This window comes from Methyloterricola oryzae, assembly GCF_000934725.1.
In the GTDB taxonomy this organism is placed as follows: domain Bacteria; phylum Pseudomonadota; class Gammaproteobacteria; order Methylococcales; family Methylococcaceae; genus Methyloterricola; species Methyloterricola oryzae.
On the sequence record NZ_JYNS01000009.1, the window covers coordinates 55,734 to 113,404 of the forward strand.

Here is a 57,671-nt window from a genome sequence, read left to right on the forward strand (position 1 = left end):
AATTTTCCCCGACAGCGGTCCCGAACGGACCGAGGTGCTCGATCAGCCGGACGAGATTGCACAGCGACTTAGCCAGATCGGCGTCACCTTCGAGCAGTGGACCGCCGGTTGCGCCCTGGCGTCGGACGCCAGCCAGGATGAGATCCTCGCCGCCTATGCCGAACCGGTGGCGCGGCTGAAGGAGTTCTATGGCTTTCAATCGGCGGACGTGATCAGTGTGCGTCCCGACAACCCTCAGCGTGCCGAACTGCGGGCCAAGTTCCTGTCCGAGCACATACACACGGATTTCGAAGTGCGCTTTTTTGTCGAGGGCAGGGGGCTGTTCTTCCTGCATCCGGACGACAAGGTGTATGCCGTGCTGTGCGAGCAGGGCGATCTCATCAGCGTGCCAGCCAACGTAAAGCATTGGTTCGACATGGGCGAGTTCCCCGAACTCAAGTGCATCCGTCTATTCACCACGCCGGAGGGCTGGGTGGCGCAGTTCACCGGTAGCGATATCGCCGAGCGCTTCCCCAGGCTGGACGCCTTTCTGGCGGAGCCGGCATGATCCGAGCTGTCGTCACCGACATCGAGGGCACCACGTCCTCGTTGTCCTTCGTCAAGGATGTGCTGTTCCCGTATGCCCGCTCTCATCTGCCGGAGTTCGTCCGTGGGCATGCCCAGGAGGCGACGGTGCGTGGCTTGCTTAAAGACACCGTGGATCTGGCCGGCAGAGCCCTGAGCGATGAAGACGCGGTGGAGCAATTGCTCGCCTGGATCGACGCCGACCGCAAGGCCACGCCCCTCAAGTCGCTGCAGGGCCTGATCTGGGAGGCGGGCTACCGCAATGGAGACTTCCAGGGCCACATCTACGAGGATGCTGCCCGCAAGCTGCGGGAATGGACGGAGCAGGGCCTGAAGCTCTACGTCTATTCCTCGGGCTCGGTGTATGCGCAGAAGCTGCTTTTCGGACACACGGTGTATGGGGATTTGACGCCCCTGTTCTCCGGATATTTCGATACCCATATTGGCGCCAAGCAGGAGGCTTCGTCCTATACCCGGATCGCCGAGGCAGCAGGCATGGCGCCGGCCGACATGCTGTTTCTTTCCGACATTGGCGCGGAACTGGACGCTGCGCGGGCAGCGGGTATGCAGACCTGCCAGTTGCTCCGTGATGGTGCGCAGCCGGATCCGGCGCACCAGCAGGCGGCAAATTTCGATGCCATCCTTCCTGACGCCTGATCTCTCTTTTTCGATCAACTTCGAAAAATCAATGAGCTACTGCTATGCTTGGAGCCGCTAGCGCGTGTTTGGCGCAAATGCTGCAAACTTTTGTTGCAATGAAGTCTTGATTTGGTGGTGAGTTCGTCAGTAAAGTGTTGCCCGTCTGAACGGGGCTGTTTTGGAAGCCCCGAGCTGCCGCTTACCAAGCGGCGACTATAGAGAGAGGACTGTAGTGAATGAAGTTGCATAATCTGAAGCACCCCCAGGGGCGCCGCGGCATCAGCCGCCGGGGCTTTCTGACGCGGGTGGGCGTCGCGGCGGCAGGTACCATGCTGCTGCCATCCACCGAGGCCTTTGCCAAGGCCATCAGCAGGGAACGCCGGATAAGCCTTTACAACACCCACACCCAAGAGGAACTGAGCTTCGTCTGCTGCCCGCAGGAGAACTACGACCGGCGATTGTTGACCCGCTTCAACTATTTTTTGCGCGATCATCATTCTGATCAGGTGCGTAACATGGACCCGGCCCTGCTCGACCTGCTCTACGCCGTTACCGTGCTGACCCGCGGCCGCGGCGAGTTCAACATCATCTCCGGCTACCGCTCAGCCGAAACCAACGCCATGCTGCGCAAGGTCAGCCACGGCGTGGCCGAGCACAGCCTGCACATCCAGGGCAAGGCCATCGACCTGCGCACAGAGGATGTGAGCACGCGCAGCCTGCGTACTGCCGCGCTGGCCCTGGAGCAAGGCGGCGTAGGCTACTACCGGGCGTCCGATTTCATCCATATGGATACCGGCGACGTACGCTCCTGGTAGTCCCTGCTTGACAGGCGTCGCGGGTCCGCCAGGGGCTTCGGTCCCAGGAACCGCGCGCTTTGCTTTAGCCCCGTGACAAATTGAACTGGCCTCGGGAGCAGGCTGCGCCTAAGGCATGTCAGACGGCGGGACAGGTCCCGCTTGGACCGGAACGGAGGCAGAGTTCGTCCCCCATGAGACCGTCGACGAACTCTGGTTTTTGCCGTCCCTGGCTGCGCCTGAAGACTTCCTCGTTGAGTCGGCGGAAGAGCTTTTCCACCGACAGCCCTGGAATTGGCAGGAGTTCCAGCAAGGCGTGAGTATAGAGACTATGGTCTTCTTCCGGGCCATCGCTGGCAGGTTTACCAAGTCCCGTGGAATAGGCGATGAGAGTACCGCTGGAGCGGTTTTCGGCGCCCAGATCGAGGCCGCTTGCTGCGCCACGGCAGCGGCCCAGCGGGCAGAGGCGGATGCGGCAGGTGTCCAGAATGATCAGGCTGACGCCTTGGCCGAGCTCGTCCAGGCTACGCCGCAATTCGTCCAACAGGAAGCCGGTGCGGGGGATATCCGTTTCCAGCCCGAAGTTGGCGTCTACGGGCATCAGGTAGTTGTGGCCGTTGTACTGCGCGCCGTGGCCGGCGTAGTAGATCAGCCGAACGGTGCTCCGCGTGGCCTTCTGATGGTAGAAATCGAACACCTTCTGCAACATGGCTTTCTGGTCCAAGTCCGTCTGCAGGTCCACGTCGAAACCCAGTTCCTTGAGGGATTCCGCCACCGCCATAGCGTCATTGGCGGGGTTCCTGAGCCGGCTGGAAGGATAGGCGCCGTTGCCGATCACCAGTGCCACCCACTTGGGGGGCTCGGCCGGCCGGCCCGGCTCGCCCGCGGCGAATGGGGACAACACCAACATCGAGGTCAGCAAGAGGGCGCTGGCCGATGCCCGCGGTTTTGAGACTCTCCCCAGCACTTTGCTCATGAGCCATCAGTCTTTTTGGGGAATTTCCGGTAGCACCTCGACGGCTTCGAGGATTGGATGGGTCGACAGCTCCTGAGCCGTGGCTGCCACTTGGCCGTCCTCGATGCGTACGATGTAGTGGCCCAACTGGCCTGGGCCGGCGACGATGCTGCCGCGAATCCTTACCAGAAGAAGGCGGATTTCCGCCTCCGTTGCCGTGGGTTTGAAGCTGATTTGCAGCACGGGCCCGCTTGGCGCCGCGGGTGCCGGACTGACTGAACGCCACGGCACCGGCTCGGCTTCGCTCATCAGCAGTTCCCCCGTGCCGCTTCGGGCAGCAACAAGAAACGCGATGATTCCGCTCTGGACGATCACAAGGGTTCCCAGGGCAGCCCACGCTGGTTTCATCATGGGCAGTGCAAAGCTCTCGCGGAATCTTTGTAGCCAGTTCGACGACGGTGCCTTGCCATCCGCGCGAACGCACGCCATAAAGCCTTCCAAACCCTGACGTCCAGGCGCTCTGGGAATTTCCGAGCGGAGCACATCGCGCAGACCCTCTTCGATTGCCACGTGTGTAGCGAGTTCGGGGTGCGCACGGACAAACTGTTCCAGCCACTCGCGGTCCGAGCGATCCAACCGGTTGCACACATATCCTGGCAGCAATTGCTCGAAGCGTTCTCGCTCGGGCTGTTCATTGATCATGGCATTCTCCGCTTAGGAGGCGACGGCTCATGCAATCTTTGATGCGCAATCGCGCATGGTGGAGGCGAGTCTTCACCGTATTTTCCGGACACTGGACGATCTGCGCCATTTCTGCGATGTCCAGATCTTCCACATAGGCCAGATGCAGGATCTCTCGGTGCGCCTGCGACAGCCGACCGGCTACCGTGAGGCTGTCCATGCAGGCCCTCAGGCTCATTCGGATTTGCTCGACAGCGATCACGTCGGTGATGGTCGGCATTTCGGCCGCCAGGGTCTGCTCCAGTTCCTCGGAGAGATCCTCTGTCGGGCGAGACTTGCGCAGTTTGTCGACCGCCTTGTTGCGAGCGATGCCCAGCAGCCAGGTCTTGAAGCGGGACTCGCCCCGGAAGCGTTCGGGTTGCCGCCAAACCTCGAAAAGCGTGTCTTGCACGACCTCCTCGATGATATGCGTGTCCCGGGTCCAATTTTTCCAGACATAGTTCCGCACGGAAAGGCTGAAGCCTTCGTATATGACTTGCATGGCCCGTTCCGCCGCGCTTCTTGGAATCCGGGCGGCAATGGCACCGAGGAGGTCGCCAATCTCGTCTTCCGTCAGATCCATTTCCGTTCCTTCACTGAGTCGTTCAAAAACTTGGGGCGGTTCATGCAATTTTATTTGGCGCCGCTCAGGACCCATCCAACCCAAGCACGGCTTTCATTTTTATGGTCGCAGGATTCCTTCTTGGCAGAAAAGGCAATTTTACCCAGCCAAATCGGGAGCATTTGCATGACGCGACGGAAAGGCTCCCTGACGGAGCACCAGCCACCGCTTGGGCATGATTCGATCTGTTGCGCGTGGAGCGGATGCTTGACTTCAGGCAGTTCCCGTTTTCGAGCGACGTGACTGAGCTGGTTGGGCGTCGTTTGGAAAACTCCTGGAGCTTCGGTCAATTGCCGGGAGAAAGCGCGCGCATTGGCTTTCCGAATCGCGGACTTCGGCGTTGTTCGGCGCCTGAAGCTGCGTGAACTGCGTGTAGCTCGGCGGCTCCGCAGCGCGTTCGCATATTGCGCTCTTATGGGGGCTCGCCGCGTTGGGGGCGACGGAGGTGGCACAAATCGAGGTTAGAGCGGCCCTTAAATTGGCTGGGTTAATCTGGGTTAATAAGGGGCAAGGACGCCGTCGACCCGAAATACCGGGAGGGAATTTTTGGGCCTGGCCAACAGACGTAATCATCCTGAGCCTGGAGAGCACACTGACCGAAGGAGGCATGGCACAATAGGCTGAGCCAACGGCCCATGCCGAGGTGGGGAGACTTGATGCAAGATGGGCTGCCATCTTTACGGATGGCCCGTCAGCGGGTAGCGCGGGCCTCCAGTCTCCTGCGGCTGCAGGAGACTGGGGAGGCGCGCTTTGAGGGGGGAAGATCGACGCTTAAATCCTGTCGCGGATAAAGCTCACTGCCAGGCTCGATTTTTGGGCGCTGGCGGATTGCGCCGAGACCTTGTGGGCAATAACGCGATAGGTGACGGTCTGGTTCAAGACGCAGGTATCGGTACGCTGATAGCTGGCCGTTCCAAAGGTGGTGCCGCTTTCCGTAAATTGGCGCAGGAGATGGTGCTGATTGATATCGGTGGCGGTCGAATTTTTGGTGATGCCATAGATGACCTCCGCTTCGCCGGGTACGAACATGGAATCCATGCTGATCTGCGCGCTGGCATTCGCCACCAAAGTGCCCGCGGCGGGACATTTAACCACCACGGTGTTGACGACGGTGTCGGTGTCCAGGAGGTTCTTGAAGCTGGCGAAAGAGTAATCGCCACCAACTTCCGGATTCGCTTGCGCAAGCGCGGCCCCGAACACCAGAGGCAGCATGGCGGTGGCACGGATTTTTGAGATTGCGTTCATTGCTTTTTCCTTCGACTGAATGTAACTGGGTTGATTGAAACGTCTCGACGACCTTGCCCCGAGAGTCGGTTCCCGATTGAGCAGCGTCATGAGTTCAGTCGAAGCGAGTCGCCATTCGGTTCATCAATTTTCAAGATTCATCAGCGCAGCAAGCTCCGCTCGTGGCCCGACCGAACTTGCGGAGTTCTGGGCCTCGTACAAAAGCGGACAGCCTCATGTCGTCTCACTGGCCAGTCCTGAGGTAATCAGATCTAAAGCTGTCGATGGCTATCGTCTACTGGAGGTTGTGGCAGACACGCCCAATGCATGGTCACAGCGCCCGGCTTGAACCTTTCGCCGTAATTCCTCGACGGAATTGAAATACTTGGTAAGGTAGCGCGGGGCGTGAGCGGCCCGCGTCAGTAACGTCCTTGGATCCTGCCGCTTTGACAAGTAGGCTGATCTTTCGTGTAATCAATGTCTTAACGAAGTTTCCAGAGTTTCAAGCGGCGGCGAGCAAAGGGCCTGGTTAGAAAGCATGCAGGGAAAGCGAGCACCGGAAGATTCAGGCGCGATCCGCTCTGGTAGAAAACTAGCTATTGGCGCTTGCGTCGCAGCAGGCATGGCCCGACGGCCCTGCATAGCTCGTTTTCGCGGGGCGCAATCGAGATGCAATGTTGCAAAGAGCTTTGTAATCGGAACGTTTACGCTCTGCCTTCTATCCGGGGCTTCGGAGGCACTCGGAACGGGCTATCAGCAACTCCCGCTCAGGCCAAGCGGCGATCAGCCCAAGCTACCGGACTTCGTGCCATCGGGTGTCCCGCCCGGGCTTGTATTGCCGCCAGTTCCCAAGGTGCAGCAACTCGCTGAAACACCCCAGGGTAAGCGCTATTTGCTCAGGCGAGTGCAGTTAGACGGCAAAACCAGCCTGCCCGAAAGCATGATCCGTGAACTGGTGAAACCGCTCGAGGGTCGCATGGTCAGCCTGGAGGAGATCGAAAATCTGCGCCAAGCGCTGACCAGGGCTTACATCGAGCGAGGCTACATCAACTCCGGCGCAGTAATCCCGAAGAACGGCTACCGGGATGGGGTCCTGCGCATACGCATGGAAGAGGGCCGACTTGCTAGGGTGCGGGTGCACGGCAACGAACGGCTGCGAGCAGGGTACATCAGTCACCGCCTGTTACCGGAGCCTGCCGAGCCCTTACACCTGCCAAGCCTCCAGGAACGATTCCAAATGCTCCTATCCGATCCCCTGATTCGGCGCATGAACGGTCGCATTCTGCCCGGAATCACGCCTGGCTCCGCTATCCTGGACGTGGATGTGGTCCGCGACCGCCCCTATCAGTTGACCCTTTTTGGTGACAACTACCGCCCGCCCTCCATTGGCGCGGAGGCCTTCGGCACCTCCATTTGGGTTCGAAACTTGACCGGGCTCGGCGATCTGTTGGATTTCACATTCACCACCAGTGATGGCTCCGACCGTTTCACCGGGGGCTTTCGCCTGCCCATTGGAGATCTGGGCACCGAGGCTTACGTCCGCTTTGACGAGGGCGATGCGTCCGTTGTCGAGGAACCGGTTGATAACCTGGACATACGCAGTCAGGTGCACACCCTGGAAGGGGCCGTCACCCATCCCTTCATCAACAGTTTGCGCCAGCGCCTGAACCTGGGGGTGTCGTTCAATGTGCGCGAGAATGAAACCGAACTTGGCGGAAGACCTTTTTCATTCGTGCAGGGGGAGCCCAGCGGAAGGAATCAGGCGACGGTCCTGCGCATCTTTCAGGATTTCCAGAGGCGATGGGATGCCGACGTTGTGTCTTTTCGCTCGACCTTCAGCGTGGGGCTGAATGCCCTCGGAGCGACCCCAAGATCCAACCCGGACTATCCCAGCAGCGAATTTTTCGCCTGGCTGGGCCAGGCCCAGTATGCCCACCGCTTCACCGATGACGGCCTGCAGGTGCTGTTTCGAGGCATGGTACAACTGAGCGACGCGCCCCTGTTGCCCTTGGAACAGGTTGCCGTGGGTGGCGTCGGCACGGTGCGCGGGTATCGGGAGAACGAATTGGTGCGCGACCAGGGTTACGCGCTCTCCGGCGAGTTGCATATCCCGGTTTTGCAGGGAACTGAAGAGCCCTACCGGCTGGTTCTGGTGCCATTTTTGGATTACGGCGCCGCTTGGAACCTGGGTCAGGCATCTAAATCCCTGACCTCGATCGGCATCGGCTTCAACGCCGACTACCGGACACTGCACGGCGAGCTTTACTATGGCTATGCGCTCGACCGCACGCCCACCTCCGACGCCGACGATCTTCAGGACCAGGGCATCCACTTCCAGGGCCGGATCGACGCCTTTTGACATCGGGAGGCTGACCCTTGCGAACCGCCTTATCGATCGCGTCCCGATACATACGCCAACGACCTCGGACTCCCGCACAGGGCCTCGTGCGCCATGTCATTGTCTGGTCCGTGTCCCTTTCTAAGTCGCTGCCACTGCTGGCCTTGCTGTTGGCGAGCCCCCCGGCGCGTGCTACCGACCCCGTAACTTCCGGGCTGGAGTACCTGCGCGCGGGCCACTATGCCCTGGCGATGCGCCACTTCGAGATCGCGGAGAGGCAAGCGCCGTCCCCGCAGGAAAGAGCCAAGGCCGCCGGCTATCTCGGGATGATCCACTTTCAGCTTCGGCACGACAAGCTGGCAGGAACCTTCTTGGAGCGGGCTATCAAGTTGACGACCGACGGCGGCAGAGAACTGGCGCGGTGGAAGTCTACCCTTGCCCATCTCCTCGCGGCGCAGGGCGAAAGCGAACGCGCCAGGGCCTTGCAGGGCCAGGCGCTGTCCTTGGCCGGGGATGAACGCTTACTAAGAGCCGGCATTGAACTGGGGGGAATCGATCTGCTGCCTCGCGTGCAGCGCCAAGCGGCCTTGCAAGCCTTGGATGAGCGGTTGCGAACGGCGCCCATTGGGCCGGAGCGCTCGGCTTATCTGGTGAACCTGGCGGCTCAGGCGGCCAAACTGGGAAATCAAGGGCGAATCCTCGCTCACCGGGCGCTGAATGCGGCTCGGGATGGGGCGGGGATGCATACGCGTCTGCAAGCGGAGGTGCTGGGCGAGTTGGCCCAGCTCTATGAGGAGGCCGGACAGACGGAAGATGCCCTGCAGCTCAATCACCAGGCGCTGGCTGCGGCGCCGGATGAATTCCATGACCTGCTGCTGGATCTGGACTGGCGGCAGGGCCGGCTGCTGCGGTCCCTCGCACGGCGCGACGAGGCCCGGGATTACTACCGCAGGGCCGTGGAACACGTGGAGGCGGTGCGCGCCGACATGCCGCTCACCTACCGCGATGGCCGCTCCTCGTTTCGGGATACCTTGGAGCCCCTTTACTTGCAGTACGCCGACCTGCTGTTGAACCAGGCGGGCAGCGAGCCACACGGTCCCGCCCAGGACACTTTGCGCCTCGCGCGACAGGTGGTCGAATTGATCAAGCAGTCGGAGTTCGAGGATTTCCTCGGAGGGCGCTGTGCCGTGCAGCCTGTGTCGGCCACCGTGGTGGACGCGGTGGAACCGCAGACGGCCGTGCTCTATCCCATCATCCTGCCAGACCGGTTGGAACTGCTGGTCAGCATTGGCGGCAACCTGAAGCAATTCGGTCGACCGGTGGCCGGCGAGGTGCTTCGGAATGCTGTGCGGCGCTTCGCCGGCTCTTTGCGCAGTGCCAGTGATGATGTGCTGGATCTGGCGCGCGTGCTACATGGCTGGCTGATCGAGCCCGTCGAGCCCTGGTTGCGGGAGAAGCAGGTGCAGACGCTGGTGGTGGTGCCCGACGGCGTCATGCGGCTTATACCCTTGGCCGCGCTATACGATGGTCAGCGATTCCTGGCCGAGCGCTATGCCGTGAGCATCTCGCCGGGGCTCAGCCTCATCGCGCCGGCGCACCTGGAAATGCGCCGGTCGGAAGCCCTGCTGGCGGGGCTGGACGAGCCTGGAGACGTCATCGACCAACTGCCGGGAACATTCCTTGACGGCATCGACATCGAAGGAACGCGCGGACTCCATGCTCGCCGCCGCGCGTTGTCGACAACGGGAAATCGGCCGCGCGGCTCTTTGTCGCCCGACCCCGGCGCCCGTAGCAGCATCCGGGAAGCCCTGCGCCTACCGGGGGTAGCCCAGGAACTGAACAACCTCAGCGCCGTGATGCCGTCCACGGTGCTACTGGGCAAGGATTTTACCGCGGCGCGCTTCAAGCAGGAGCTTATGGGCAAACCCTATGCCATCGTTCACATAGCCTCCCACGGCATCATGGGTCCCACGGCGGAAACCAGCTTCATCCTGGCATATGACCAGGTGATGAACTGGGACCAGCTGCGCCTTCTCCTGCGTTCGGACAAGTTCGCCCGTCAGCCGGTGGAACTGCTGAGCCTGAGCGCCTGCCAGACCGCCGAGGGCGACGACCGCGCACCCCTGGGTTTCAGCGGCATCGCCCTGAAGACCGGGGTACGCAGTACCCTCGGCACCCTCTGGCCGGTGAACGATCAGGCGGCTTCGGCTTTCATGACCGCGTTTTACCACCAGTTGCGCGAACCAGGCGTCAGCCGCGCCAAGGCGCTGCAGGAGGCGCAGCGCCATCTGCTGAGCGACAAGGCCCTTCGGCACCCCTATTTCTGGGCTCCCTTCAGCCTCGTGGGCGACTGGCTCTAGATCGCCGCAACGCCCGAGCGTATCCGCTTAGGCAGCAGCACGGTTTGCGCGCGCCACGTGTCTTTCCAAAAGATTTGAACCGGTCTCGCAGCTGGAGCGACTGAACCTTTGACGATGCCAGTCGCCCGATCAAGAACCTTGATCCTCCGCGCTGGCTGTCTGTATCCGTGTTCAGCCTATCTTCTAAGGAACCCATCATGAAAACCAATCAGTTAGCAAACGTGGCCGGTGCTTTTGTCGTGGCGGTCGCAATGGCCTCGTGGACTCATGGGGCCCGGGCCATACCAACATCGCCCGGGTCGGATGAGCCGGTCGACACCGAACCGGAGGTGCCCGCGGAACCGGTGGCGGAAACGCCGGAAGTACCCGCCGCGGCGCCCGACATCATCCAGGACGTGATAGGGGGGACGCCGGCTTCACCCGGTACCTTCCGTTTCAACGCACGCCTGGAGGACTCCAACAGCGTGCCTTTCTGCAGCGGCACGCAAATCCAGCCGGGATGGGTGGTTACCGCCGCCCACTGCATTCAACCGATGAACAGCAGCATGACCCGCCAACCTGCCCGCGTCACGGCGCGCATCGGCGCAACGGACATCAATGGCGGTGGCTTCGGCCAGGCCGGGACGATCAGGAATGTGAGCAATATCTTTGTGCACCCGAGTTACGAGCGGAGCCAGCACGACGATATCGCTCTGTTGCAATTGACACCCCCTGGGCCGAACCAGGACTCCGGCGACATCCTGTCTATGGGGGTGCCCGCGAATAGCGCGTATCGCCGGAGCCAGCTGAGATCGGGTCCGGTCTACTATCCAGGCCCCGGGGGTGGGCGGTGGGATGGGTGTCCGGTGCGCAAGCTCGCCGATGGCATGATTCTCGGTTGGGGAATGACCAGCGCCTCTGGCGGCTCATCGGATCGGCTGATGACGGGAATGATGGCGATCTGGAACGATTGCGCGGCGCCTACGGGATGGTTCTGGGAGACCTGGGACTGGGACATGGACGACAAGATCATCGCCAGCGGCGAGGCAAGCAGCTGTCCGGGCGACAGCGGAGGCGCCCTCATCGCATTTGCCGACGATGGCAGGCCCTTCCTGGTGGGCGTCACCAGTTTCAGCAAGAAAGGATGCAAGGAGGGGGAAAAGTACGCGGCCTTCTCGGATGTGATCGAGGGCCGTCTGAGGGACTGGATCAATCACACGATCTATGTAACTGAGCATCCCAACCAGGCCCCTCCTCCGGGAGGCGGCGTCGACAGCCCGGTGGGTGGCCCGCCCAACAGCCCCGGTGATGGCCGACCGCCAGTCCAAGAGCAGTAGCCCTGCCATCACCGCATCCGTCCGTTATCCAAAGAAATTGGAGCTTCATTATGAATACCGCAACATCCATCATGAGAATACTCGCCCTGTTGAGTATGGCGCTGCCATGGACCGCAGGTGCGGCCCAGACCCCCAACCACTATGCCTGCGAGGGCAAGAACGCCAGCGTGGCTCTGACCGTGGGCGGAGGGGACGATGTGGGCATCATGCCCGAGGCGACGCAGCTGCAGATCAGGCTGGGCAAGGAAGAATTCAGCTTTCGCGACCCGGAGATCCTTACTGAGCGCAGTTCGATCGGTCAACTTTGGAGCGCAACCCTGGAGCAGGCGCCTGATCTTTACGTCCGACGTGTCGCCGTGATCATTCCCGAGATCGCTCTGGGGTCCGAGTCGCTGCCGTTTCAAAGCCAGCTCGTACTCACCACAACGCAGACGCCCTTGGTTCCCGACTCTCTTGAGGGCATCATCCAGGCATCCAAATACCTGGATCTCACCTGTTCAGCGTCCCTGATTTACTTCTGAGCAGTGCTCGGACGTACCTGCCCCGGCAGCCGGTGCCGGGGCGGGTTCCTGCTTACCAGACGCCGCGGGCTTTGCCTACCGGGGCGCTTCTGGCAAAGTGGGATGAAATCCGGGAGCGTTCGGAGGGGCGGACATGAACCATCGCTTTAGGGAACTAGCCGCGCGAGGCGGCCTTGCGCTTTGCGTCATCGCGCTGTCCGACCCGGCCTCCGGATCCGGCGGCGTCCGTACCGACGGCACCGTGGGGGCCAACGGCAACTGGCTGGGCAAGACGCGTTCGTTAAGCGGCTCTGATGTCACCATTACCCAGGAGATGGGGTCCACCTCCGGTCGCAACCTCTTTCACAGCTTCTCCGAATTCAACGTGAGCCAGGGCCAGACCGTCACCTTCACCGGCGATGGCGCGCTCAAGAACGTGATTTCCCGCGTCACCGGCGACAGCGCTTCGGACATCGCCGGAACCCTGCGCTCCACCGTGGGCCATGCCGACGTGTACCTCATAAATCCCAAAGGCGTCACCTTCGCGCGCAGCGCACGGGTGGATGTGCCGGCGGCCTTCCACGTGAGCACCGCCGACGAACTCAGGCTCAAGGATGGCTCCCGCTACAGCGCCAAGGACCCCGGCGTCAGCACCCTGTCGTCGGCGGTGCCGGCGGCTTTTGGTTATCTCGGCACCTCGCCAGCCAACAACGGCCTGATCCAGGTGGATGGCGCGCACTTGGAAGTCAAGCCAGGTCAGGCCCTGGACGTGGCGGGGGGCGAAATCCGGGTCAAGGATGGCGCCACCCTCAGGGCCCAGGCAGGGGAGGTCCGTATGACCGCAACCCGGGGGGCGGGGGAGGTGCGTCTCGAGCGCGACGGGTCAGGAAACCTGCCGTTGCCGGTTGAGGCGTTGTCGGACAACAACGCCGGTCCTGTCACGATCCATGATAGTACCCTCTCGACCAGCGGGGATGGCGGCGGACGGATTGGAATGAGCGGCGGGCGGATCGCGATCTCCGGCTCCCGTGCCGGCAGCGAAGTAGCGGCGAATAATATGGGAAAGCATGACGCGCCGGAAGCTGGCGGCGTGCGCCTGCAGGCGACTTCGCTGCGACTGGATGAGTCGAGGGCAACGGCCGACGCCTTGGGACCGGGCCGGGCGGGTGCGGTTGAAGCGACATCTACTGGAAATCTCCAGGTTCTGAATGGAAGTGAACTCAGCAGCAGTACGGCCGGGACTGGCCGGGCTGGCGCGGTGACAGCCAGGGCCGGTCTCGACGTGCGGGTCGGCGGAGCAGGCAAGGGCGGTTCGCGCGCGTGGATAAGGTCTCAGGCAGGACCTGGCAGTACCGGAGATGCCGGCCGCGTTGCGGTGACAGCCAACCGGGACGTGGTGGTGCAGAACAGTGGCCTTGTGAGCGTGAGGACCTTAAACAGGGGAAATTCAGGCTCGGTAATGGTGACTGCGGGGCGGGATGTGCGCGTCGACGGAATGTCGAACATCGAATTTGCCGCCGGCATCTCATCGGCGGCGGGCCCCGACAGCACCGGTGACGCGGGAGCGGTGACGGTGGCAGCGATACGCGATGTCTGGGTCGGAAATGGCGGACAGATTGACAGCAGCACGCTGGGCGAAGGTCAGGCGGGTACGGTGATCGTCGACGCTGGACGAGACGTGACGGTAGATGGACAGGGCTTTGAATTTCCCGCGCTCATTTCCTCCCAGGCGGCGGGCGACCCGGGAAGCCTGGGACGCGGGGGCACCGTTACGGTGGCGGCCGGGCGGGATATAACGGTGCTGAATGGGGGGCAAATTGACAGTACCACCTTCTCCGGGGGCGCTGCCGGTACAGTGACAGTGTCCGCCGGGCGCAATCTTCTGGTGGATGGATATGACAACGCCGGGTTTGATACGGGGATCGGGTCGCAAGCGGAGCCCGGCAGCACCGGGAACGCCGGGGCTGTGAACGTGAGCGCCAAGCAGCAAGTCTCTGTCGTTCGCGGCGGCGTGATTTCCAGTAGCACCGCCGGCGCGGGCGCAGGCGGCGACGTCCGTGTCAGTGGCCGGCGGATCGCGGTGGATGGCGGCAACATCGTTGCGGAATCGTTTGGCACGGAATCGAGCGGTCAGACGGGCAACATCGGCGTAAAGGCCGGGGAGCAACTGAGGGTTAAGAATGGCGGCGTCATTTCCATTGCCAATGAGGCGATGCTTGCAGAGCCCACGGTTCTTGTTCCCGGAAACCTGTCGGTGCGTGCGCCACGGGTTTCCGTGACGGGCGGAACCGTCAACGCCGACACGTCCGGTAACGTGCAAGCCGGCGCTATTCAAATCCATGCGCCCGTTGTCCTTGCCCTCGCGAGCAATGGAACAGTCAGTTCATCGACGCGAGGCACCGCCAATGCGGGATTGGTCGCCATCGATACCGGGAGACTCCACGTCAGTCACTCTGCTATCAATGCGCGCGCGGAGAAGGAATCGGGTGGACTGATCGGTGGCATCCGGATCAGCGCCCGCGAGTCATTTGAACTAGAAGACAAGGCGCAAATCAGCATCGAAAATCTTGCGACACCTGAAGTCACCTTTTTTGCTCAGCCTGGAACGATCGAAATAGATTCGCCTAGAGTTTCATTGAGGAATAGCGGCATAACAACCAATTCCGCTGGAACGACGGATGCTGGGAGTATTCGGCTGAATTTCGCGTCCACGCTGAACCTGGTCGGTTCATCGCTGACGACGTCCGCGAAATTTGGCAACGGCGGCAATATCGTTGTACATGGAGGCTCCACTGCGCATCTGGACGCTTCCCACATCAGGAGTTCGGTGATTGGAAAAGGGGGTGACGGCGGCGATATTACCCTGTCGGCGGGCAATCTGATCATGGAGACCGGGCTGGTCGAGGCCAACGCGACCAGCGGCAACGGCGGCGATGTCCGCCTCGATGTTCGTGCGCTGATGCCCAGCGGCAGCCAGGTCAACGGCCGGGACGTGACGTCTGGCGACTACCTAGATTTCGCACGGCTGGCAGGTGCCTGGTCAGTCGGCGTGTTTGGAGCCAACATCATCCGCGCCGTCTCGCGGACAGGCCTCAGCGGCAACATTAGCGTGACGGCGCCACAACTTAACCTTGCCGGCGCCATTGCCAACCTGGGCAATCCCTCCTTCGACACTGCCGGGGTAAACTCCAACGCGTGCCTATCGGACCCCGGCAGTTCACTGACCGTTGTCGGCAAAGGTGGCTTGCCGCCGCGCCTGCGGGACTGGATGCTTTACTGAAGTCGGTCAGACCGGGTAGGGGAAGCCCTTGGCGAGCAGGTCCTGCAGGATCTGGTCGTGTCCGTAGATGTCGTTGAAGAACATTACGTCGCCGCTGTCGTCCGCCAGCACGGTGGAATAGAACAGATACACCGGCAGACTCTTTTTCAAGCTCACGATCTTCGGCTTGTCGGCCTTCATGGCCTCCTCGATGCGTTCCCGCGTCCAGGGCTCAGCCTGCTCCGCCAGCACGTATTCCGCCAGTCCCACCGGGTCCTCGACGCGGATGCAGCCATGGCTGAAGTCGCGCCGCGCCTTCTTGAACAGGCCCTGGCTGGGCGTGCTGTGCAGATAGACGTTATTGGTATTGGGGAAGGCGAATTTCACCAGGCCAAGGGCATTCTTGGGCCCCGGCCTCTGCCGCAGCTTGAGGGCGCCGGTGGACAACTGCGCGATGGTGTCCAGATTGGGCTCGTACACCGGCGCATTGGGTGAGAAATTGGGGACGATCTCCATGTTGTTGCGTGCCAGATAACCCGGATTGCGCAGGAGGATGGGCAGGTACTCCTTGGCGGTGATCTTGTAGGGCACGTTCCAGTAGGGCCTGAAGTTCACATAGGTCATGTCCGAGTGGAACACCGGCGTATTGCGGCCATTGATGGCCTCGCCGACGATCACGTTCATCTTCAGGTCCGGCCTGCCCAGGTCGTCACTGAAGGCGAACAGTTCGAAGGAGGGTATGTTGACGATGATGTACCGTCCCTCGAAGCGCTCCGGCAGCCAGCGCAGGCGCTCCAGCCCTAGCTGAATCTGCTTGACCCGCGCGCTCAGCGGGTAGTTGAGGGCGGCCAGGGTGGTCTTGCCGATCACGCCATCGGCGGCCAGGCCGTGCCGCTTCTGAAAACTTTTGACCCCTGCTGCCAGGTCCTTGTCATAAATGTCGTTGTCGTGTGCGCTTTCCGGCATGTCGCCCAAGGTGGTCATCCAGAGCCGCAGGGTCTTGATCTCCGGATGGCGGTCGCCAGGCTTGAACTTGGCTGGAAAGCTGAACTGAGGCGGCTCGGGATTGGCGGCGGCCAATTGCTCGTAACGCGCCAGAGCGTGCTTGAGGCTTTCGTAAAGCTTGAGTTTGGGCTCCAGCGCGGATACCTGCTCGGCCGGATCGTGGCGGCTGGCCAGATCCTTGAGCAAGGCCGGCAGATCCAGCTTCTTGGGTGCGATGTCCAGGCCGAAGTTCACGTGTTGCGGGTTCACCCGGCCCACGTACAGGCTGGAGGCATAGCGCATCAGTTCGAGGCTCAGGGCGACGTCGAAGGACGCGAGATTTTGCGGGCTCGCGTGTTGTCCGCTGTCGATCTGATGCAGCCAGTCATGCAATAACTTGGTGTCGTAATCCTCGGGGTTGAGGCCGCGGCTGGAGGCCTCCGCCAGGCTCGCCACCACGGCTTTGGCCTGGCTGCTGGCGCGGCCTTCCCGTGTCCACAGGGGGCGGAATTGATTGCCCTGGTAAAGCTGCTGCAGGGCCGGCTGCATATCCGGGAACTGGCTCCAGCGCAGCTTGGGGTGCACGCCTTCGCGCAGGAGGGCCTGGATGCCTCCGGCCAGGGGATTGTCGGCCATGCCGGGCAATTCGGGCGTGTCGGCGGCCAAGGCGCTGCCCGCCCAGAGCAGGAGCCATGCCAGAAAGTTCAGCCAGGAGGTGTCGTGCATCCGCGCTTGTCGTGAGCTCACCCTTTGCTATTCCTTATGTGGAGTTGGGAGCCCCTATCTAAACGTGTTAGGCGGCGGCGATCAAGTGCGCGCCATGCCTGAATGAAATGCCCAAGGTGTTTACTGCGTTTTTAATTAGGACTAAAATGGTCCTCAATTGGAGGGCGCATGCTTAAAATCAGCAGACTGACCGACTACGCTGTGGTGATGCTCGGCTACATGGCGAAGCACCCGGAGCACACCTTCGCCGCCGGCGAGATCGCCGATGCGACGGGGGTGGCTGTGCCCACCGTCAGCAAGATCCTCAAGGCCCTGGCCAAGGCGCGGATCCTGAAGTCGACGCGCGGCGCCAAGGGCGGCTATGCCCTGGCCCACACTCCGGAGGGAACCAGCGTGGCGGCGGTGATCTATGCCCTGGAAGGCCCTATCGCCCTGACCGAATGCGAAGGCGAGCGCGGCGGCTGCGAACAGTCTTCCTCCTGCGACGCGCGCGGCAGCTGGGAAGTGATCAACCGGGCCGTGCGGGCGGCGCTGGAATCGGTGAGCCTGGCCGACATGGCGCGTCCCGGCGGGAAACTGCCGGATGAATACCGCATTCCGGTCGCCAGTATCCAAAAATCAATCAAGAACTATTGAGCGGAGAGATCGCCATGTCAGCAACGGCGCAGACCATCGAGAAATTCATCTCCCAGGAATACAAGCAGGGATTCGTAACCGAGCTTGAGTCCGACACCTTTCCGCCGGGACTCAACGAGGACGTGATCCGCGCCATCTCCCTGAAGAAGCGCGAACCCGACTGGATGCTGCAATGGCGCATCGAGGCCTACCGGCACTGGCTCACCATGAGCGAGCCGAGTTGGGCCTACGTGGATTATCCGCCGGTGGACTACCAGGCCATCAGTTATTACTCCGCGCCCAAGTCCAAGGAAGCCCCCAAGAGCCTGGACGAGGTGGATCCCAAATTGCTGGAGACCTACAAGAAGTTGGGCATCCCGCTGTACGAGCAGGAGCGCCTGGCGGGCGTGGCGGTCGACGCGGTGTTCGATAGTGTCTCGGTCGCCACCACCTTCAAGGACAAGCTGGCGGCGGTGGGCGTCATCTTCTGTTCCATGTCCGAGGCCATCCAGAACCACCCCGACCTGGTGCGGCAATACCTGGGGAGCGTGGTGCCCACCGGTGACAATTTCTTCGCCGCCCTCAACTCGGCGGTGTTTACCGACGGTTCCTTCGTCTACATCCCCAAGGGCGTGCGCTGCCCCATGGAACTGTCTACCTATTTTCGCATCAACGCGGCCAAGACCGGCCAGTTCGAACGCACCCTCATCATCGCCGACGAGGGCAGCCATGTGTCCTATCTGGAAGGTTGTACCGCGCCCATGCGCGATGAAAACCAGTTACATGCCGCGGTGGTGGAACTGGTGGCGCTGGACGATGCCCAGATCAAGTATTCCACGGTGCAGAACTGGTATCCGGGGGATGAAGAGGGTCGCGGCGGCATCTATAACTTCGTCACCAAGCGCGGCGAGTGCCGGGGTGTGAACTCGAAGATTTCCTGGACCCAGGTGGAGACGGGCTCGGCCATCACCTGGAAATACCCCAGTTGCATCCTCAAAGGCGACAATTCCATCGGCGAGTTCTATTCCGTGGCGGTCACCAATCACCGCCAGCAGGCCGACACCGGCACCAAGATGGTCCACATCGGCAAGAACACGCGCAGCACCATCATTTCCAAGGGCATTTCTGCCGGCCGCGCGCAGAATAGCTACCGCGGATTGGTGAAAGTGCTCAAGGGCGCCGAAAACGCCCGCAATTACACCCAGTGCGACTCGCTGCTGATCGGCGACCGCTGCGGCGCCCACACCTTCCCGTACATCGAGGTGAAGCAGCCCACAGCCCAGGTGGAGCATGAGGCGTCCACCTCCAAGATCAGCGAGGACCAGTTGTTTTTCTGCCAGCAGCGCGGGCTTTCCGCCGAAGATGCCGTGTCCATGATCGTCAACGGCTTCTGCAAGGAAGTGTTCAAGGAACTGCCCATGGAGTTCGCCGTGGAAGCGCAGGCGCTGCTGGGCATCAGCCTGGAAGGCAGCGTCGGTTAGATGCATGCCCGCGAGTGATGCGCCTCCCGAGGTCGGCGCATCCTAATATGAGTTGCGCAAACGAATTCCGGTGCACTAGGCACCTCAAGATAGGTCAATAACCATGTTGAAGATCGAGAACCTGCACGTACGCGTCGAGGACAAGCCCATACTCAAGGGCATCAGCCTGCACATCAAGCCGGGCGAGGTGCATGCCATCATGGGGCCCAACGGTTCCGGCAAGAGCACCCTGTCCCATGTGCTGGCGGGCCGCGATGGCTACGAGGTCACCGAAGGCAGCATTACCTACCAGGGCCGCGACCTGCTGGCCATGAGCCCGGAGGAGCGCGCGCGGGAGGGGGTGTTCCTGGCCTTCCAGTACCCGGTGGAGATTCCCGGCGTCAGCAACGTCTATCTGCTCAAGGCCGCCCTGAACGCCGTGCGCAAGCACCGCGGCTTGAATGAACTGGACGCTATGGACTTCCTCAAGATCATCAAGGAGAAGGTCAAGCTGGTGGACATGGACGAGCAGTTCCTCTATCGGGCGGTCAACGAGGGTTTCTCGGGCGGCGAGAAGAAGCGCAACGAAATCCTGCAGATGGCGGTGCTGGAGCCTTCTTTGTGCATCCTGGACGAAACCGATTCGGGCCTGGACATCGACGCCCTCAAGATCGTCTCCGAAGGCGTGAACTCCCTGCGCGCCGCCGACCGATCCTTCGTTCTGGTCACCCATTACCAGCGCCTGCTGGATTACATTAAACCCGATCAGGTGCATGTGCTGGCCCACGGCCGCATCGTCAAGACCGGCGGCGCCGGCCTGGCGCTGGAGTTGGAAAGCAAGGGCTACGGCTGGATCGAGCAAGCGGCGGTGGGGGCCTGAGCATGACGGCGGCGGATTATCTACAATATTATCAAGGACTGGCCGGGAGTTTGCCGGGCCAGCACCTGGGTTGGCTCCAGGCCCGGCGGCAGGCGGCGGGCGCCTTGTTCGCGGCGGGCGGATTTCCTTCCCCGCGGGCGGAGGAATGGCGCTACACCAACGTCTCGCCTATCGAGCGCAAGCTGTTCAAGCCCGCACTGGCTGCCGCCGAAGCAGTGGGCTTTCCGAAGTGGGCCGAGTCCTTTCGTCTGGCCGATGCCTGGTCGTTGGTATTGGTGGATGGCCAGTTCCAGGTGTCCGCCTCGCGCCTTGAGGGCCTGCCGGATGGCGTGACCGTCCTGTCCATGGCCGAAGCTTTGTCAAAAACGCCGGAGCGGCTGGAAGCACTGCTGGGCAGCGCGCTGTCCGGCGAGTTGCACGGCTTCATCGCCATGAACACCGCCTTCTTCTCAGATGGCGTCTTCATCGACCTGCCGCGCGGCGTCGTGCTGGAACGTCCCCTGCAGATACTCCACATCGCCACCAGCCCCGAAATGCTGGCCAATACCCGCAGCGTGGTGTGCCTGGGCGCCAGTGCCCAGGGGTATCTAGTGGAGACCTTCGCCGGCGCGGCGGGCCTGGGCTATCTCAGCAATGCGGTGACGGAGATCGTGCTGGAGGAGGGCGCGCGACTGGAGCATTGCAAGTTGCAGTGCGAGTCCGCGCGCGCCTACCATTTCGGCGGTGTCTACGTGAGCCAGCAGCGTGACGCCCGTTTCGTCCAGCATAACCTGGCTTTCGGCGGGCTGCTGGCCCGCAACGAGATTCACGCCGCCTTGGGGCAGGGCGCGGAATGCGAGATGAACGGCTTGTTCCTTACCCGCGAACGTCAGCATGTGGACAACCACACCCTCATCGATCACCGCGAGCCTCGGGGCGTCAGCCGCGAGACCTACCGGGGTGTCCTGAGCGAGCGCAGCCGCGGCGTGTTCCAGGGTCGCATCATCGTCCAGCCCGACGCGCAGAAGACACAGGCGGAAATGAACAACCGCAACCTGCTGCTGTCGGACGATGCGGAAATCGACACCAAGCCGCAGCTCGAGATCCTGGCCGACGACGTAAAGTGCGCCCATGGCGTGACCGTGGGCCAGTTGGCCGCCGAGTCGGTGTTCTATCTGGTCTCGCGCGGCATCGACCGCGAGTCCGCCCGCAATATGTTGACCTTCGCCTTCGCCAACGAGATGGTGGAGAAAATCCCCCTGCCCGGCCTCAAGGTGCAGGTGCAAGAGCAATTGCTGAATCTGTTCCCGCAATCGGGCATCCGGAGGGACTGGCTATGAGCGCCCAGCCTGCAGCGGCCCCGTCTCGCACCACCCCGTCTGGATTTGACGTAAAGGCGATTCGGGCGGACTTTCCCATCCTGTCACAGACCATCCACGGCAAGCCCCTGGTCTATCTGGACAACGCGGCTACCACCCAGAAGCCGAGGGCCGTCATCGAGACCATCCGGAAGGTGTACGAGCAGGATTATTCCAATGTGCACCGCGGCGTACACACCCTGAGCCAGCGCTCAACCGACCTGTTCGAAGGCGCGCGCGAGAAGCTGAGGGGTTTCATCAACGCCCGACAGGCGAAGGAAGTCATCTTCGTGCGCGGGGCCACCGAGGCGATCAACCTGGTGGCGCAGAGCTACGGCCGGGCCAACATCGGGTCGGGGGACGAGATTCTCATCACAGCCATGGAGCACCACGCCAACATCGTGCCCTGGCAGATGCTCTGCCAGCAAACCGGCGCGGTGCTCAAGGTCGCGCCCATGTCCTGCTCCGGCGATCTGCTGATGGCGGAATTCGAGGCCCTGCTGTCGGAGCGGACCAAGCTGGTTTCCGTGGCGCACATGTCCAATGCCCTGGGTACGGTGAACCCGGTGGCGCGTATCGTCGAACTGGCCCATGCCCGCGGCGTGCCGGTGCTGCTGGACGGCGCCCAGTCCATCCCGCACATGCCGGTAGACGTCCAGGCCTTGGACTGCGATTTCTACGCCTTCTCCGGCCACAAGCTATACGGGCCTTCCGGCATCGGCGTGCTCTATGGCAAGGCGGAGCTGCTGGAGGCGATGCCGCCCTATCAGGGCGGGGGCGACATGATCCGCATGGTGACCTTCGAGCGCACCGAGTACAACACGTTGCCCTACAAGTTCGAGGCGGGCACGCCCAATATCGCCGACGCCATCGCGCTGGGCACGGCCATCGATTACCTGAACGGAATCGGCATGGAGGCGATCGCCCATTACGAGCATGAACTGCTGGACTACGCGACCCGGCGCGCCCAGGAGATTCCGCAGCTCACCATCATCGGCAATGCGGCGGAAAAGGGCGCGATACTCTCCTTCACCCTGGAGCGCATCCACCCCCACGACATCGGGACCATCCTGGACCAGTTGGGCATCGCCGTGCGCGCGGGGCACCATTGCGCCATGCCGGTCATGGACTTCTTCGGCGTGCCCGCGACGGCCCGCGCTTCCTTCTCTTTCTACAACACCGTCGAGGAAGTCGACATCCTGATGGACGGGATCAAGCAACTCATTGAGGTGTTCGGCTGATGTTGGACCAGATCCGGGATCTGTATCAGGAAGTGGTGTTCGACCATAACCGCAACCCGCGCAATTTCCGCGTCATGGAGGATGCCACCCGCACCATCCAGGGTTTCAACCCCCTCTGCGGCGACCGCATTACCCTGTACGTGAAGGTGGTGGACGGCGTAATCGACGACGTCAGTTTTCAGGGTTCAGGCTGCGCCATTTCCACCGCCTCGGCATCTCTCATGACCGAGATCGTGCGCGGGCAGACCGAGGACCAGGCCCATGCCTTGTTCGATCTGTTCCATCGCATCACCACAGGGCAGGAGGAGGACGCCAACCTAGATGCCATCGGCAAACTGGCCGTCCTGGCCGGGGTGCGCGCGTACCCGGCGCGGGTAAAGTGCGCGACCCTGCCCTGGCATTCCCTGGAGGCGGCGCTGAAGGGCGAGGAGGCCAGCATCAGCACTGAGTAGGGCGCGCGTAGAGCGCCCGGCGCCCGGTTCCCACGCGGAGCGTGGGAACCAGAAAGTATGGTGAGGCGCCCACGCGGCGCGCGGGAACCGGATAGTGAAGTCAGGCGTCCGCGCGGAGCTCGCGAACCAAAAGGTTTAATTTATTTCTCGTTCCCACGCTCTGCATGGGAACGCTATAGGCCCTGCGCTCTGCGCGAACCGCCAAAAACAACAAGACCTGCGAAGAATGAGCGACTGGATCGATGTGGCCCCCGAGGCCAGCTTGCATGAGGGCGAGCATGTGGTGGTGGACGTGGACGGCGTGGACGTCGCGGTGTTCTGCCTGGACGGCGGCTTCTACGCCATCGAGGATGCCTGCACCCATGACGGCGCCGAGATCGCCAGCGGGCGGCTGGATGGGGCTGAGATCATCTGTCCGCGCCATGGAGCCCGCTTCTGTATAAAGACCGGCAAGGTCCTGAAGGCGCCAGCCTATGAAGACCTGGTTTGCTACCCGGTGCGAGTGGAAAACGGCGTGATCCAGGTGCGCGACGAACGCTGGGATTAAGGCGCGCAGCCGACTTCAGCTGGTCAGCACCATCAGCGCCAGGAAGGCGCAGACACTGGCGGCATAACCCAGCTTCTTGAACCAGGGCAGCAGGCCCCACCAAGTCCAGAACTCATCCTGCTTGGCCTGCTTCCAGGCCAGGCCCCTCTCCTTGTAGGCCAGATACAGCCGGCGTACCTTGAAGCCGGCCCAGGTCAGCAGCGCGATGAATACGGCGAGCCCAGTCCAGGCCGTGGCGAGTTGCGATTCTTCCGGCGATAGCGATAGAAGTTCCTCATACATCACGTCCACGGTCAGTTCCAGCCACTCCAGGGCCAGGATGACGGCGTGCGCCAGCCACTCCAGCAGCGTATCCCACATGATCGCAAAGGCGATCAGTCCGGCGATGATCCACATTCTTTTACGGGTAATGGCGTTCTCCTCGGAAGGCAGTGGCTACAAGCGCGATTCTGGATGATGGAGGGTGCTGCCTTCGCGCTGATGCGCGAGATCACGGCAGCCTCGGAAAGGTACAAAAATGGCAGAAAGCGCGGCCTCATGCAAGCGGCCTGGCCTCTCGTCTGGTGCGCTGCAAGGGCGGGCAAGGCCTTGGTTCGCGCGGCATCGAATAAGAGCCACATCGGCGTGTATTGACAGGCCCTGAAATCGGCCGGGTTACTGCGGGCATGGATGTCCCGTAGTGGCCACCGCCCGCATCATCCAAGTTCGGGCGCCTACCGGCCTTGAAGCCGGCCCGAAGCACCGGGAGGGGATTTTGGGGCCTGATCAATAAACCCAATCCGGCTGTGGCACTCAGGCGCAACAGGATCGCGCTCTCGGCTGACGATGCGGGATATCACTCACTGGCAAGGACCCGGCGCGGCGTCATTCTGCTACGGGGTACTTGGAAGATCAGCGGAATCGTTGTAGCGCTTGCCAATGGAAGATGCAGACGACGGGTGTAAACACACGGGCTGGAATCCAGTCTGCCTGTATCCCCAATTCTCCCCTACGGATAAGGTCTGTTCGCCAGCTTGACTTCGTATCGTGACACTTCCCCCATCCGCCCTTGCTTCAGACTTCGCGATCATCCTAAGACGAGGCGGCGCCGGCTTCTCTCCTTCGTTTCGGAATGTGAGTCATGTAAGACATATGCGTGTGTGAGCTAACCCATATATTGCGTGAAATCGCGCAGTTGCTGCGGGTGAAATCGCGCCCCTGATGCGTGTGGCGACCGCCATCCACTGAAAATTCCTTCGAAATTTCCCCACCCGTCTACCCAAACCATTGCCCTGTCGGGGAAAAAGACCACTTCACATAAATCACGCAAAGAGTGTCCGGGTTTAGTGGTACGACAAATGCGTGCACCTAGTGCCGAAATGCGATGCGATCGCTTCCGGTGTGCAAGCGTCAGTTCCCATTCATCAGGCAAATTCGCAATGAGGTCATTTCGATATTCACGGCTGCTGTTGTCCATGCTGGGCGCGCTTTCCCTCTGCGCTACTGCGGCCGAACCCGCAGGCGAAAAGCCTGAGGTTCATGTGACGCTCGGTGGCGAGCCGGCTGTCCTGTCCGTGGACGCCAAGCACGCGAAGCTGGGACAAATCATCGAAGCCCTGGCCAAGAAGACCGGGGTCAAGGCGCATTACGGCGTGTTGCCGGAGGATCCAGTTTCGGCTGCCTGCGCCGGAGAGGACATCAAGAGCGTCATGCAATGCCTCCTCGGCTCCAATGCCAATCTCCTTTACCGCGCGGGCAAGGGAGCACCGTCGGCATCGGGCGGTGACATCTGGGTGCTGGGCTCAAGCCTGGCCGACGGCCAGGGCGAGTGTGTGCCTTCCAATGGCAAGCACTCGGCAGCCGGTGATACGGCCGGCAAAGCCATGGATCCGGCGGAATTGAAGCGCTTCGTGGACATGGCCGGTTCAGAGGATGCCGCGCTGCGGGCGGATGCGCTCTCACAATTGACTGCCGAAGGCCAGATCGGCGATGCCGCCGTGCGCCATGTGTTTGCCTCGGCCATGTCCGACAAGGATCCGAAGGTTAGGGCGCAAGCGGTTTACGGCTTGTCTCGAGCGGGCGGAAGCGAAGCCATGGGTTTCATTCAGGAAGCACTGCAAGACAGTGACGCCGACGTGCGCCTGATGGCCGTGGACAGCATTGCGGCTGACGATGCGAACGGCACCGCCCTGTTGAAGCAGGCGCTCAACGATGGCGATCAGGTCGTCCGCGAACTGGCGGAAGCCAAGATGCAGTCCCTGGAAAGCGCCGGGGCGCAGTGATGCGCCACGAGTCTTTGGAGTTGCTGCAGGCGGGCTCGATCGCCGCGGGTATGCGTAGGCATGGGCAATGGATTGGCGGAGCGGATGATCGCATGTCCGCCCCCGGCATTCAGCCCACCGGAGGCCTTCCGGCGGGCTGCACTGGGCGCATGGGAAGGCGTTTGCCGCGTGGCGCATGGCGCAGCGGCCGGCTCTGGGGGCGCAATGACCTTGGGGCCAGGTTCACGTCGTTCGGAGGGATGAGTGCGGTGTGGGCCAACACTTTACAACAACCAACACAATGGCCGGATTAGGCCGGAGGAAACATACGATGAAACGGTTCGAAATGAAATCCGCGGCAGCTGCCGCAACTCTGCTGGCGATGGGCGCTTATGCCGGTGGCGCGTTCGCGCATACGCAAGGGGGCGGGCTGGGGGGAAGCGCTGCCGCGGTGGACTACTACCAGGTGACCTGTTCCAACGACGGCAGCGGCGCGCCGCTTTCGCTGGAGGCGCAGATTGCAGACAACAGCGGCAACGGGTCGCGAGCGATCGCACTGATCCAGAAGGGCAATCTCGCCAGCAACGCCACCGACGCTACCGAGGGTGATGGCATTGCAGCCTACGGTGCCTTCGTCTTCGTTAATGGCGGTGCCGGTGTCTATAACCTGTCTGTTGCACACACTGCTGCTGCAGCGGATACCTATCAGGTTCAGTTTCACTGCATGACCGGCAATAACGGGACGGGTGTGCATACCGGCACGGCCGTTTCTAACAAGCAGAACCAGTAAGCTCTTTACGTTCTTGCTCTTGTGCCAGCCCTGCTTGCGGGGCTGGTCTGGTCTGGGGGCTCGGTTGGTCCTGCCCCCGTACCGGCGATGGCCGGCTCGGACCGCCTCCTTCTTCCGGGCCAACTGGCCGGAGTGCTGGCGGCGCGGGTGCGTAGCAGAGAAGAATGGTATGTGCCTCGAATTGAACGATTTCAAGCGGTTAGGCAGGGGGCAGGGCCATGGCCCGTTGTCCTTGCCCTGCAATAGGAACAACGCCGCAAACCGGCGCCTGACTGCCCGCGGGTTGCGGCTGGTGGCCGCCGGGCTGCTGGCCGGGCCGGCTCTGGCCTTGCCCGGCTGCGCGGACGTGCAGCCTTGGCAGCGTGGCCATCTGGCCAAGCCGCAAATGCAATTGGAGCCTCTGCCGGTGCAGAGGACGGTGCGCGAGCACACCTACGTCAGCCGCGAAGCCACCATGGGCGGCGGCGGTGCCTCGGGGGGCGGCTGTGGCTGCAACTGAGCGCTTGCGGTTGAGGCAACGCCCTCTGGTCCGTGCGATCCGCGACGCGATAGCGCTGCTCCGCCGAAAACGCAGGCGGCGTTCCGCGCTGGCTGTAGCGGCCCAGGCTTCCCCGGCACTCAAGGCGCTCACCGCCGCCGCCATGGCGCTGCCGGGCCTGGGCCCGGCGCCGTCGCATGCCGCCCCGGGCGACCTGGGCACTTTCAGCTACGGCCATTACACGGAAAGTGCCCGCGATCTCTACGGTATCAAGAGCGCCTACAAGCCCATCCAGGTGGACAGCTTGTTCGGCAGTGCCCACGTGACCCTGGCGGACCGCTGGAAGCTGGATTTCAATTTCACCCAGGATACGTGGGGCGGTGCCACGCCCATGGCGACGGCGCCTCTGGCCTGGGGCGGTAATCAATACGGCCAGACTCTAACAGGTGCGACGCCGTATCTTGCTTTGACTTCGGCCTATGTGGATGCCGATTTGAATCCCTATGGCCCCTACAGTTCTGGCACCCTTAATGCCATACGTAAAGACACGAGGCTGGCGCACACCCTGTCCACCGCCTCGCCGGAAACCCGCCAGCAGGGCGATCTGCATGTGACCCGGGAGTGGGATGATTTCGCCCTCACCGCCGGGGCGGGGGCCTCCATAGAGAACGACTACCACTCCTACTTTGGCGATCTGGGCGGGCGCTGGGACCTGAACCGCAAACTGACCAGCCTGACCCTCGGGCTGAGCTACACCAATGACAGCACCTACGCGCAGTTGGACCCAGGTGCCTTCAGCTACTTCAGTATTGACGCCTACAAGAACCAGATTAAGAACATACCGGACCCGAATTCCGCCAATGTGCGGCATATCCTGGAGGGCACGCGGCAGGACTGGGGCACACGCCTGGGATTGAGCCAGATCCTCACCAAGGACGCCTTCATCGAGACCGGGCTGGGGTTCCGCCGCAGCACCGGCTACCTGGGCAATCCCTACAAGACGGTCGAATTCGCCTTCGTCGACCCGTCGCAGACGCCCGATACGACGTCGCTGCCCGGCGTGTCGCTGTACGCCGCCACCACCGGCGCGGTGATGGAGAAGCGGCCCGAGGAGCGCAACCAATGGACCTGGGACATGCGCTACGTGCAGTACGTGGAGCCGCTGGACGCCGCCCTGCACCTGGGCTACCGCTTCTACAGCGACGACTGGGGCATCGACTCCCACACCTTCGACGTGGACTGGGGCCAGCCCTTGGGCGGCGGCTGGACCGTCACCCCGCATTTCCGCTACTACTCCCAATCGGAGGCGGATTTCTACCAGCCCTATTTCATTTACCGGCAGGCCGCACCCCTGGACCCGGTGTCCGGCAAGGTGAACGCCAACCGCCTGCCGGTGGACGCCTATTCGAGCGATCAGCGCCTGTCCGGCTACGGGGCGGTGAGCGGCGGAGTGACGGTGGCCAAGGCCATCGGCAAGGCCATCACCCTGGAAGCGGCCTTCGAATACTACTCCCACGCCGGCAACCTCAAGCTGGGCGGCGGCGGAGAACCCAGTTACGCCGATTTCGGCTATTACCAGTGGAACGCCGGACTCAAGGTGGACCTGTCCGCTCCCAGCCTGTTCGACACGGGCGGCGATGAGCATGCCCACCACCACCATCACGGAGGCCATGGCGGGCATGGGGGCGCGCCGGCCGGGGTGATGTTCGGCCACATGTTGCATGAGGCGGGCCAGGTGATGGTCGGCTACCGCTACATGTACAACCTGCAGCGCGGCAACATGCTGCACGGCTCGGACAAGGCGAGCGACGGCCAGATCGTCGCCAATGGCTGCGGCAATATCCAGTGCCGCGAGGCTTCCCAGGACATGAGCATGCACATGCACATGCTCGATCTGATGTACGCCCCCACGGACTGGCTGAACCTGATGCTGATGCCGCAGTTCGTCTCCATGGAGATGACCCTGAGGACCCTGGATGGGGCGCCGCCGCCCTCCGGCCAGCACAACCACACCCGGCCTACCCACACCACCGGCGGCGTGGGCGACATCGGCATGTACGCCCTGGTGAAGCTGCTGGATCAGCCGGGGCACCATGTGCATGCCGGCATCGGCATCAGCGCGCCGACCGGGTCCGTCAAGGAAAAGATGCACGGCAACGACCTGATCCACTATGGCATGCAATTGGGCAGCGGTACCTGGGACTTCAAGCCCAGCCTCACCTACCTGGGCGACGCCGGAGACTGGAACTGGGGAGCGCAGCTCAGCGGCACCAAACGCCTGGAGGACAAGAACGAAGTGGGCTTCACCTTCGGCGACATCTTCCAGAGCACCGCCTGGGGCGGCTATGCACTGACGGACTGGCTCAATGCCACCGTGCGCGGCGTGTACACCCTGCAAGGCTCCATCCACGGCGAGTACAACCAGCCCCACAGCGAGACGGGCCCCATGGACTTTCCCAATTCCTACGGCGGGCATTACTGGGACGTGGGCTTCGGCCTCAACGCCAACGTGAGCAGCGGACCCTTCGAGGGCAACAACTTCGCCGTGGAATGGCTGCAGCCGGTGGAAGACCACGTGAACGGATACCAGCAGGAGCGCCGCGGCGCCTTGTCCGCCACCTGGAGCGTGGCGTTTTGAGCATCGGACAGCGCGCCAGGGATAGCAACGGGAAGGGGCGGGCGCTCGCCGCCCCGCCTAGCCGCAAAAGGCCATTGGGATACACAGACAACGACAAATCAATACTTCGCGGAGGAATCATGAACTACTTGAGCAAGCGACCGGGAGCCGCCACCACCCTGGGGCTCTGCGCCGTCCTCGTGGCGGGTGCCGCGCGGGCCGAGCTGCAGGACCAGGGCGACGGCACGGTACTGGATACGGCGACCAGCCTCGTCTGGCTGAAGGACGCCAATCTGTTCTTCACCCAATATCAGGCCAATCCGGGAATCATCAATGAAATCGTCGCCGGCGCACCGGCCCTGGATGACATAAGCACCGGGGGGCCCCATGTCTGGAACAAGGATGGGACCCTGACGGACATCTATACCGATTTCGTCGATTCGAATGCCACCAACGCCGGGCCGGGCGTCGATGGCGCCATGACCTGGTTCGGCGCCATGGCCTGGGTCAACTGGCTGAATGCTCAGAACTACCTGGGACACAATGACTGGCGACTGCCCAGCGTGAAGCCGCTCAATGGCACGAGCTTCGACTTCAGCGGCAGCCAACGCAAATGCAACGGTACTCTGGATACCGACCCTTGGATCACCAGCCCGTTCAACGAGTTGTCCAACCTCTTTTATTCCGCCCTGGGTAATCAGGCCGGCAAGCAGAAAGGAGATTGCGACAAGGTCACCAGCGAGGATCCGAATACCTACGGCCTGCTCAACGTGGGGCCATTCCAGAACTTCAAAAAGCGGCAGTATTGGACTGCCACCGACTACACGGATCCCAACAACGCCCCGGGGTCAGCCTGGACCTTTGACATGACCTCCGGAGAGCCGGCTATCGGTGACAAGGTTTTCTCCCAGTATTACGCCCTGCCCGTGCGCGGCACGGCGACTGGGGCTACGCCGCTCCCGAGCACCTCGCCTACCCCGACGCCGGCCCCAACCGGAGGCTACGCCCTGCTGGATACGGTCAGTTGCACCCAACTGGATGCCAAGGGCCGCCGCTTCCGCTTCGACATCCTGGTTGCGAACCAGGGCGCCAAGAAGAAGCCGGCCGGGACGCTGGCGCTGAGCGCCACCCGGGGCAGCAAGTCATTCAAGATCGCTGCGCGGAAGGTGTTGCTCAAGCCCGGCGCGCAAAAGGCCCTAAAAGTGACATTGCGCGCGAAAGGCACCGGCGACGTGGTGTTCAAGGCCACCCTCGGCAGCACCGAGGTGTCGGCCACCTGTTCCGCCACCAACTGAGTTACGGTCCCCATTGGAGTTTAGGTAATGAAAGTCAAGAATAACGAACACCGCATGGCCTTGCTCGCGGCCGTGCTCCTAGCCGGCTGCATGGTGCCCGGCTACTCTCAGGCCGCCCTGCAGGACATGGGTGATGGCACTGTCTACGACACTAACCTGAAAGTCTACTGGCTCAAGGACGCCAACCTGCTCAACACCCAGTACCAGAAGGATCCGTCCATCCTGCAGTCCATTGTTGACGCGGCTCCCGCCCTGGATGATCCCAATGCCGGCGGTCCGCACGAGTGGAACAAGGACGCGACGCTGACCGATGTCTACGCCGATTTCATCAATCCCAACGCGTCCAACGCAGGGCCCGGAGTGGATGGCGGAATGACCTGGTTTGGGGCCATGGCCTGGGTCAACTGGCTGAACGTGACGAATTACCTCGGGCACGCCGACTGGCGCCTGCCCAACGTCAAGCCACAAAACGGCACGGACTTCGTCTTCAGTGGAGAATCCAAGTGCGACGGCGTGCTGGACATGGATCCCTGGGGCACCGGGCCCGCCAACGAGTTGTCGCACCTTTTTTACGCGTCCCTGGACAACAAGGCTGGAGTGGTCAAGGGCGACTGCAATAAGGTGACCAGTGAAGATCCGGTGAACTATGGTCTGAATAACACCGGACCGTTCCAGAACTTCAAGAAAAACGCCTATTGGACGGGAACCGACTACACGGACCCTAATTCGTCCCCGGGGCAAGCTTTTGCTTTCGACATGGTTTCTGGCGCGCCTAACGTGGGTGACAAGTTATTCACTTCCGGCTACGCCTTGGCGGTGCGCTTGCTGGCGCCTGGCGAAGCGCCGCCCTCGCCGGCGCCATCAGCCTCCCCAGCACCCAGTGCTTCGCCGTCCCCGGTCGCCTCTCCGGCGCCCAGCGCTTCACCATCGCCCTCCGCAAGTCCGTCGCCCACGCCGGTTCCGATCATCGGGGCTGGCTATGGCTTCTCAGCCGTCGCGAGCTGCCAGCGGGTCGGCAAGAGCGGACGCCGCGCCCAATTGTCGGTGCTGATTGCCAACTCCGGTAGCCAATCCAAGCCGGGTAGCGTTTTGCAGGTGCAACTGGTTCAGGACGGCCAGAGCCGGACGCTAAAGGCTCGCAAGGTCAAGCTGAAGGCCGGAAAGACGAAGCTGCAGAAGTTCGTCACCCGGGTGAAGGTCGAGGCCCCGCTGCAATTCACTGCCCGCCTCAGTGACGGCGTGAACACTGTCGAGAGCAGCTGCCAGGTCCAGTAGGCGTAACTCGGCTGGGGCGCGCAGGCGCGGTTGAGTCTGCCCCTGCGCCCTTCGGCTGTCTGATTCGAGACGAACATGGCTACTCAATCGAACGTCCGCCCGCCACTAGCCGGGTTGGGGTTTTACGCGACGGTCTTTTGCACCGGCGCTGCCGTTATGATCATCGAACTGCTCGGAACCCGGCTGATTGCGCCTTTCTATGGTGCCAGCCTGTACGTGTGGTCGGCGCAGATTTCGGTCACGATGATCGCCCTGGCCTGCGGCTATTATCTCGGCGGCTGGTGGGCCGATCGTCCGGGCCGCGCGGGGCTGGCGCTGATCGTGGCCATCGCCGGCATCCTGACCTTGCTGATCCCGTGGTTGGCGCGGCCGGTGTTGCTGGCCACCGATGACCTCGGCTTGCGGGGCGGTGCCTTCGTCAGCGCCCTGGCCCTGTTTTTCCCCAGCCTGTTTTTCCTCGGCATGGTCGGCCCTTTCGCCATCAAGCTGGGCACCGAAACCCTGGAAGGGCTTGGCACCCGGGCCGGTTCGATTTATGCGGTCAGCACCCTGGGGAGCGTGATCGGCACCCTGGTACTGGGTTTCTATCTGTTTCCCAGGGTGGGTTCCCGCTCGATTCTGCTGGGCCTGGGCTGGGCCCTGCTGCTGTTGGCCATGTTGGTTGCGTTCATGGAGGGGCGTGCGCGGGGACGGCTGCGGATGTCCCACGCCTATGTCTGCCTGGTTTGCCTCTGCCTGGCGGCGGTGTTCACGCCCATGGTGGTGGACGCCGGCTCAGGCTCAGAGCAGAACTCCCGGTTTCATGTGCAGGCCGAGCAGGAAAGCCTGTATGGCTGGGTGCGGGTGGTCGATTTCGCGGATCAGGACATCCGGACCTTGATGTCCGACGCCTCCACCATCGGCGCAGCCACCATCAAGTCAGGACAGAATCTGCTCAGCTATCAGGCCATTGTGGATATGCTGCCGGCGATCCAACCGCGCATCAGGAAGGCGTTACTGGTCGGACAAGGGGCGGGACACATGGCCATGACCTTGCGCTCGCACTATGGGATCGAGACCGATACTCTGGAGATCGATCCCGCGGTGGCCGAGGCGGCGACCCGCTACTTCGGCTTTTCTCCCACCGGCAAGGCGGTCGTGGGTGATGCGCGTTATGAAATGAGGCGGCTGAGCGGCCCTTACGATCTCATCATCATGGACTGCTTCACCGGAGGCAGCGAGCCTTCGCACCTCCTGACCGTCGAGACGCTGGAACACCTTCGGGGCATGCTGAGCAAGGACGGCATCCTGGCGTTGAACTTCGTTGCCTTTGCCGATCAGGGCCATAATCCCGCGCTAGCATCGGTGGCGAAGACCCTGGCCCAGGTGTTCGGCCACCAGACAGTCTTCGTGTCGGAACCCGGCGACGATTTCAACGACTTCATCTTCCTGGCCTCGGAACGGCCGGTGGATGTGTCCGGGTCTGGTCTTTCAACGGAGCAGTTGGCCTGGCTGCGGCAGCGGGCGTTTCAAGTGGACCAGGGGCCGGGAACGGTCCTGACCGATGACTTCAACCCCCTGGAGCACTTGCAAGCGCGCAAGTCGGAGCGCTACCGCGAGACCATGGTGGAATGGTACGGCAGGGACATGCTGATCCGATGAGTCTTGGTACCCGCAGTTCGAGGTAATGACCTAGAAGCACACACGAGAGAAGCATGCGTAAACGATTCATACGGCCGCTGCTGGCGGCATCCTTGCTCGGTGTTAACGCGGCGGGTCTGGCCATGCAGCCCACGGATTTTCTGGAGGAGTTCCGCCAGCAGGCCGCCGCTGACAACGCCGCCTTTGCCGGCTTCGACGCCGCCCGGGGCGAGCAGTTCTTCAAAAGCAAGCATGGTGACTGGAGTTGTGCCAGCTGCCATACGGACGACCCGCGCACTGAGGGTAAGCACGCAGTGACGGAGAAGCGCATCAAGCCCCTGGTGCCTGCCGCCAATCCGGAACGCTTCACGGATTCCCGTAAGGTGGCCAAATGGTTCAAACGCAATTGCAAGGATGTGCTGGATCGCGAATGCAGGGCGCAGGAAAAGGGCGACGTGCTTACTTACCTGATTCAGTTGACCAAGTGATGGCGCGCCAATTGGTAAGTCTTCGGCCGATAGGCCGGGCGCTGATGTGGATGCTTGGCCTGACGGTTTGTATGGAGCCTGCTTGGGCCATTCGACATCCCCACGCGCCGCCGCCGCCCCAGTATGTGGAAGAGTGCGGGGGCTGCCATCTGCCCTATGCGGCGGAATTCCTGTCCGCAGAGGGCTGGAAGCAGCTGATGGGCAATCTGAACGATCATTTCAAGGTGGATGCGGAGATCGACTCGGGGAATGCCAAATCGATTCTGGCTTATCTCGTCAAACACGCCGGCCACAAGTCGAGTTTCGATCCGGGGCCCGCGAAACTCAAGATCACGCAAACCCGCTGGTTCCGCGGCACCCACGCTGACGCATCGCGTGGGCATTGGCCGAAGCACAAGACCCGCTCCAATTGTCAGGCCTGTCATCCCAAGGCGGGAGAGGACGACTTCACGGCGCTGAGCGATCCGGATTTCTGAGTGCGATGCCCACCCCCTCAATCGAGCAAAAAAGCCCTTCCATACCGCGATGCGAGGGGCGGCGGCGCCCGTTGAAATCCACCTGGATTATGGCGGTGCTGCTCGTCAGCACCGGCGTCGAGGCGCGGTTGTTCGACGACGGTCAGTTATCGAAGATGGATGCGGGGTACCGGGAAGAATGCGGCAGTTGTCATGTCGCCTATCCCGCCGCGTTTCTGCCGGCCGCCTCGTGGCGGGCCATCCTGGGATCGCTGGACGACCACTTCAAGGTGGATGCGACGCTGGAAGAATCCAGCCTTCCGGCCATTCAGACGTATCTGAAGGAGCATGCCGGGCGCGACGCGGCGCCCGGTATGCAAGCGCCTCCGTGCATCACCAAGGCGCCCTGGTTCGTGCCCAAGCACGCGCGGGTGCGTGGGGCCGGGTGGCCCCGCGTGAAGACTTTATCCAATTGCCCGGCCTGTCATCTCGAGGCCGAAAGCGGCCGCTTCGCCAGGATCGTCGCCAAGGGGCGTTAGGTTTGCGGGCGCTGTTGCGGCGCTCCGCGTCCCACTGCCGCGGCTCATTTCTCCTAGCTCATTTGTGTCCCGGCTTGCCCTTCTTCGGCTGTGCCGGCCAGTAGTTGGGAATCGGCAGATTGGCGTCGATATCCTTGTCGGAAGCCGTCACCGTCACGCTGAAGCCCTTCCCGTTACAAGAGGCGGGCAGGGGGTTATGTTCCAGGTCACGCTTGAAGACCAGGCGCATCTCGTTCTCGCCAATGCCATGCAAGGAGTTTGGAAATTTTGCCGTGGTGTGCTCCATCCAGATGTTGGCATCGCCGGTGGCAGGAACCGGGGTGATCTTGCAAATGTCAGCCGCTACCGGCTTGACGGTGACCTGGGTGGCGCATGTTTCGATGGCAGAATCTGCGTCCCAGAAGAAAAGTGGCGTGATGAAAAGGGGCACTTCACCGTTGAAGCATTGCTGGTAATGCCCGCCGGTCGCGCTGAAGCCAATGTTGTTCCCCAGGCTGTCCTTCTTCAATTGCAGGGTCTTGAAGATGCGGGTGTCCCAAAAGGGCGTGACGATGCCGGGGCCATAATTCTGAAGGATGTTGCTCAAGTCCACAGCCTCGCCATTATCGTCACGGATCGCGACCGGTTCCACCGTGGGGAAAACGAAACTGTAGGCGATCACCTCGGGATAGATCGGGTTGCCATTGGCATCGAAGGTCGTGGCATCGCAGGAATGCTGAATCAGGACGGTGGAGAGCGTCTGGCTTTCCACAATGGTGTTGTTGAGGATGACATCGTGCGCCGATACGGGCTGCGCGGCGAACGCCGACAGTATCAGTGCGGGAAGAACGGTGTTGGTTTTGCTGGACATGCGGATGGCCTCATTGTGGCTATGGTTCGGGCGAATAAGCCTTGCGGAATTGTCCGCAGCATCCCTCCGCCCATTCTTTCCAAAGTAAAGCGCCGGACTTAGGCCCGGCGCTTCGTCTGTTCGTGCAACCCTGGCGCGAGCCCTGTTTCGGCGACGCCTTGGCAGCTTCGAACGAGCTCAACTCACCAGAAGCCCGGGATCGGCAGCTTGGCGTTGACTTCGGCGGTGGTGGGGCTGACCGTTTCCTCGGTGCCGTCGCCACAGGACGGGTCGAGCGGGTTAGCCGACAGGTCGCGGTTGATCGTCAACGTCGCCGGTTCGTCGGTGCCGTAGCCATCAATGCCATTGGCAGCGGCCTGGGCCACGATGCCGGTAGAGGGACCGCCGGTCAGGGCCGGCATCCAGATATTGACCTTGCCCGGGCGGATTTTCGGGTTGTTGTTCTGGCAGATGTCGGCCACGACCAGCACGACATTCAATTTTTTGACACAGGACTCAGCCACGAAGTTGGGTGCGGTGAAGGCGAATTTCACTCGGCCCCGGCTGATAGTCTGCAGGGTGGCACCGCGGCCGGAGAACCCGAGGGCATTGCCCAGGGAATCGAGTTTCTCCGCTTGGTTGGGGAACAGGTTGGGCGATACGGTATCAACCAGTCCGGCCAGGTTACCTTGTTCAATGCTGCTGATGTCAGCGCCCGGGAAAACCACGCTTTGGGCGACGATCGCATTCACGCCGCCGGTGGGGGTCTCGCAGCCGTGGTTGATGGCCAGCGTGATATCGGCGGTTTCGCCCTCGGTGATCTGGGTGGTTATTTCGTCGTGTGCGAAAGCGTTGGAGCCCGCCATGGTCGCCGCCAGGGCGAACATGATGGGACGGAGTGTTGCTTTGGACATGTGTGCTGCCTTTGAATCGTTAAGTTAAGAGTGTTGGGTGCCCGGCAATCCTTCCGCTGGACCGGCGCCGTCCTTTGGCCCATCCGCCCTGACTGGCCGGACCGGGCACGCCAGAATCAGGCACATGTTTCGTGCCATGGATGAAACGTATTTAAAAACAGTTAATTATGTCGTCTTGTCGGGCTGCTTCAGGGTATGCCTGTGGCAGTTCACAAGAAATTTGCGTGAGCTAACTCAAGACAATTTCTTATGCGGCAGAGGCGTGTGGCGACGTCATGGCGGCAAGTTCAGTCGCTGTTTAACTCCCGCTTCAACTGTGCCGTGTCAGATAAAAAAACAGCCCGGCGTAAGCCGGGCTGCGGTGGCCAAAATGCCGTCCCGGTGGTTTACCGGGCGGAAGGCCAGTAACGAGGAATCGGCAGATCGCGGTTGATCTGGGCCGCGGTGGGCACGACGCGGACTTCCTGGCCCAGGCCGCAACTGGCGTCCAGCGGGGTGCTGCGGGTCACGGTGAGGGTGGCCGGAGAGTTGAAGCCATGCAGGCCGGGGCCGTCGAAATCGGAGCCCACCGCCGGCGTCCACAGGTTCACGACCTCGTCGCTGAACTTGGTCTTGCTGGTGACCTTGCAGATATCGGCAATGGCCAGCACATACTGGACGCTCTTGGCACAGCTACCCTCATTGACGAAGACCGCGCCGGGACGGAAGGGCAGCAGGGAGATGTAGTCCAGCCCTGGCAGGCTGCCGTCCTTTGCATAGAAGCCTACCGAGTTGCTGGTCGTGGGATCGCGCTTGATATCCTCGCTATTGAAGACGTCGCGGCTCTTGACCTTGTCCGGGTGGAAAACCGCGCCGCCGTCGACGAAGTCCTCCAGGCTGCCCTCGTAGGCAACGTAATCGTTGGCGGTTTGACCGGCGGGAACGGCGTCGCGAATCTGGACGGTGGCGCTCTCGTCGGGGAACACCACGCTGGTGGCGATCACCGGGGTGCTGTTGGAGTTGGTCACGGCATTATGGCAGCCGTGGGTAGTCGCGGTGGCGTTGTACACGTTGGCGCCGGAAGCAACGGTCGGAGTTTGCAGCCGGGTGTGCGCGATGGCACCCTGGCTGGCCAGTGCGACGGCGGAAGCGATGGCGGCGAGTGCTAAAGGACGTACTTTCTTGTTGTTCATTGGTATCCCCCATTGGGTGATGTGTTTTGCGTTTTTGGTTTGGGCGGCTTCCCTGCCTGCAAAGAGTCGTCGTTGACGACGCTGCAAGTCCGTTGAACCGCTTGGGTCAACGCGCAAGAGAACGCAAATGCAATGCCACAGGCTCAGACCCTTGCCTATCAATGGCTTGTGGGTCAATTGACTGAGTTGTAGGGATTGGTATGCGGTAGATGCCGCAAAAGCTAAGGCATCTCACGATCTCTGAATAGAGAAAGTCTTATGCCGGCGGCTCCCGTGGCCCGTTGTGAGGTAAAGTGCTGAAAGCGACGGCGAGGCGTCACGGAAACAGGGAGTTTCCCCGAAGTGTGAGGTAGTTCGCATTTTTCGCCTGACGCTGGTGGGCGAGTGCCGCTAGCCTTTTTGTCAGTGTTTCGCTGCAAAAGGGCAGGAGGAGGTTTCCATGAGTTCAGTGGTCAGGCATTTTGATCTCGCGGGTGGCTTCGGGGTCGCATCGGAGTCCAGCCGAATCAAGAAGTTCGCACTCGTGTCGGCGGGCGCGATCTTATTCCTGCTTTTCTGGGACAGTGTGCTTCCGGCCTTGGCGCATCTGCTCATTTTGGGCCTGGAGGTGCTGGAAGCCCTAATGGATCACATGCTGGAGTCGGTGTTCGGTCTGGACGCATGGACTGCGCAGTTGGTGACGGCCTGGACCGGATTTTTCATCGGTCTGAAGATCGCCTTCGTGCTGGCGCGGAAGCTGCGCGAGGTCTATCGCCGGGTAACGGCCCGGGTCTTGGCCTGGTGCGACAGCCACAACCTGCATCTCTAGATTTAGACTTTTTGCGGTCACGAACAGCCGCCTGGGGCGGCTGTTCTCGTTGATTGGGGTATGTAGGCGTCGAAGCCGGAAGGCCAAAACGAAGACCTCCAGGAGCTATACCGCACCCCTCATAGGGCCTGGCGGGAGGCGAAACCCCGCGCAGGGATCAGCGGTTCGTAGCGCTGTTCAACATTTCTTCCGCATGGGCCAGGGTCTGCTCGGTGATGCGCACGCCGCCGAGCATGCGGGCGATCTCGTGCTTGCGCTGCTCCCGGTCCAGTTCGCGCACGCCCGTCTGGGTGCGGCCCGACTGGCTGGTCTTCTCCACCAGCAGGTGTTGATGACCCTGCGCCGCAACCTGATGCAAATGGGTGACGCAGAATACCTGGCGTCCGACGCCCAGGGCCTGCAATTTCTGACCGACGATCTCGGCCACGCCGCCGCCGATGCCGGAATCCACCTCGTCGAATACCAGGGTCGGGGTGGTCTTGGCATCGGTGGCGGCCACTTGAATGGCGAGGCTGATGCGGGACAACTCGCCGCCGGATGCGACCTTGCCCAAGGGACGCGGCGGCAATCCCGGATTTGCGCTCACCAGGAATTCGATGCGGTCATTGCCCTGGGGTGCCGGCGCGGCGTCCTCCTCGACGCTGGTCTGCACCAGGAAATCTCCCTGCGGCATGCCGAGTTCCCGGATCATGCCGGTGATCTGAGCCTGCAGGCGGGCAGCCGCGGCCTGCCGGCTCTGGGTCAGGCGCGCGGCTGCCTGGTCGAAGCTGGCCTTGGCTCCCGCCAGTTCGGTTTCCAGCGCTTCCGCGCGGCCGCTACCCAGTTCGATGGCGTTGAGTTCGACGCGCAGGGATTCCAGGTGCGCGGCGAGTTCCCTTGGGCCCACTTGGTGTTTGCGGGCCAGGCGATGCAGGACGCCGAGCTTTTCGTCCAGCCAGACCAGACGCGCCGGGTCCGCTTCCAGTCGCTCCAGGCCGCGGCGCAGCAATTGGCTGGCTTCCTTGACCTGGATCTGCGCTTCCCGCAACAACTGCAGTGGCTCCTCGAATTCCGGGGCGAGGCGCGCGACGTCTTCCAGTTCGTGGCAGGCCTGGGTCAAAAGGGCGTTGGCCGAGTGCTGCTCGTCCTCGTAGACGCGGTCTAACTGGCCTTGGCCGGTGCCCAAGATCTTGCCCACGTTGGCCTGGCGCACCTGCTCCTCGGACAGCGCCTCGTAATCCAGGGAGTCCACCTCCATCTGCTCCATTTCCGCGATCTGGTAACGCAGCAGTTCTTCCTTTGCAGCTCCGGTAGAGGCGGCTTCGCGCGCCTGTTCCAACTGCTGGCGCAGGGCACGCCAGCGTCGGGCGTGTTCAGCGACTTCACTCAGCAAGTCGCGGTTGCCTGCGTAGCCGTCCAGCAGGCGGCGCTGCTCGTCCGCTTGCAGCAGGCGCAGATGGGCGTGCTGGCCATGGATCTCGACCAGGCCCGAGGCCAGTTCCTGCAAGGCTTGCAAGGTGGTGGGGCGGCCATTGATGAAGGCCTTGGAACGGCCGTCGGCATTGACCACGCGCCGGATGAGGCAGTTGCCGTCCTCATCCAGCATGGCGTTCTCCGCCAGCCAGGCCTGCGCTTCGGGGGCGTCGGTGAGGGAGAAGGACAGGTTGATCTCGGCGCGGGCGGCCCCGGGGCGAACAAAGCCCGAGTCGGCACGCTCGCCCAGGGCCAAGGCCAAGGCGGTGAGCAGGATGGACTTGCCGGCGCCGGTCTCGCCGGTCAGCACGGTCAGTCCCTCCTTTAAATCCAGGTCCAGCGCTTCAACCACCGCCAGCTCCTTGATGCTCAGATTCTCCAGCATGCTCAGCTCCGGTAGCCGCTACTCCAATGCAGTTTTGCCCGCAGGATCTCGAAGAAGTCGTAGTCCAGCGGGTGCAGGATGCGGAACGGGCGGTCCTTTACGATCTCGATGCGGTCGGTGATCTCCACGTCCGGTATGGAGATGCTGTCGCAGGTGACCTGGGCGCGGAACTGCTTGCTGGGACGGAAGGTGATTTCCACCACGCTGTCGTCGGCGATGACCACCGGGCGGTTGCTCAGGGTGTGCGGGTTGATGGGCACCAGCACGATGGCATTGAGGGTCGGATACAGGATCGGGCCGCCGCCGGAGAGGGCATAGGCGGTAGAGCCAGTGGGGGTGGAGACGATCAGGCCGTCGGAGCGCTGGGAGTTGAAGAAGTGACCGTCAATGGAGGTGACGATCTCGATCATGCTGGTGGCGGTAAAGCTGTGGATGACCGCCTCGTTCACCGCCGTCTGCTCGTAGATCACCTGCCCGTTGCGGATGATGCGGGTGCGCAGGAGATGGCGCTGCTCGGCGCTATAGTGGCCGTCCAGAATTTCGTCCAGGCGCGCCAGGGAATCCTGCGGCGAAATGTCCACCAGAAAGCCCAGGCGGCCCAGGTTGACGCCGATCAGCGGGACATCGTGCTCGGACAGCAGGCGGGCGGCGCAGAGGAGCGTGCCGTCGCCGCCTACCACGATGGCCAGATCGCAGGCGCTGCCCAGGTCCTTGAGAAGTCGCACCTGCTCCGGTGTGTGCTCCACCAGTGGCGCGCAACCACGTTCCAACAGCACCTCCCGGCCGCGCGCGAGCAGGTGCTGGTTCAACGATGTCAGGGTTTCCGCGATATGCGGCGCATCCGGCTTGCCTACCAGGGCGACGCGCCGGAACGGCTGCTGCACGGCGTGATTCTGGGCGCTGTTCTCCATCAGCGATGCAGCAGTCGGTTGGGCGGGGGCGTGTCTCTTCGCTGGGACAGGCAGAGTTACATCTGCGACTGCAGGTAGTTATGGATTCCCACGGAATCGATCAGGGACAACTGGGTTTCCAGCCAGTCGATGTGTTCTTCCTCGTCCTCCAGGATTTCCGTCAGGAGGTCGCGGGATACGAAGTCGGCGGCAGTTTCGCAGTAGGCGATGGCTTCCTTGAGCAGCACATGCGCCTGGTGCTCAAGGTCCAGATCGCAACGCAGCATTTCCGCGGGGTTCTCGCCGATGCGCAACCGGCCCAGTTCCTGCAGGTTGGGCAGTCCTTCCAGGAACAGGATGCGCTCGATCAGTTCGTCGGCGTGCTTCATCTCGTCGATGGATTCCTTGTAGACCTTTTCGTTGAGCTTGTGGAAGCCCCAATTCTTGTACATGCGGGCATGCAGGAAGTACTGGTTGATGCCGATCAGCTCGTTGGCCAGTACCCGGTTCAGATATTCGATGACTTTGTTTTCGCCTTGCATAGTGAGGCTCCTTGGGACAGTCGGGTGGCGTGTGGGTGCAGCAAGACCCGCGCCGCGCGGGCCCGCCGATGCCGGCTATAGTATGTGCTTCTTGACACATTATCTAGGGGTTGCTAATTTTGGCACTCATATCAACAGAGTGCTAACTCCACATCCTTCGAGGGTCTGCGTGGCGAATCATCCCGAGTTGAGCGAACGCGCACAGTACCTGCTCAAGGTGCTGGTGGAGCGTTACATCAACGACGGTCAGCCAGTCGGTTCCCGTGCCCTGTCCCGGGACGGTGGACTCAAGCTCAGCCCGGCCACCATCCGCAATGTGATGGCTGATTTGGAGGACCTAGGCCTCATCACCGCGCCGCATACCTCGGCCGGCCGTATGCCCACGGTCAGCGGCTACCGTTTCTTCGTCGATTCCTTGTTGACGGTGCGTCCCCTCAAGCAGGAACTGGCGCTGCAGTTCCAGCATGACCTGGATACCTCGGAAGACCCGGACGAAGTGCTGGAGCGCGCCTCGCGCCTGCTTGCCGACATGACCCACATGGCGGGCCTGGTCTCGGTGCCGCGGCGGGAAACCACCACCTTTCGCATGATCGAGTTCCTGCCCCTGTCGGAGCAGCGCATACTCGCCATCCTGGTCACCAACGAGCAGGAAGTTCAGAACAAGATCATCCAGCCTTCGCGGCGTTTCAGCGCGGCGGAGCTGACCTCGGCCGCCAACTACCTTAACGCTGTCTACGGTGGCCTGGATCTGGCTACGGTGCGGGAGAGCCTGTTGAAGGACTTGCGCGAGACCCGCGACCGCATGAACCAGGAAGTCCTCAATGCCAGCGAGATCGCCGAGCTGGCGCTCACGGGGCGCGAGCGGCGCGAGAAGAAGCCCTATCTTCTTTCGGGCCAGACCAACCTGATGGACTTCGGCGAGCTGGCCAGCATGGACAAGCTGCGCACCCTGTTTTCCGCCTTCCAGCAGAAGGAGGACATGGTGCATCTGCTGGAGCGCTGCCTGGACACGCCGGGCGTGAAGATCTTCATCGGCGAGGAATCCGGCTGCGAGGCCTTGGAACCCTGCAGTCTGGTGACGGCCCCCTATGCCGTGGACTCCGGCACCGTCGGCGTGTTGGGCGTCATCGGGCCCACCCGCATGGAATATGAGCGCGTCATTCCCCTGGTCGACCTGACGGCAAAATTGTTGGGCGCCACCTTGAATCAGAAGTCTTTGTCCCCATCTTAACGCGGACACTTCAGAACCCTTAGTCGCGGCGGGTGCCCTCAGGGCACATCCCGCCTCAGCCCACATTATTCAGGAGCAACGATGAGTGAAGACCACCCTTTGCAGGAAGTCCCGCAGGAAACCGAGATAAGCGTGAAGCCGGTGGAGGGAGAGAGTCAGTCCCAGGAAGAGCCGGCCACCGAGGCCCAGGTTACAGCCGAGCAACTGGCCGCGGAACTGGCCGAGGCGAGAAGGGCCGCCGAGGAGAACTGGGACAAGGCGGTAAGGGCCCAGGCGGAAATGGAAAACCTGCGCCGGCGCACCGACAAGGACCTGCAGAACGCTCACAAATACGGTCTGGAGAAATTCGCCAAGGAACTGCTGCCGGTGCTCGACAGCCTGGAACTGGGCATACAGGCGGCGGCGGGAGACAGCCCCGAGGTGGCCAAGTTGCGGGAGGGCAGCGAACTGACCCTCAAGCAGTTCCGCAACGTGCTGGAAAAGTTCAACGTGGTGCCGGTGGAGCCCCTGGGCCAGCGCTTCAATCCCGACCTGCATCAAGCCATGGCCATGGAGCCCAGCACCAGCGCGGAGCCCAACACCGTGGTCAAGGTGTTCCAGAAGGGCTATCTGCTCAACGACCGCTTGCTGCGCCCCGCCATGGTGGTGATTGCCCAGGCGGTGGCCGAGCAGCCTCATCTGGACGAGAAGGCTTGAAATCCCGGAAGGCGCTCCCCATAAACTGACCAGACCGAAATTTCCCATAACAATCAGAATTCAGCTTGGAGATCTAAATGGCCAAAATCATCGGAATCGACCTGGGCACCACCAATTCCTGCGTGGCGGTGCTGGAAGGCGGCAAGGCACGCGTGATCGAGAACAGCGAAGGCGCCCGCACGACGCCTTCCATCATCGCCTACTCCAGCGAAGGCGAGGTGCTGGTCGGCCAGTCCGCGAAGCGCCAGGCGGTGACCAATCCCAAGAACACCCTGTTCGCCATCAAGCGCCTGATCGGCCGCCGCTTCAAGGATGACGTGGTGCAGAAGGACATCAAGATGGTGCCCTACAAGATCGCCGAGGCGGACAATGGCGACGCCTGGGTGGACATCAATGGCAAGAAGATGGCGCCGCCGGAGATTTCCGCGCGAGTCTTGATGAAGTTGAAGAAGGACGCCGAAGCCTATCTGGGTGAGGAAGTGAAGGAAGCCGTCATCACCGTGCCGGCTTATTTCAACGACTCCCAGCGCCAGGCCACCAAGGACGCCGGCCGCATCGCAGGCCTCGAGGTCAAGCGCATCATCAACGAGCCCACCGCCTCGGCCCTGGCCTACGGCATGGACAAGCAGCGCGGCGACCAGAAGATCGCGGTCTATGACCTGGGCGGCGGCACCTTCGACATCTCCATCATCGAGATCGCGGAAGTGGACGGCGAGCACCAGTTCGAGGTGCTTTCCACCAACGGCGACACCTTCCTGGGCGGCGAGGACTTCGACCTCCGCATCATCGATTACCTGGCGGACGAGTTCAAGAAGGAGCAGGGCATCGATCTGCACAACGATTCCCTGGCCTTGCAGCGTCTGAAAGAGAGCGCGGAAAAGGCCAAGATCGAGTTGTCCTCCAGCCAGCAGACCGAGATCAATCTGCCGTACATCACGGCGGATGCCTCGGGTCCCAAGCACCTGAACATGAAGTTGACCCGCGCCAAGCTGGAAGCCCTGGTGGAAGACCTGATCGAGCGCACCAAGGGCCCCTGCCTGACCGCCCTGAAGGATGCCGGCCTCAAGCCTTCCGAGATCGACGAGGTGATCCTGGTGGGTGGCCAGACCCGCATGCCCAAGGTGCAGGATTTCGTGAAGGATATCTTCGGCAAGGAGCCGCGCAAGGACGTCAACCCGGACGAGGCCGTGGCCCTGGGTGCCGCCATCCAGGCGGGCGTGCTGGGCGGTCAGGTGAAAGACGTGCTGCTGCTGGACGTGACCCCGCTGTCACTGGGCATCGAGACCCTGGGTGGCGTCATGACCAAGTTGATCGAGAAGAACACCACGATTCCCACGAAGACCAGCCAGGTGTTTTCCACTGCCGAGGATAACCAGTCCGCGGTGACCGTGCACGTGCTCCAGGGCGAGCGCGAAATGGCGCGCGACAACAAGTCCCTGGGCCGCTTCGACCTGTCGGACATCCCCATGGCGCCGCGCGGCGTGCCGCAGATCGAGGTCACCTTCGACATCGACGCCAACGGCATCCTGCATGTGGGCGCGAAGGACAAGGCCACCGGCAAGGAGAACAAGATCGTCATCAAGGCCTCCAGCGGACTTTCCGACGAGGAAGTCAAGCAGATGATCAAGGAAGCCGAGATGCACGCGGAGGAAGACCGCCGGATGCACGAACTGGTGAACGCGCGCAATCACGCCGACGCGGTGATTCACGCCGCCAACAAGACCGTGCATGAACTGGGTGACAAGGTCCAGGCTGACGAGAAGACCAAGATCGAGGAAGCCATCAAGGAGCTCAAGGCGGCGATGGATGGTGACAGCAAGGACGCGATCGAGAGCAAGACCCAGGCGCTGACCGAGGTCTCCGGCAAGCTGGCCGAGCGCCTCTATGCCCAGGGCGGTCCTGGCGGCGGCGAGCCGCCGGAGGGCGGGGCTGGCGGCGGCTCCGAGGAAGGCACCAAGACCGACGACGTTGTCGATGCAGAGTTCGAGGAAGTCAAGGAAAACAAGAGCTAAGTTGCCGGCAACCCTTAAGGACCGCCGCCTATCAACCCTTGAATAGCCGCAGGTGTCGAGCCTGCGGCTCATTGCATTATGGCCAAAGAAGATTATTACGAACTGCTCGGTGTGCCGCGCAACGCGAGCGACAGCGACATCAAGAAGAGCTTTCGCCGGCTCGCGATGAAGTATCATCCGGACCGCAACAAGGACAATCCCGAGGCCGAGGAGAAGTTCAAGAAGATAAAGGAGGCCTATGAGATCCTGTCGGATGGCAAAAAGCGCTCCGCCTACGATCAGTTCGGGCATGCCGGCGTCGATCCCAGCATGGGTGGCGGCGGAGGCTTCGGCGGCTTCGGCGGTGAGAGTTTCAGCGACATCTTCAGCGACGTATTCGGCGACATCTTCGGGGGCGGCGGTGGCCGTCGCCAGGGCCGAGCCCAGCGCGGCGGCGATTTGCGCTACAACCTGGACCTGAGCCTTGAGGAAGCGGTTTCCGGCACCGAGGTGAAGATCCGGGTACCCACCTACGTGACTTGCGGCGAATGCAGCGGCTCCGGCGCCAAGAAGGGTTCGGGGCCGGTCACCTGCACCACCTGTCATGGACAGGGGGCCATCCGCATGCAGCAGGGCTTCTTCGCCGTGCAGCAGACCTGTCCCGCCTGCCGCGGCAGCGGACAGCAGATCAAGGACCCGTGCCGCGCCTGTGGCGGCCAGGGTCGCGTACAAGAGACCAAGACCCTGTCGGTCAAGATACCGCCTGGCGTCGACGTGGGCGACCGCATCCGCCTGGCGGGCGAAGGCGAGGCCGGGGAGGCGGGCGGGCCGGCCGGCGATCTGTATGTGCAGATCAACGTCAAGGAGCATCCCATATTTACCCGCGACGGCGCCAACCTCTACTGCGAGGTGCCCATCAGCTTCCCCACCGCCTGCCTGGGCGGGGAACTCGCTGTGCCTACCTTGGATGGCAAGGTGATGCTGAAAATCCCCTCGGAAACCCAGACCGGCAAGCTGTTCCGCCTGCGCGGCAAGGGTGTCAAGCCGGTGCGTGGCGGCGAGATCGGCGATCTGCTGTGCCGGGTGCGGGTGGAAACGCCGGTGCACCTGACCAAGGAACAGGAAGAGATCATCCGCAAGCTGGACGAATCCCTCAGCGGCGGCGGCAGCACCCATAGTCCGCAGGCCCATGGCTGGCTGGACGGCGTGAAGCAATTCTTCGACAAGTTGGGTCTGTGAGGCGCATGGCATGACAAATCAGAACCTGATCCGTATCGGCATCGTCGGCGCCGCAGGACGCATGGGGCAGACCCTGCTGCGGGCCGTCTTCAACACGCCTGGCACGTTGCTCGGGGCGGCCATCGAGCGCAAGGACAGCCCTGCCGTGGGCCGTGACGCGGGAGAAATCGCTGGCCTGATGCGCCTGGATATTCCGGTGGTGGACGATCTGGCGGCCGTCATCGCGCAGTTGGATGTCCTCATCGACTTCACCCGCCCGGAATCCACCTTGGAGCATGTGCGCCTGTGCGCGCAGCATGGCGTCCGTCTGGTGATCGGCACCACCGGCTTCACGCCGGAGCAGCGCCAGACCATCGAACAGGCCGCGCAAGGCTTGGCCATGGTGCTGGCGCCCAATATGAGCGTGGGGGTCAATCTATCCCTCAAGCTGTTGGAAATGGCGGCCAAGGTCATGGGTGACTACACCGATATCGAGATTGTCGAAGCCCATCACCGCCACAAGGTGGATGCGCCTTCCGGCACCGCCTTGCGCATGGGCGAGGTGGTGGCCAAGGCCCTGGGCCGGGATCTGGCCGACTGCGCGGTCTACGGGCGCGAGGGCATCACCGGCGAGCGTGACCGCAAGACCATCGGCTTCTCCACCATCCGCGCCGGCGACATCGTGGGCGAGCACACGGTGATGTTCGTCGACGAGGGCGAGCGCATCGAAATCACCCACAAGGCGTCCAGCCGCATGACCTTCGCCCGGGGCGCGGTGCGCGCGGCGCAGTGGATCATGGCCAAGGAGAAGGGACTGTTCGACATGCAGGATGTGCTCGGACTGAAGGCTTGACCGCGATTTTCCAAAGGCAACGATCGCGGGCGTGGTCTTCCATCCTCTACGGTACGGGCGCCGCATAGACAGAGAGGGGGCTTTTCCCTTAGAATTCCCTCAGATAATCGAGATTGATCACGACGGGAAGGGCCCAAGGGTTCGTCCCGTTTTGCATGTTTGAGGTGAGGAAAACTTGAAGACGCCCGCACTGCTCGCGCTGGAGGACGGTACCGTATTCCGCGGTGTTTCCATTGGCGCTGATGGTTGCTCGGTGGGTGAGGTGGTGTTCAACACCTCCCTGACCGGCTACCAGGAGATCGTGACCGATCCCTCCTATGCCCGCCAGATCGTGACGCTGACCTATCCCCACATCGGGAACGTGGGCGTCAATGCGGAGGACGTGGAGTCTTCCGGCATTTTCGCCTCAGGGCTGGTGGTGCGCGATGTGCCGGCGCGGGTCAGCAACTGGCGCTCGCAGCAGAGCCTGGGCGACTATCTCAGGGAACGGGGCGTGGTCGGCATTGCCGGCATCGACACCCGCAAGCTCACCCGCATCCTGCGCGACAAGGGCGCACAGCGCGGCTGCCTGATGGCTGGCGCGAGCCTGGATGAAGCCGAGGCGGTGCGACAGGCCCAGGGCTTTCCCGGCTTGCAGGGCATGGACCTGGCCAAGGAAGTCTGCGTCAGCGAAGCCTATGAGTGGACCGAGACGGAATGGGTGCTGGACTCAGGCTACGGCCAGGCCGAATCACCCCGTTACCGCGTGGTGGCCTACGACTTCGGCATCAAGCGCAACATACTGCGGATGCTAGCCCAGCGCGGTTGCCGGTTGACAGTGGTGCCGGCGCAAACCCCGGCCCGCGAGGTGCTGGCCATGAAGCCGGACGGCGTATTCCTGTCCAACGGCCCCGGCGATCCGGAACCTTGCGACTACGCCATCGCCGCCATCCGCGAGATTCTGGAGCAGCGCGTCCCGGTGTTCGGCATCTGTTTGGGCCATCAATTGCTGGGCCTGGCCAGCGGCGCCAGGACGGTGAAGATGAAGTTCGGCCACCACGGTGCCAATCATCCCGTGCAGGAACTGGCCACCGGCCAGGTGATGATCACCAGCCAGAACCACGGATTCGCGGTTGATGAGGCCAGCCTTCCGGCCCATCTGAAGCCAACCCATCGTTCCCTGTTCGACGGCAGCTTGCAGGGCGTCGAGCGCACCGATTGTCCGGCCTTCAGCTTCCAGGGGCATCCCGAGGCCAGCCCGGGACCCCACGACCTGGCGCCGCTGTTCGACCGTTTCATCGCCTCCATGCGCTCCGGCCACTAATTTCCTACCGTCTCCTATGCCGAAAAGAACCGACATACAGTCCATATTGCTGCTGGGCGCCGGCCCCATCATCATCGGCCAGGCCTGCGAGTTCGACTACTCCGGGGCGCAGGCCTGCAAGGCGCTCAAGCAGGAGGGCTATCGCGTCATTCTGGTGAACTCCAACCCGGCCACCATCATGACCGACCCGGAGATGGCCGACGCCACCTATATCGAGCCCATCGACTGGCAGACGGTGGCGCGCATCATCGAGAAGGAGCGGCCCGATGCCCTGTTGCCTACCATGGGCGGGCAGACTGCCCTCAACTGCGCCCTGGACCTGGACCGCGAAGGGGTGCTTGCCAAGTTCGGCGTGGAAATGATCGGCGCCAGCAAGGAAGCCATCGACAAGGCCGAGGACCGGGAGAAGTTCAAGCAGGCCATGACCAAGATCGGCCTGGGTTCGGCGCGCTCCGGCATCGCCCACACGGTGGAAGAGGCGCTCAAGGTCCAGGAGAGCATCGGCTATCCGGCGATCATCCGGCCTTCCTTTACCCTCGGCGGTAGCGGCGGCGGCATTGCCTACAACCGCGAGGAGTTCGTGGAGATCTGCGAGCGTGGCCTGGAGCTTTCGCCCACCCATGAGCTGCTCATCGAGGAGTCGGTGCTGGGCTGGAAGGAATACGAGATGGAGGTGGTGCGCGACCGTCGCGATAACTGCATCATCATCTGCTCCATCGAGAACTTCGACCCCATGGGGGTGCACACCGGCGATTCCATCACCGTGGCCCCGGCGCAGACCCTCACCGACAAGGAATACCAGATCCTGCGCGACGCCTCCATCGCGGTGCTGCGCGAGATAGGCGTCGACACCGGTGGCTCCAACGTGCAGTTCGCCGTGAATCCCGCGGATGGGCGTTTGATCGTCATCGAGATGAACCCCCGGGTCAGCCGCTCCTCGGCGCTGGCCTCCAAGGCCACGGGTTTCCCCATCGCCAAGGTGGCCGCCAAGCTGGCGGTGGGCTACACCCTGGACGAGTTGCGCAACGAGATCACCGGCGGCGCGACGCCCGCCTCCTTCGAGCCCAGCATCGACTACGTCGTGACCAAGGTGCCGCGCTTCGCCTTCGAGAAGTTTCCCCAGGCGGACGACCGGCTCACCACCCAGATGAAATCCGTGGGGGAGGCGATGGCCATTGGCCGTACCTTCCAGGAGTCGTTGCAGAAGGCGCTGCGCAGTCTCGAAACCGGCGTCGACGGCTTGAGCCCCAAGATCGACATTCAGTCCGAGGACGCGATGGAGATTCTGCGGCGTGAACTGCGCCATCCCGGCCCCGAACGTATCTATTACGTGGCGGATGCCTTCCGCGCCGGCTGGAGCCTGGACGAGGTGTTCGAAACCACCGCCATCGATCCCTGGTTCCTGGCGCAGATCGAGGACCTGATCGTGGAGGAACAGGGCCTGGCCAGGCGTACCCTGGCGACCTTGTCGGAAAGCGAACTCTACAGCCTCAAGCGCAAGGGCTTTTCCGACTCGCGTCTGGCGCGCCTGCTGGACAGCGGCGAGGCGGAGGTGCGCGCCACCCGCCACAAATACGGCATCCGGCCGGTGTTCAAGCGCATCGATTCCTGCGCCGCCGAATTCGCCTCCGCCACCGCTTATCTGTATTCCACCTACGAGGAGGAATGCGAAGCGGCGCCCTCGGAGCGGGAGAAGATCATTGTGCTGGGCGGCGGTCCCAACCGCATCGGCCAGGGCATCGAGTTCGACTATTGCTGCGTGCACGCGGCCATGGCCCTGCGCGAGGATGGTTACGAAACCATCATGATCAACTGCAATCCGGAGACGGTGTCCACCGACTTCGATACCTCCGACCGTCTCTACTTCGAGCCGCTCACCCTGGAGGACGTGCTGGAGATCGTTCATCTGGAGAAGCCGACCGGCATCATCGTCCAGTACGGCGGGCAGACCCCGCTCAAGCTGGCCCGCGCCCTGGAGGCGGCCGGGGCGCCGATCATCGGCACGTCGCCCGATTCGATCGACCTGGCGGAGGATCGCGAGCGCTTCCAGAAACTGGTGGACCGCCTGAACCTCAAACAGCCGCCCAACCGCACGGCGCGCTCCCTGGAAGAGGCGGTGATCGCCGCCCATCAGATCGGCTATCCGCTGGTGGTAAGGCCTTCCTACGTGCTGGGCGGGCGCGCCATGGAGATCGTGTTCAACGACGACGACCTGATGCGCTACATGCGCGAGGCGGTGAGCGTCTCCAACGAGTCGCCGGTCCTGCTGGACCGCTTCCTCGACGATGCCATCGAGATGGATGTGGACGCGTTATGCGACGGTGAGCAGGTCCTCATCGGCGGGCTGATGCAGCACATTGAGCAGGCGGGCGTGCATTCCGGCGACTCGGCCTGCTCCATTCCGCCCTACGACCTGTCCGATGCCATCCAGACGCGCATCCGCGAGCAGGTCAAGCTGCTGGCCGAGGCCTTGGGTGTGGTGGGTCTGATGAACACCCAGTTCGCCATCCAGGGGGAGGCAATCTTCATCCTGGAGGTCAACCCCAGGGCTTCGCGCACCGTGCCTTTCGTCTCCAAAGCCACCGGATATCCCCTGGCCAAGGTGGCGGCGCGCTGCATGGTGGGCAAGACCCTGGCGTCTCAGGGCATTGGGGAGGAGCGCATTCCGGAGTACTATTCGGTCAAGGAGGCGGTGTTCCCCTTCATCAAGTTCCCGGGGGTGGATCCCTTGCTGGGGCCTGAGATGAAGTCAACCGGCGAGGTGATGGGCGTGGGTGCTTCGTTCGGCGAGGCCTACGCCAAGGCGCAGCGCGCCGCCAGCGTGAAATTGGCCAACGCGGGAGTGGTGTTCATCAGCATCCGCGACGCCGACAAGCCCAAGATAGTGCCGATCGCCAAGGACCTTGCGGAATACGGCTTCCAACTGGTGGCCACCCGTGGCACCGCCAAGGTGCTGAACGATGCCGGCATCCAGTGCGCCGTGGTGTTCAAGGTGAACGAGGGGCGGCCCCACATCGTGGACATGATCAAGAACGGCGAAGTCCAGTTCATCATCAACACCACTGAGGGCAAGAAGGCCATCGCCGACTCCTTCACGATACGGCGTCAGGCACTGCAGCATCAGGTGACGTACACCACCACCCTGTCCGGCGCGCGGGCTACCTGCCACGCCTTGCGGGAACTGGACGCGGGTGGAGTCAACCGCCTGCAGGACCTGCACCGAAACTGGTAGTTTTTCGCCGCTTCACTCCGCCGCAGGTGCTGGGCGTCGCGGCTCCATGAAGATCAAGATGGAACATTCATGAATAAAGTGCCAATTACTGTCCGGGGCGCGGAGAAACTCCGCGAGGAACTGAGCCATTTGAAGTCCGTGGTGCGCCCGCGCATCATCCAGGCCATCGCCGAGGCGCGGGCTCACGGCGACCTCAAGGAGAACGCCGAGTACCACGCCGCCCGCGAGCAGCAGGGATTCGCCGAGGGCCGCATCAAGGAGATCGAATCGAAGCTGGCCAACTGCCAGATCATCGATGTGACCCAGCTCAATACCGATGGCAAAGTGGTGTTCGGGGCGACAGTCGAACTGGAGGATCTGGACAACGAGCAGGTGGTCACCTACCAGATCGTGGGCGAGGACGAGGCGGACATCAAGGAAGGGCGCATTTCTATCACATCGCCCATCGCGCGGGCCCTGATCGGCAAGCGCGAGGATGACGTGGCGACGGTGCAGGCGCCGGGCGGCGTGCGGGAGTACGAAATCCGCTCGGTCAAGTATATCTAGCTCTTCTGCTCTGGCCGCTTGCGGTACAGGGTGACAATGTGCCCGATGGACTGCACCAGGTCGGCGCCCAGGTCACTGCAGATTTGCTGCGCCATTTCCTTCCTCATCTCGCGGTCGTCCGCGTTGATGCGCACCTTGATCAGCTCGTGGTGCTCCAGGGCCAGGTTGATCTCGCTCAATACGGCCGGGGTCAGTCCGGCCTGACCGGTAATGACCACCGGCTTCAGGGCGTGCGCCCTGGCGCGCAGTTGTTTTTTCTGTTCTGATTTCAAGAGTGGTGTCTCCTCTAATGATGCGGGTAGGCTGAAAGCATGGCGCGTAGCAGCAGCAGTCACAGGTGGCTGGCCGAACATTTTTCCGATGAATACGTCAAGCTGGCGCAGGAGCGGGGCTACCGTTCAAGGGCCGTGTTCAAGCTGGAGGAAATTCAGACGCGTGACCGCATTTTGAAACCCGGCATGACGATCGTGGACCTGGGCGCGGCACCGGGGGGGTGGTCGCAGTACGCGGCCGAGCGCGTCGGAAAAAGCGGTGCGATTATAGCCCTGGACCTGCTGACAGTGGAACCGTTGCCCGGGGTGACCTTCATTCAGGGGGATTTCCAGGAGCAAGCGGTGTTGGATGAATTGCTGTCTGTCCTGGCGGGTCGCGCCGTGGACCTAGTGCTGTCTGATATGGCGCCGAACATGAGCGGAACCCGCGCGGTGGACCAGCCTCGCGCCATGTACCTGGCGGAGCTGGCGCTGGATATGGCTGCGAAAATCCTAAAGCCGGGCGGCACCTTCGTCGTTAAACTCTTCATGGGCGCCGGTTTTGACGAGTACCAGCGCGAGGCGCGCCGGTATTTCGCGCAACTGGTGACCCGCAAGCCCAAAGCCTCCCGGGACCGCAGCCGCGAGGTCTACCTGGTCGCCAAGAATCGTCGCGGCAGTTAATTTTGCTTTCCCGGAACAAATCTCCAGGGCTTTAGTCATATAAACGTCACGAACTGGTTCCGGATCGGGATAAACTCGCTGCAAAAGCGTATACAAGACTGTGACGGCTGGAACGTATCCTGATAGTATTCCTGATGTGTTTGATCGGACGTTTGTCCGAAAAGGGAGCGTGTAGTGAACGATATGCTTAAGAACATCATCTTGTGGGTGGTCATCGCCGTCGTGCTGATGTCCGTTTTCAACAATTTCGGCTCCCGCAAGTCCATGGATTCGTCCATGTCCTATTCCCAGTTCATCTCGGCGGTGAATGAAGGTCAGATCAAGCAGGTGACCATCGACGGCCAGGTGATCAAGGGCATGATGGGCACCGGCGAGAAATTCACCACCTACAGTCCGGCCGATCCCCATCTGGTCGATGATCTGTTGAAGAACCACGTGGAGATCAAGGCGCAGCCGCCTGAACAGCAGTCGCTGCTGATGCAGATCTTCATATCCTGGTTCCCGATGTTGCTGCTGATTGCCGTGTGGATTTTCTTCATGCGACAGATGCAGGGCGGTGGGGGCGGTCGAGGGGCCATGTCCTTCGGCAAGAGCAAGGCCCGTTTGCTGGAGGAAGACCAGGTCAAGGTCACCTTCGCCGACGTTGCCGGCGTGGAAGAAGCCAAGGAGGACGTGTCCGAAATGGTCGACTTCCTCAAGGATCCCAGCAAATTCCAGAAGCTGGGCGGCAAGATTCCCCGTGGTGCCCTGATGGTGGGTCCGCCCGGAACGGGCAAGACCTTGCTGGCGCGCGCCATCGCCGGCGAAGCGAAAGTGCCTTTCTTCACCATTTCCGGTTCGGACTTCGTGGAAATGTTCGTGGGTGTGGGCGCTTCCCGTGTGCGCGACATGTTCGAGCAGGCCAAGAAACACGCGCCCTGCATCATCTTCATCGATGAAATAGATGCCGTGGGCCGTCACCGCGGCGCCGGTCTCGGCGGCGGTCACGACGAGCGCGAGCAGACCCTGAATCAGTTGCTGGTGGAAATGGATGGCTTCGAAGGCAATGAAGGCATCATCGTCATAGCCGCCACCAACCGCCCTGATGTGCTCGACCCGGCGCTCCTGCGTCCAGGCCGCTTCGACCGCCAGGTGGTGGTGGGCCTGCCTGACGTGCGTGGCCGCGAGCAGATCCTCAAGGTACACGTCAAGCGGGTCCCGGTGGCGGACGACGTGGAAGTCAAGTACCTGGCCCGCGGTACGCCCGGGTTCAGCGGTGCCGACCTGGCCAATCTGGTCAACGAGGCGGCCCTGTTCGCGGCGCGCAAGAACAAGCGCACCGTGGAAATGGAAGACTTCGAGAAGGCCAAGGACAAGATCCTGATGGGCGCGGAGCGCCGCTCCATGGTCATGAGCGAGGAAGAGAAGAAGCTCACGGCCTACCACGAGGCGGGACATGCCATCGTCGGCCGACTGGTGCCGGAGCACGATCCGGTCTATAAGGTCAGCATCATGCCGCGTGGGCGGGCTCTGGGCATCACCATGTTCCTGCCGGAGCGCGACCAGTACAGCGCGAGCAAGCAGAAACTGGAGAGTCAGATCTCCAGCCTGTTCGGAGGCCGGATCGCGGAAGAACTGATCTTTGGCAAGGAACGCGTCACCACTGGCGCATCCAACGACATCGAGCGTGCCACCAACCTGGCGCGCAGCATGGTGACCCGTTGGGGCCTGTCCGAGCGCCTCGGTCCTCTGGCCTACAGCGAGGAGGAAGGTGAGGTGTTCCTGGGCCGCTCCGTGACCAAGCACAAATCGGTGTCCGAAGAGACCGCTCACTTGATCGATGAGGAAATCCGCTCGGTGATCGACCGCAACTACGAGCGTTCGGAGCGTATCCTCAAGGAAAACATGGAGAAGATGCACATCATGGCGGAAGCCCTGATGAAGTACGAAACCATCGATCATTTCCAGATCGATGACATCATGGAAGGCAAGGTGCCGCGTGCCCCGCAGAGTTGGGAAGACACCCCGCCGCCGAGCAGCAATGGGCCGAGCGGCTCCAGCGCAAAGGATAATTCCGTGGATACGGCCGGCATCGGCAAGCCCGCCACCCAGCACTAAGGGTCGGTGACGGACAGCCCCCCGCGTCCCATGAGGGCGCGGGGGGCTTGTTTTTTTGGAGGGCATCGCTGGCGGCGCCAAGGCCGACGGTTCAGACCGGCCGTATGGGCTAAAATACGGGGCCTGGAAAGCCGGCGGCGAGCGGCCGTCATATTTAGGAGACAGGGCGTGACGAAAAGCTATTTTGGTACCGACGGAATCCGGGGAACAGTGGGCGAATACCCCATCACGCCCGATTTCATGCTGAAGCTGGGTTGGGCCGCAGGCTGCGTGTTCGCTAAAGGCGATCCGGAACCGAACGTGCTGATCGGAAAAGATACCCGGATTTCCGGCTACATGTTCGAGGCGGCACTGGAGGCCGGACTGGCCGCCGCCGGTGTCAACTGCCAGTTGCTGGGTCCCATGCCGACCCCGGCCGTGGCCTATCTCACGCGGACGTTCCGGGCCCAGGCCGGGATCGTGATCAGCGCTTCCCACAATCCCCATTACGATAACGGCGTGAAGTTTTTCGGCTCCGACGGCATGAAGCTGCCGGATGACATCGAAGCCCGCATCGAAGCGCAATTGGACATGCCCATGACGACGGTGGATTCCGCCCACATCGGCAAGGCTTCGCGTATTGGTGACGCTGCCGGGCGGTACATTGAGTTTTGCAAGGGTACAATTCCCTCGCGCATGGATTTCAGCGGCACGCGCATCATCGTGGATTGCGCGCACGGTTCCACGTACCACGTGGCGCCGCCGGTGTTCGAGGAGATCGGCGCCAGCGTCACCCGTATCGGCACCCATCCCGACGGCCTGAACATCAATGACGGTGTGGGGGCCACCAAGCCCGCGCGTCTGGTGCAGGCGGTTCTGGACATGAAGGCGGATTACGGTATCGCCCTGGATGGCGATGGTGACCGGCTCATCATGGTCGATCATCGCGGCGAGATCGTGGACGGCGATGAACTGCTGTACATCATCGCCCGCTCACGCCTGGAGACGTCCGGTCTGCGCGGCCCCGTGGTCGGAACGCTGATGACCAACCTGGGCATGGAGCATGCATTGCAGCGCCTGGGCGTCGGTTTTCTACGCGCCGCGGTGGGCGACCGCTATGTGATGGAACTAATGCTGCAGAACGACAGTCTTCTGGGAGGCGAGGGTTCTGGCCATATCATCTGCCGCGATCGCACCAGCACCGGTGACGGCATCGTCTCGGCCCTTCAGGTGCTCGCCGAGATGTGGCGAACCGGGCAGACGTTGCA

The 57,671-nt window shown here is 62.3% G+C and carries 50 protein-coding genes (2 of these 50 cut by a window edge); 37 read left to right on the plus strand and 13 right to left on the minus strand.

Annotated elements, in window-relative coordinates; all coding sequences use genetic code 11:
- The 3 genes from EK23_RS13040 to EK23_RS13050 form a co-directional block, all read left to right on the plus strand.
- Positions 1-547, plus strand: the 3' portion of a protein-coding gene (locus tag EK23_RS13040) for a 1,2-dihydroxy-3-keto-5-methylthiopentene dioxygenase (RefSeq protein ID WP_045225814.1). 14 nt of this gene lie to the left of the window's left edge; 547 of the gene's 561 nt are visible here — the last part of the coding sequence; its start codon lies off the left edge, out of view; it ends in the stop codon at positions 545-547.
- Entirely contained in the window at positions 544-1,221 is a 678-nt protein-coding gene (gene mtnC, locus EK23_RS13045; RefSeq protein ID WP_045225815.1) for an acireductone synthase, read from the plus strand. Before EK23_RS13040 ends, mtnC begins: the two co-directional genes overlap by 4 nt.
- A gap of 218 nt (positions 1,222-1,439) precedes the next feature.
- Positions 1,440-2,018, plus strand: coding sequence for a YcbK family protein (locus tag EK23_RS13050; RefSeq protein WP_045225816.1), 579 nt, complete (start codon positions 1,440-1,442; stop codon positions 2,016-2,018).
- Between the two features lie 118 nt (positions 2,019-2,136).
- Here the strand turns inward: EK23_RS13050 and EK23_RS13055 are convergent, their stop codons facing one another.
- The 4 genes from EK23_RS13055 to EK23_RS13070 form a co-directional block, all read right to left on the minus strand.
- Positions 2,137-2,973: a caspase family protein gene (locus EK23_RS13055; protein ID WP_052808161.1), complete on the minus strand. Its 837-nt coding sequence runs from the start codon at positions 2,971-2,973 to the stop codon at positions 2,137-2,139.
- A gap of 6 nt (positions 2,974-2,979) precedes the next feature.
- A complete protein-coding gene (locus tag EK23_RS13060; protein WP_045225817.1) occupies positions 2,980-3,654 on the minus strand; it encodes an anti-sigma factor in 675 nt (224 codons plus the stop codon).
- Positions 3,644-4,255: an RNA polymerase sigma factor gene (locus EK23_RS13065; protein WP_045225818.1), complete on the minus strand. Its 612-nt coding sequence runs from the start codon at positions 4,253-4,255 to the stop codon at positions 3,644-3,646. The genes EK23_RS13060 and EK23_RS13065 overlap by 11 nt, the downstream gene beginning before the upstream one ends.
- 810 nt (positions 4,256-5,065) lie before the next feature.
- Positions 5,066-5,629, minus strand: a complete 564-nt coding sequence (locus tag EK23_RS13070; RefSeq protein WP_145998656.1) for a hypothetical protein — start codon at positions 5,627-5,629, stop codon at positions 5,066-5,068.
- A gap of 724 nt (positions 5,630-6,353) precedes the next feature.
- Here EK23_RS13070 and EK23_RS13075 point away from each other — a divergent pair.
- The 5 genes from EK23_RS13075 (at position 6,354) to EK23_RS13095 (ending at position 15,312) form a co-directional block, all read left to right on the plus strand.
- Positions 6,354-7,877, plus strand: a complete 1,524-nt coding sequence (locus EK23_RS13075; RefSeq protein ID WP_235282052.1) for a ShlB/FhaC/HecB family hemolysin secretion/activation protein — start codon at positions 6,354-6,356, stop codon at positions 7,875-7,877.
- Positions 7,878-7,987: 110 nt separating this feature from the next.
- Positions 7,988-10,216 carry a CHAT domain-containing protein gene (locus EK23_RS13080; protein ID WP_145998657.1) on the plus strand — a complete coding sequence of 743 codons (2,229 nt, stop codon included), beginning with the start codon at positions 7,988-7,990 and terminating at the stop codon, positions 10,214-10,216.
- Positions 10,217-10,413: 197 nt separating this feature from the next.
- Positions 10,414-11,532: a S1 family peptidase gene (locus EK23_RS13085; RefSeq protein ID WP_045225822.1), complete on the plus strand. Its 1,119-nt coding sequence runs from the start codon at positions 10,414-10,416 to the stop codon at positions 11,530-11,532.
- 50 nt (positions 11,533-11,582) lie between these two features.
- On the plus strand, positions 11,583-12,053 hold the full coding sequence (locus EK23_RS13090; RefSeq protein WP_145998658.1) for a hypothetical protein: 471 nt from the start codon (positions 11,583-11,585) through the stop codon (positions 12,051-12,053).
- 133 nt (positions 12,054-12,186) lie between these two features.
- Positions 12,187-15,312: a two-partner secretion domain-containing protein gene (locus tag EK23_RS13095; protein ID WP_045225824.1), complete on the plus strand. Its 3,126-nt coding sequence runs from the start codon at positions 12,187-12,189 to the stop codon at positions 15,310-15,312.
- Between the two features lie 6 nt (positions 15,313-15,318).
- On the opposite strand, the gene EK23_RS13100 is transcribed toward EK23_RS13095, so the two are convergent.
- Complete coding sequence (locus EK23_RS13100) at positions 15,319-17,022, minus strand: L,D-transpeptidase family protein (protein WP_145998659.1); 1,704 nt, start codon at positions 17,020-17,022, stop codon at positions 15,319-15,321.
- A gap of 147 nt (positions 17,023-17,169) precedes the next feature.
- On the opposite strand from EK23_RS13100, the gene EK23_RS13105 reads away from it, so the two are divergent.
- The 7 genes from EK23_RS13105 (at position 17,170) to EK23_RS13135 (ending at position 23,533) form a co-directional block, all read left to right on the plus strand.
- Positions 17,170-17,637, plus strand: coding sequence for an SUF system Fe-S cluster assembly regulator (locus tag EK23_RS13105; RefSeq protein ID WP_045225825.1), 468 nt, complete (start codon positions 17,170-17,172; stop codon positions 17,635-17,637).
- Positions 17,638-17,651: 14 nt separating this feature from the next.
- Complete coding sequence (gene sufB, locus EK23_RS13110) at positions 17,652-19,097, plus strand: Fe-S cluster assembly protein SufB (protein ID WP_045225924.1); 1,446 nt, start codon at positions 17,652-17,654, stop codon at positions 19,095-19,097.
- Positions 19,098-19,200: 103 nt separating this feature from the next.
- On the plus strand, positions 19,201-19,956 hold the full coding sequence (gene sufC / locus EK23_RS13115; RefSeq protein WP_045225826.1) for a Fe-S cluster assembly ATPase SufC: 756 nt from the start codon (positions 19,201-19,203) through the stop codon (positions 19,954-19,956).
- 2 nt (positions 19,957-19,958) lie between these two features.
- On the plus strand, positions 19,959-21,275 hold the full coding sequence (gene sufD / locus EK23_RS13120) for a Fe-S cluster assembly protein SufD (protein WP_045225827.1): 1,317 nt from the start codon (positions 19,959-19,961) through the stop codon (positions 21,273-21,275).
- The gene (locus EK23_RS13125; RefSeq protein WP_045225828.1) at positions 21,272-22,534 is read left to right on the plus strand and encodes a cysteine desulfurase; all 1,263 of its coding nucleotides are present in this window, start codon (positions 21,272-21,274) and stop codon (positions 22,532-22,534) included. Before sufD ends, EK23_RS13125 begins: the two co-directional genes overlap by 4 nt.
- A complete protein-coding gene (gene sufU / locus EK23_RS13130; RefSeq protein WP_045225829.1) occupies positions 22,534-22,986 on the plus strand; it encodes a Fe-S cluster assembly sulfur transfer protein SufU in 453 nt (150 codons plus the stop codon). The genes EK23_RS13125 and sufU overlap by 1 nt, the downstream gene beginning before the upstream one ends.
- Positions 22,987-23,212: 226 nt before the next feature.
- On the plus strand, positions 23,213-23,533 hold the full coding sequence (locus EK23_RS13135) for a non-heme iron oxygenase ferredoxin subunit (protein WP_045225830.1): 321 nt from the start codon (positions 23,213-23,215) through the stop codon (positions 23,531-23,533).
- 15 nt (positions 23,534-23,548) lie between these two features.
- Here EK23_RS13135 and EK23_RS13140 read toward each other — a convergent pair whose 3' ends face one another.
- Positions 23,549-23,929, minus strand: coding sequence for a hypothetical protein (locus tag EK23_RS13140; RefSeq protein ID WP_045225831.1), 381 nt, complete (start codon positions 23,927-23,929; stop codon positions 23,549-23,551).
- A gap of 1,022 nt (positions 23,930-24,951) precedes the next feature.
- Between EK23_RS13140 and EK23_RS13150 the strand changes: the two genes are divergently transcribed.
- The 10 genes from EK23_RS13150 (at position 24,952) to EK23_RS13200 (ending at position 35,330) form a co-directional block, all read left to right on the plus strand.
- On the plus strand, positions 24,952-25,794 hold the full coding sequence (locus tag EK23_RS13150; protein ID WP_158002503.1) for a HEAT repeat domain-containing protein: 843 nt from the start codon (positions 24,952-24,954) through the stop codon (positions 25,792-25,794).
- Between the two features lie 310 nt (positions 25,795-26,104).
- Entirely contained in the window at positions 26,105-26,563 is a 459-nt protein-coding gene (locus EK23_RS13160) for a hypothetical protein (protein ID WP_052808163.1), read from the plus strand.
- Between the two features lie 232 nt (positions 26,564-26,795).
- The gene (locus EK23_RS22550; protein WP_235282053.1) at positions 26,796-27,062 is read left to right on the plus strand and encodes a DUF4266 domain-containing protein; all 267 of its coding nucleotides are present in this window, start codon (positions 26,796-26,798) and stop codon (positions 27,060-27,062) included.
- Between the two features lie 10 nt (positions 27,063-27,072).
- Positions 27,073-29,679 carry a DUF3570 domain-containing protein gene (locus EK23_RS13170; protein ID WP_235282054.1) on the plus strand — a complete coding sequence of 869 codons (2,607 nt, stop codon included), beginning with the start codon at positions 27,073-27,075 and terminating at the stop codon, positions 29,677-29,679.
- Between the two features lie 119 nt (positions 29,680-29,798).
- Entirely contained in the window at positions 29,799-30,953 is a 1,155-nt protein-coding gene (locus tag EK23_RS13175; RefSeq protein WP_045225836.1) for an Lcl C-terminal domain-containing protein, read from the plus strand.
- Between the two features lie 27 nt (positions 30,954-30,980).
- Positions 30,981-32,228: an Lcl C-terminal domain-containing protein gene (locus EK23_RS13180; protein WP_045225837.1), complete on the plus strand. Its 1,248-nt coding sequence runs from the start codon at positions 30,981-30,983 to the stop codon at positions 32,226-32,228.
- Positions 32,229-32,303: 75 nt separating this feature from the next.
- The gene (locus EK23_RS13185; RefSeq protein WP_045225838.1) at positions 32,304-33,869 is read left to right on the plus strand and encodes a fused MFS/spermidine synthase; all 1,566 of its coding nucleotides are present in this window, start codon (positions 32,304-32,306) and stop codon (positions 33,867-33,869) included.
- A gap of 53 nt (positions 33,870-33,922) precedes the next feature.
- Positions 33,923-34,336, plus strand: a complete 414-nt coding sequence (locus EK23_RS13190) for a DUF1924 domain-containing protein (RefSeq protein ID WP_052808164.1) — start codon at positions 33,923-33,925, stop codon at positions 34,334-34,336.
- Positions 34,337-34,407: 71 nt separating this feature from the next.
- Positions 34,408-34,812: a hypothetical protein gene (locus EK23_RS13195; protein WP_045225839.1), complete on the plus strand. Its 405-nt coding sequence runs from the start codon at positions 34,408-34,410 to the stop codon at positions 34,810-34,812.
- Positions 34,813-34,883: 71 nt separating this feature from the next.
- On the plus strand, positions 34,884-35,330 hold the full coding sequence (locus EK23_RS13200; protein ID WP_158002504.1) for a cytochrome C: 447 nt from the start codon (positions 34,884-34,886) through the stop codon (positions 35,328-35,330).
- Positions 35,331-35,388: 58 nt separating this feature from the next.
- Here the strand turns inward: EK23_RS13200 and EK23_RS13205 are convergent, their stop codons facing one another.
- The 3 genes from EK23_RS13205 to EK23_RS13215 form a co-directional block, all read right to left on the minus strand.
- Positions 35,389-36,180 carry a hypothetical protein gene (locus EK23_RS13205; protein WP_045225841.1) on the minus strand — a complete coding sequence of 264 codons (792 nt, stop codon included), beginning with the start codon at positions 36,178-36,180 and terminating at the stop codon, positions 35,389-35,391.
- Positions 36,181-36,362: 182 nt separating this feature from the next.
- Positions 36,363-37,046 (minus strand): hypothetical protein, encoded by a 684-nt coding sequence (locus tag EK23_RS13210; protein WP_045225842.1) that lies wholly within the window; start codon positions 37,044-37,046, stop codon positions 36,363-36,365.
- A 413-nt stretch (positions 37,047-37,459) separates the two neighbouring features.
- Positions 37,460-38,245 carry a hypothetical protein gene (locus EK23_RS13215; RefSeq protein ID WP_052808165.1) on the minus strand — a complete coding sequence of 262 codons (786 nt, stop codon included), beginning with the start codon at positions 38,243-38,245 and terminating at the stop codon, positions 37,460-37,462.
- A gap of 439 nt (positions 38,246-38,684) precedes the next feature.
- Between EK23_RS13215 and EK23_RS13220 the strand changes: the two genes are divergently transcribed.
- Positions 38,685-39,053 (plus strand): hypothetical protein, encoded by a 369-nt coding sequence (locus EK23_RS13220; RefSeq protein ID WP_045225843.1) that lies wholly within the window; start codon positions 38,685-38,687, stop codon positions 39,051-39,053.
- A gap of 157 nt (positions 39,054-39,210) precedes the next feature.
- Here EK23_RS13220 and recN read toward each other — a convergent pair whose 3' ends face one another.
- The 3 genes from recN to bfr all read right to left on the minus strand — a co-directional run bounded on the left by recN (position 39,211) and on the right by bfr (position 42,322).
- A complete protein-coding gene (gene recN, locus EK23_RS13225) occupies positions 39,211-40,890 on the minus strand; it encodes a DNA repair protein RecN (protein ID WP_045225844.1) in 1,680 nt (559 codons plus the stop codon).
- Between the two features lie 2 nt (positions 40,891-40,892).
- Entirely contained in the window at positions 40,893-41,774 is an 882-nt protein-coding gene (locus EK23_RS13230; RefSeq protein ID WP_097990971.1) for an NAD(+) kinase, read from the minus strand.
- 83 nt (positions 41,775-41,857) lie between these two features.
- Positions 41,858-42,322, minus strand: coding sequence for a bacterioferritin (gene bfr / locus EK23_RS13235; RefSeq protein ID WP_045225846.1), 465 nt, complete (start codon positions 42,320-42,322; stop codon positions 41,858-41,860).
- 169 nt (positions 42,323-42,491) lie between these two features.
- Between bfr and hrcA the strand changes: the two genes are divergently transcribed.
- The 8 genes from hrcA (at position 42,492) to greA (ending at position 53,392) form a co-directional block, all read left to right on the plus strand.
- Positions 42,492-43,553 (plus strand): heat-inducible transcriptional repressor HrcA, encoded by a 1,062-nt coding sequence (hrcA, locus tag EK23_RS13240; protein WP_045225847.1) that lies wholly within the window; start codon positions 42,492-42,494, stop codon positions 43,551-43,553.
- A gap of 81 nt (positions 43,554-43,634) precedes the next feature.
- A complete protein-coding gene (gene grpE, locus EK23_RS13245) occupies positions 43,635-44,249 on the plus strand; it encodes a nucleotide exchange factor GrpE (RefSeq protein ID WP_045225848.1) in 615 nt (204 codons plus the stop codon).
- 77 nt (positions 44,250-44,326) lie between these two features.
- Positions 44,327-46,261 (plus strand): molecular chaperone DnaK, encoded by a 1,935-nt coding sequence (gene dnaK, locus EK23_RS13250; protein WP_045225849.1) that lies wholly within the window; start codon positions 44,327-44,329, stop codon positions 46,259-46,261.
- A 78-nt stretch (positions 46,262-46,339) separates the two neighbouring features.
- Positions 46,340-47,479, plus strand: a complete 1,140-nt coding sequence (dnaJ, locus tag EK23_RS13255) for a molecular chaperone DnaJ (protein ID WP_045225850.1) — start codon at positions 46,340-46,342, stop codon at positions 47,477-47,479.
- A gap of 10 nt (positions 47,480-47,489) precedes the next feature.
- On the plus strand, positions 47,490-48,311 hold the full coding sequence (gene dapB / locus EK23_RS13260; RefSeq protein ID WP_045225851.1) for a 4-hydroxy-tetrahydrodipicolinate reductase: 822 nt from the start codon (positions 47,490-47,492) through the stop codon (positions 48,309-48,311).
- 175 nt (positions 48,312-48,486) lie between these two features.
- Positions 48,487-49,614, plus strand: coding sequence for a glutamine-hydrolyzing carbamoyl-phosphate synthase small subunit (gene carA / locus EK23_RS13265; RefSeq protein WP_045225852.1), 1,128 nt, complete (start codon positions 48,487-48,489; stop codon positions 49,612-49,614).
- Positions 49,615-49,630: 16 nt separating this feature from the next.
- Positions 49,631-52,846 carry a carbamoyl-phosphate synthase large subunit gene (carB, locus tag EK23_RS13270; RefSeq protein WP_045225853.1) on the plus strand — a complete coding sequence of 1,072 codons (3,216 nt, stop codon included), beginning with the start codon at positions 49,631-49,633 and terminating at the stop codon, positions 52,844-52,846.
- A gap of 69 nt (positions 52,847-52,915) precedes the next feature.
- The gene (greA, locus tag EK23_RS13275) at positions 52,916-53,392 is read left to right on the plus strand and encodes a transcription elongation factor GreA (RefSeq protein WP_045225854.1); all 477 of its coding nucleotides are present in this window, start codon (positions 52,916-52,918) and stop codon (positions 53,390-53,392) included.
- On the opposite strand, the gene yhbY is transcribed toward greA, so the two are convergent.
- Positions 53,389-53,664, minus strand: a complete 276-nt coding sequence (gene yhbY, locus EK23_RS13280; protein ID WP_045225855.1) for a ribosome assembly RNA-binding protein YhbY — start codon at positions 53,662-53,664, stop codon at positions 53,389-53,391. The genes greA and yhbY overlap by 4 nt on opposite strands.
- 39 nt (positions 53,665-53,703) lie before the next feature.
- Here yhbY and rlmE point away from each other — a divergent pair, with 39 nt between their 5' ends.
- The 3 genes from rlmE to glmM form a co-directional block, all read left to right on the plus strand.
- The gene (gene rlmE, locus EK23_RS13285; RefSeq protein ID WP_045225856.1) at positions 53,704-54,327 is read left to right on the plus strand and encodes a 23S rRNA (uridine(2552)-2'-O)-methyltransferase RlmE; all 624 of its coding nucleotides are present in this window, start codon (positions 53,704-53,706) and stop codon (positions 54,325-54,327) included.
- A gap of 183 nt (positions 54,328-54,510) precedes the next feature.
- The gene (gene ftsH, locus EK23_RS13290) at positions 54,511-56,424 is read left to right on the plus strand and encodes an ATP-dependent zinc metalloprotease FtsH (RefSeq protein ID WP_200892159.1); all 1,914 of its coding nucleotides are present in this window, start codon (positions 54,511-54,513) and stop codon (positions 56,422-56,424) included.
- A gap of 168 nt (positions 56,425-56,592) precedes the next feature.
- Positions 56,593-57,671, plus strand: the 5' portion of a protein-coding gene (gene glmM / locus EK23_RS13295) for a phosphoglucosamine mutase (RefSeq protein WP_045225858.1). Its footprint extends 265 nt past the window's final position; only the first 1,079 of its 1,344 coding nucleotides appear in the window; it begins with the start codon at positions 56,593-56,595; its stop codon lies off the right edge, out of view.

Excerpts from the sequence above, each read along its gene's own strand:
- EK23_RS13195 (WP_045225839.1), top strand. The coding sequence starts at position 34,408 with ATGGAGCCTGCTTGGGCCATTCGACATCCCCACGCGCCGCCGCCGCCC.
- EK23_RS13050 (WP_045225816.1), top strand. The coding sequence starts at position 1,440 with ATGAAGTTGCATAATCTGAAGCACCCCCAGGGGCGCCGCGGCATCAGC.
- EK23_RS13185 (WP_045225838.1), top strand. The coding sequence starts at position 32,304 with ATGGCTACTCAATCGAACGTCCGCCCGCCACTAGCCGGGTTGGGGTTT.
- carB (WP_045225853.1), top strand. The coding sequence starts at position 49,631 with ATGCCGAAAAGAACCGACATACAGTCCATATTGCTGCTGGGCGCCGGC.
- EK23_RS13090 (WP_145998658.1), top strand. The coding sequence starts at position 11,583 with ATGAATACCGCAACATCCATCATGAGAATACTCGCCCTGTTGAGTATG.
- EK23_RS13205 (WP_045225841.1), bottom strand. The coding sequence starts at position 36,180 with ATGTCCAGCAAAACCAACACCGTTCTTCCCGCACTGATACTGTCGGCG.
- sufC (WP_045225826.1), top strand. The coding sequence starts at position 19,201 with ATGTTGAAGATCGAGAACCTGCACGTACGCGTCGAGGACAAGCCCATA.
- EK23_RS13150 (WP_158002503.1), top strand. The coding sequence starts at position 24,952 with ATGAGGTCATTTCGATATTCACGGCTGCTGTTGTCCATGCTGGGCGCG.
- EK23_RS13060 (WP_045225817.1), bottom strand. The coding sequence starts at position 3,654 with ATGATCAATGAACAGCCCGAGCGAGAACGCTTCGAGCAATTGCTGCCA.
- dnaJ (WP_045225850.1), top strand. The coding sequence starts at position 46,340 with ATGGCCAAAGAAGATTATTACGAACTGCTCGGTGTGCCGCGCAACGCG.
- EK23_RS13215 (WP_052808165.1), bottom strand. The coding sequence starts at position 38,245 with ATGAACAACAAGAAAGTACGTCCTTTAGCACTCGCCGCCATCGCTTCC.
- EK23_RS13095 (WP_045225824.1), top strand. The coding sequence starts at position 12,187 with ATGAACCATCGCTTTAGGGAACTAGCCGCGCGAGGCGGCCTTGCGCTT.
- dapB (WP_045225851.1), top strand. The coding sequence starts at position 47,490 with ATGACAAATCAGAACCTGATCCGTATCGGCATCGTCGGCGCCGCAGGA.
- mtnC (WP_045225815.1), top strand. The coding sequence starts at position 544 with ATGATCCGAGCTGTCGTCACCGACATCGAGGGCACCACGTCCTCGTTG.
- rlmE (WP_045225856.1), top strand. The coding sequence starts at position 53,704 with ATGGCGCGTAGCAGCAGCAGTCACAGGTGGCTGGCCGAACATTTTTCC.
- EK23_RS13220 (WP_045225843.1), top strand. The coding sequence starts at position 38,685 with ATGAGTTCAGTGGTCAGGCATTTTGATCTCGCGGGTGGCTTCGGGGTC.
- EK23_RS13175 (WP_045225836.1), top strand. The coding sequence starts at position 29,799 with ATGAACTACTTGAGCAAGCGACCGGGAGCCGCCACCACCCTGGGGCTC.
- dnaK (WP_045225849.1), top strand. The coding sequence starts at position 44,327 with ATGGCCAAAATCATCGGAATCGACCTGGGCACCACCAATTCCTGCGTG.
- EK23_RS13085 (WP_045225822.1), top strand. The coding sequence starts at position 10,414 with ATGAAAACCAATCAGTTAGCAAACGTGGCCGGTGCTTTTGTCGTGGCG.
- EK23_RS13190 (WP_052808164.1), top strand. The coding sequence starts at position 33,923 with ATGCGTAAACGATTCATACGGCCGCTGCTGGCGGCATCCTTGCTCGGT.
- EK23_RS13070 (WP_145998656.1), bottom strand. The coding sequence starts at position 5,629 with ATGACGCTGCTCAATCGGGAACCGACTCTCGGGGCAAGGTCGTCGAGA.
- EK23_RS13135 (WP_045225830.1), top strand. The coding sequence starts at position 23,213 with ATGAGCGACTGGATCGATGTGGCCCCCGAGGCCAGCTTGCATGAGGGC.
- ftsH (WP_200892159.1), top strand. The coding sequence starts at position 54,511 with ATGCTTAAGAACATCATCTTGTGGGTGGTCATCGCCGTCGTGCTGATG.
- EK23_RS13180 (WP_045225837.1), top strand. The coding sequence starts at position 30,981 with ATGAAAGTCAAGAATAACGAACACCGCATGGCCTTGCTCGCGGCCGTG.
- recN (WP_045225844.1), bottom strand. The coding sequence starts at position 40,890 with ATGCTGGAGAATCTGAGCATCAAGGAGCTGGCGGTGGTTGAAGCGCTG.
- bfr (WP_045225846.1), bottom strand. The coding sequence starts at position 42,322 with ATGCAAGGCGAAAACAAAGTCATCGAATATCTGAACCGGGTACTGGCC.
- EK23_RS13065 (WP_045225818.1), bottom strand. The coding sequence starts at position 4,255 with ATGGATCTGACGGAAGACGAGATTGGCGACCTCCTCGGTGCCATTGCC.
- sufU (WP_045225829.1), top strand. The coding sequence starts at position 22,534 with ATGTTGGACCAGATCCGGGATCTGTATCAGGAAGTGGTGTTCGACCAT.
- grpE (WP_045225848.1), top strand. The coding sequence starts at position 43,635 with ATGAGTGAAGACCACCCTTTGCAGGAAGTCCCGCAGGAAACCGAGATA.
- sufD (WP_045225827.1), top strand. The coding sequence starts at position 19,959 with ATGACGGCGGCGGATTATCTACAATATTATCAAGGACTGGCCGGGAGT.
- EK23_RS13105 (WP_045225825.1), top strand. The coding sequence starts at position 17,170 with ATGCTTAAAATCAGCAGACTGACCGACTACGCTGTGGTGATGCTCGGC.
- EK23_RS13140 (WP_045225831.1), bottom strand. The coding sequence starts at position 23,929 with ATGTGGATCATCGCCGGACTGATCGCCTTTGCGATCATGTGGGATACG.
- EK23_RS13125 (WP_045225828.1), top strand. The coding sequence starts at position 21,272 with ATGAGCGCCCAGCCTGCAGCGGCCCCGTCTCGCACCACCCCGTCTGGA.
- EK23_RS13055 (WP_052808161.1), bottom strand. The coding sequence starts at position 2,973 with ATGAGCAAAGTGCTGGGGAGAGTCTCAAAACCGCGGGCATCGGCCAGC.
- EK23_RS13160 (WP_052808163.1), top strand. The coding sequence starts at position 26,105 with ATGAAACGGTTCGAAATGAAATCCGCGGCAGCTGCCGCAACTCTGCTG.
- greA (WP_045225854.1), top strand. The coding sequence starts at position 52,916 with ATGAATAAAGTGCCAATTACTGTCCGGGGCGCGGAGAAACTCCGCGAG.
- sufB (WP_045225924.1), top strand. The coding sequence starts at position 17,652 with ATGTCAGCAACGGCGCAGACCATCGAGAAATTCATCTCCCAGGAATAC.
- EK23_RS13210 (WP_045225842.1), bottom strand. The coding sequence starts at position 37,046 with ATGTTCGCCCTGGCGGCGACCATGGCGGGCTCCAACGCTTTCGCACAC.